Raw genomic sequence first — 57,671 nt, 5'->3', positions numbered from 1 at the left:
CAAGATCAAGAGAAGCTTATACATGATTACATACAAGAGGTAGGCGAAAAACGATGATGGATATAGGAGTTTCAAAGCGCTACGCTTTAGCCCTTTTCCAAATCGCAAAAGAAAATGGTAACGTAGATCAATTGGAAGAGGAAGTTCGTGTTGTAAAAACATTAGTGACTGATTCAACTGAATTGCATCAAGTTCTAAAGTCTCCTAATATCTCATTAGAGCAAAAAAAGGAAATCATTAGAGAAGGCTTTGCTTCGGCAAGCAGTCATGTACAGAACTTATTGATGCTATTGATTGATCGTCACCGTGAAGACTATATTCTTGGCATATGTGATCATTTTCTTCAATTAATAAATGAAGAAAAAGGAATAGCGGATGCAATAGTATATTCGGTGAGACCGTTGACAGATGGGGAACGGGCAGGGATTTCCGTTTCATTTGCGGCTAAAGTAGGCAAAGCATCGCTTAATATTGAAAATATAGTAGATTCCAACCTATTAGGTGGAATCATCGTTCGAATAGGCAATCAAATATTTGACGGCAGCCTGCAAGGCAAGCTGAATCGTCTACAACGACAATTACTAGGATAGTATTTTTGGGATAGGGGTGAAACGCATGAGCATCAAAGCAGAAGAAATTAGTGCTCTGATAAAAAAGCAAATCGAAAATTACCAATCTGAAGTTCAGGTAAGTGAAGTAGGTACAGTTATTAGTATTGGTGACGGTATCGCACGTGTTCATGGTCTCGATAATTGTATGGCTGGTGAGCTTGTTGAGTTTTCAAATGGTGTAATGGGATTGGCTCAAAACTTAGAAGAAAGTAACGTAGGTATTATTATCCTTGGTCCTTTCACAGATATTCGTGAAGGAGACGAAGTGCGTCGTACAGGAAGAATTATGGAAGTTCCTGTAGGGGAAGAATTAGTTGGACGTGTTGTTAACTCCTTGGGACAACCAGTAGATGGACTTGGACCAATTAATACAACTAAAACTAGACCAATTGAATTCTTAGCTCCTGGTGTTATGGATCGTAAATCTGTTAGTGAACCACTTCAAACAGGTATTAAGGCAATTGATGCACTGGTTCCAATTGGACGAGGACAACGTGAACTTATCATCGGTGATCGCCAAACTGGTAAAACATCTGTAGCAATTGACACTATTCTTAATCAAAAAGATCAAGATATGATTTGTATATATGTAGCGATTGGACAAAAAGAATCTACAGTGCGTAATGCGGTTGAAACATTGCGCAAACATGGTGCACTAGACTATTCTATCGTAGTAACGGCATCTGCTTCTCAACCGGCTCCGTTATTATATTTAGCTCCATATGCTGGTGTAGCAATGGGTGAAGAATTTATGTATAACGGCAAACACGTGCTTATCGTTTATGATGATTTATCAAAACAAGCATCTGCTTACCGTGAATTATCATTATTATTACGTCGTCCTCCAGGTCGTGAAGCATATCCAGGGGATGTTTTCTACCTGCATTCACGTCTGTTAGAGCGTGCAGCTAAATTAAGCGATGCAAAAGGCGGCGGTTCTATTACTGCGCTTCCTTTTATTGAAACACAAGCAGGGGATGTATCTGCATATATTCCAACAAACGTAATATCGATTACAGATGGTCAAATTTTCTTGCAGTCCGACTTATTCTTCTCAGGTGTTCGCCCTGCGATAAATGCTGGTTTATCTGTATCACGTGTTGGTGGTTCAGCACAAATCAAAGCAATGAAAAAAGTAGCTGGTACTTTGCGTCTTGACCTTGCATCCTACCGTGAACTAGAATCATTTGCTCAATTCGGGTCTGATTTAGATAAAGCCACACAAGATAAATTAAATCGAGGAGCACGTACAGTAGAGGTGCTTAAACAAGATTTAAATAAACCATTAAAGGTAGAAAAACAAGTAGCGATTCTATATGCTCTTACACGCGGTTTCCTTGATGATATTCCAGTTCAAGATATCAGACGTTTTGAAGAAGAGCTTTTAACTTGGTTAGATCATAACCGCAAAAACTTATTAGATCATATTGTGTCAACAAAGGAACTTCCAGCTGACGAGGATATGGAAGCTGCTATTAATGAGTTTAAAAAATCGTTTGTAGCATCAGAGTAAGAGGATAAACTTATGAATGGTGGTGAGAACCGTTGGCATCATTGCGCGATATAAAATCTCGTATAAATTCTACAAAAAAAACGAGCCAAATAACAAAAGCCATGCAAATGGTTTATTCAGCTAAAATGAATAAAGCTGTGTTAAATGTAAAAGCTTTTGCTCCATATATGACGAAAATAGAAGAAGTCACACACTCTGTGGCAGCAGGCAGTGCGGGTGCGTCTCATCCAATGCTTGTGGCTAGACCTGTCAAAAAAACAGGATATATTATTATTACATCAGAGCGCGGACTGGCAGGAGCCTATAATAGTAATGTGCTAAGAAAGCTGAACCAAACGATAAAAGAACGTCATCAGTCAAAGGATGAGTATGCCATTATTGTTATTGGTAGATTAGGCCGTGATTTTCTAGCTAAACAAGATCATAACATTGTTTTAGATGTCATTGGCCTACCGGATTTACCGGACTTCTTAGATATTAAGGATGTTGCCAGCAAATCTGTTGGCATGTTTGCGGACGGAACGTTTGATGAACTGAATATTTTTTATAGCCATTATGTAAGTGCTATTCAACAGGATGTTGTAGAGAAGAAAATTCTTCCACTGACTGATGCAGGAAATACAGAAGTAAAGTTGACATCATATGAGTTTGAGCCGTCAGCAGAGGAAATCTTGGATGTATTACTTCCGCAATATGCAGAAAGCCTAATATACGGTGCATTATTAGACAGTAAGGCAAGTGAGCATTCTGCGCGGATGACAGCTATGAAAAACTCTACTGATAATGCGAAAGAAATAATTAATGATTTAAGTTTGGTTTATAACCGTGCGCGACAAGCTGCAATTACACAAGAGATTACGGAAATTGTTGGTGGAGCTGCGGCATTAGAATAGATTCCTAGCAATAGGAAAGAGGATGCCTGAAATTAGTGTGGACTTATGACTTTATGGATAGATAACAAACAGTCATGAAACAGAAAAAATGTTTTGGGCATTCTCGCTTTCAGAAAAGGTTTAGGAGGGAATATAATGAGCTTAGGACGAGTTCTTCAAGTAATGGGACCAGTTGTTGACGTTAAGTTCGACGGAGGCCATTTACCGGATATTAATAACGCATTAAAAATAGTTAGCAACGATTCTAATATCGATTTAACTCTTGAAGTGGCCCTTCATTTAGGCGATAACACAGTACGTACTATTGCAATGTCTTCAACAGATGGCGTAACAAGGGGTACACAAGTAGAAGATACAGGAAAGTCCATTTCAGTTCCTGTTGGAGATGTGACTTTAGGTCGTGTATTTAACGTATTAGGAGATACAATTGACTTAGATCCAGCAATTCCTGCTTCAGCAAGACGTGACTCTATCCATAGAGAGGCTCCAAAATTCGAACAACTTTCTACTCAAATTGAAATTTTAGAGACTGGTATTAAAGTAGTAGACTTGCTTGCGCCTTATATCAAAGGTGGAAAAATCGGATTGTTTGGTGGAGCTGGTGTAGGTAAAACGGTTCTAATCCAAGAATTGATTAATAACATTGCGCAAGAGCATGGCGGTATTTCTGTATTTGCCGGCGTTGGCGAACGTACTCGTGAAGGAAATGACCTTTACCATGAGATGACTGACTCAGGCGTAATCAAAAAAACAGCGATGGTGTTCGGACAAATGAATGAACCACCTGGTGCACGTATGCGTGTTGCTTTAACAGGGTTAACAATGGCAGAATATTTCCGTGATGAGCAAGGACAGGACGTATTATTCTTTATTGATAATATTTTCCGTTTCACTCAAGCGGGTTCTGAAGTTTCAGCCCTTCTTGGCCGTATGCCTTCAGCAGTTGGGTATCAGCCGACTCTTGCAACAGAGATGGGTAGATTGCAAGAGCGTATTACATCAACAAGTGTTGGTTCTGTAACATCTATCCAAGCAATTTATGTACCAGCGGATGACTATACGGATCCAGCTCCAGCTACAACTTTTGCTCACTTAGATGCAACAACAAACCTTGAACGTAAATTAACGGAAATGGGGATTTATCCAGCAGTAGATCCATTGGCTTCTACTTCTCGTGCATTGTCTCCAGAAATTGTAGGCGAAGAGCATTATAGTGTTGCTCGTCAAGTACAATCAACATTACAACGCTACAGAGAACTTCAAGATATTATTAGTATCCTTGGTATGGATGAGTTAAATGATGAAGATAAATTAGTTGTACACCGTGCAAGAAGAATTCAATTTTTCTTATCACAAAACTTCCATGTTGCTGAACAATTTACGGGTCAAAAAGGATCATATGTACCAGTAAAAGAAACAGTAAAAGGATTCAAAGATATTCTTGGAGGAAAATACGATCATCTTCCAGAAGATGCTTTCCGTTTAGTAGGACGCATTGAAGAAGCAGTTGAAAATGCAAAAAAAATGGGTGTTGAAGTTTAACATTAATCAGGAGGGGTAGAAATGAAGACGATTAAAGTCAATGTAGTAACTCCTGATGGCCCGGTGCATGAGTCAGATGTTGAAATGGTTATCGCAAAAGCAGAAAGCGGAGAGTTAGGAATACTGGCTGGCCATATTCCGATGGTTGCTCCATTAAAAATAGGGGCAGTACAATTGAAGAAGGATAAAACTTCCGAATATATTGCTGTGAATGGAGGCATTTTGGAAGTTCGTCCAGATCAAGTGACTGTTCTTGCCCAGTCTGCTGAAATTGCGGGGAAAATTGATTATGATCGTGCTTTGCGAGCTAAGGAACGTGCTGAAAAAAGATTATATGAACAAAAAAATGAACATGTAGATTTTCATCGTGCAGAACTTGCTCTAAAACGTGCAATGAATCGTATATCCATTGTAGAAAAAAAATATTAACAATGATAAATACCTCTCTTTGTCTATACATGGCAATAGAGAGGTATTTTTTATGGGATATACCAAAAAGTAAGTATGCCTAGTCAGTTGTTATTTATGCTTCTTATAGCACTCGTCAGCTTTTAAACATATAATTCTGTAAGGTGCATACTAGAAGATATTAAACAAAAATTAGAGTGTTATGCAATAAATTTTCTCCAATAGGATAAAGCAATTATATAGAAAAGAAAATATAAAAAAGGTGAAACTTTTTTTATAACTAAATCGTCAAATAAGAGTTAGTGTTGGGGGAGTAATTAGGTGGGAGGATGTATCTAGTTGATCTCAGATTTTGGACAGCAAGCATTATTGAGCATTATTGCTCATATCGTTTTTATTGCGCTAGCCTGGTGGGCGTTGCAATCATTAAATTTCGATAAATTTTTGCGCGCAAATAAAGTATTTCAAGCAAGGGTTTTGTATGTATTATTGTCTATTATTATTGGTTCTATTGTTAGCAATTTTTTCTTGGATTATTTAAATTGGTCTCAACAATTGCCATTAATTATGCAATAAAAAGAAAAAAGGATAAATTTACATGCAAATATAGGTCTTCATACATGTTTTCATTTTGTTTTTTTTTCAGTACAATTCATTTTGCATGTGTATAAAAATAGTATAAGTATTTTTTAAAAATATATTCTTGTCAAAAAGTGACGACAATTCCTTTGTATGCATTCCCTCGCTACGGAAAGAATGGTAGTAAGGGGGAGGAATTTTAGATGAGAAAAAAAATATTTTTTATTACTTTAACTATCTTGATGGGTTTGTCTGCACTTGCATTCGGGAATAACATCACTAATGCGGAGGAACAGCTAGATTTATTTACTATAAATGATTACTTGAAAAAGGAAAAAAATATTACAGTCAATGAATGGTCTCTGTATGCAAGAGAAAAATTGCAAAACGCACAAACATATGCGGATATCAAGGAATACCAAAAAGCTTTAAATGAAAAATTTCCTGAATTAAAATGGCAGGAATCAAAAAATGAGCAAAGCAAAGAGCTGCATGCCATTATTTCTTCTAATGAAACAGTTGAAAAAACAATAACTATTTCAACCTCTTTAACAACTAAGCCTTCTCAAACATATGTTATATATGAGGTAAAAGGGAAGGATTTAACAGAAATTAGAAAGAAAGAGATAAAGAAGGAAATGCAGGCAAATATTTCTGCAATATTTCAGGAGAAACCCACAATTTTCTCTTGTATAAAAGGCGAATTCAATGATAAGATTAATGAGGCTTTGCCTTATTATGTCAACCATTTTTTAACGTTATTTAAAGCAAAGCAAATTGAGGCGCTAGAAGAAGACGAATTTATATCGGCTTCTGCCTATAGTCCGGTTTTTAAAGAAGAAATTAATAATAGTAATCAGGCAATAAATGTACAAGTAGGAATAAGAAAACAAGGAATGGGCGGTAAGACTACCTTTATAGTTGGCACACCCATCATAACGATTGAATATTAATATAGAGATATTGGACGCGGAGGGGAATAGACTTTGGATAAAATCATCGTCCGCGGCGGAAAAAGGTTAAATGGAACGGTTAAAGTAGAAGGCGCAAAGAATGCCGTTTTGCCTGTAATCGCCGCTACATTATTAGCAAGTGATGGAAAAAGTGTAATAAAATCAGTTCCAACTCTTTCAGATGTTTATACAATAAATGAAGTATTAAGATTTTTAAATGCAGAAGTGCAATTTAAGAACAACGAAGTAGTTGTAGACGCATCAAAAGAGTTAAGCGTGGAAGCACCATTTGAGTATGTCAGTAAAATGAGAGCGTCTGTTTTAGTAATGGGATCATTACTTGCAAGAAATGGCCGCGCAAGGGTTGCATTACCGGGTGGTTGTGCAATCGGATCAAGACCAATCGATCAGCATTTAAAAGGCTTTGAAGCAATGGGTGCAAAAGTACAGGTTGGCAATGGCTTTATTGAGGCATCTGTTGAAGATCGCCTGAAAGGTGCAAAGATCTATTTAGATTTCCCAAGTGTTGGGGCTACTGAAAACATAATGATGGCTGCAACTTTAGCTAAAGGAACTACTATTATTGAAAATGTTGCAAAAGAACCAGAAATTGTAGACTTGGCTAATTTCTTAAATAAAATGGGTGCAAAAGTAAAAGGTGCAGGTACTGGTACACTTCACATTGAAGGTGTAGACGTATTATTTGGCGCAGAGCACGCCATTATTCCAGATAGAATAGAAGCCGGTACATTTTTAGTGGCTGCTGCTATCACGGGAGGCAATGTTCTTGTCCAAGGTGCAGTTCCAGAACACTTATCTTCTTTAATCGCAAAAATGGAAGAAATGGGAGTAGTTTTTAAAGAAGAGGAAGATGGCATTCGTGTAGTAAGTGCAGAGAACTTAAAAGCTGTAGATATTAAAACAATGCCGCATCCTGGATTTCCAACAGATATGCAATCACAAATGATGGCATTATTGCTTCGGGCAAAAGGAACTAGCATGATTACAGAAACAGTTTTTGAAAATCGTTTTATGCATGTAGAAGAATTTAGACGCATGAATGGCGATGTGAAAATTGAAGGCCGTTCTGTTATTATGAATGGGCCAATCAATTTGCAAGGTGCTGAAGTAGCAGCAACAGATCTTCGCGCTGCGGCTGCATTAATTCTTTCTGGGCTTGTTGCAGAAGGTATTACACGTGTAACAGAGCTAAAGCACTTAGATCGTGGTTATGTTAATTTCCATGAAAAACTTGCTGCATTAGGGGCAGATATTGAAAGAGTAACAGAAGAAGAAGAGGTAACATTAACTGCTGCATATGTTGCTGATTTGAATGCTTAATCAATAATGCTGCAAACTTTATTTATCTGGAACTAGATAAATTGAGTTTGCAGTTTTTTTATTTTATGAAAAATTATATGAAGAGGCCATATTAATTTTCAGGCTGCCAGGAAATCCTATTGAAGCGCGATTTAACAGCTCCTAAATCTTTTTAAATAGTTAAATGCCTTTTTATAAATAAAGAGCTTTAAAGAGGCATTATTGAATTATAAGGAAGTTATAATAAAATGAATAACTGTTGGGTAATTGTTAGAAAAATCATACTATTTAAATAATATGATTTCAAGCTTTTTTTATCATATCAAGATAAATATCTTATTATGATCGATCTTATTTTCTTGGAATAAATGTCTATTTTAGCCCATATGAATGGATTAGAGAGAGTTATTGCGTATTCTTTTTATTTTCTTTCATATGGAGGCTAAGACATGATTAAAATCAAACCTTTCATCGTACTAGGAGTAATTCTGTTTGCCATTACTTTATTAATACCATCCATTTTAGTACTACCTTTTATGGAAGAAAAGGTGAGTGGGAAATTAGGTGAGAATGTGCAGGAGGAAACTGTGCAGCCCAAAAAATCTTCAGCGCCAGAGTCAGAGCCAGCTGTAGAAGTTGCAGTTTATAGAGAAGCACAAAAGAAGGTAGAAAAGCTGGCATTAGATGATTATGTGGCAGGGGTAGTGGCATCTGAAATGCCTGCAGACTTTGAAATAGAGGCCTTAAAGGCACAAGCATTGACTGCCAGAACGTATATTGTAAAAAAACTAGCAACAACGAGTGATTCAGCTAAAAAAAACATTCCAAATGAAGCGGTAGTCGGAGACTCAATCAACTATCAAGTTTATAAAAGTAATAATGAGTTGAAGAAAATTTGGAAAGCATCTGATTATGAGTGGAAGATGAAGAAAATTAAAGAGGCAGTTAAAGCTACATCAGGGCAGATTCTTACATATGATGGAACACCGATTGATGCTACTTTTTTCTCTACGAGCAATGGATATACAGAAAATTCGAGTGCTGTATGGAACAATCCAATTCCCTATTTAACAGCTGTCGCAAGTCCATGGGATAAAAAGTCTCCTAAATATAGCGGGAAAAAAGTAATAACAGTAGCCGAATTTGAACAAAAATTAGGGATATCTTTATCTAGCAGCAAAGAAGTAGGAGAAATTACAAAAAGAACAGAGGGAAAGCGTGTTGCAAAAGTAAATATAAATGGTAAGGTGCTAACAGGAATAGATATTAGGACAAAATTAGATTTAAAATCAACAGACTTTACATGGGTTCGAAAAGGCAATGATATCATCATTACAACAGAGGGATATGGGCACGGAGTTGGAATGAGTCAATATGGTGCAAATGGCATGGCAGCAGAAGGAAAGTCTTATGAAGAGATTGTTAAGTACTATTATAAAGGTGTTCAATTATCAAAAGCAGACAATTTGTTAGCGAAATATACAGCGCAAAAATAATCAGTCCCAAAAAAGGGCAAGATCAGCTAGAAAAGAAGGAAGAGGCTGTCTAATAAGTACTAAAATAAAAACAAGGCTGGGACATAAGTATTCCAGTTGAAAATAAAAACGAACAATTATATATAATTGTTCGTTTTTAAGCTTTTAAAAGGGTGGTTCAGTAAAGTTTGTTGTTATTACCCGCAGCCTGAATACACTTCGCTTTCCGTGGGGCTCGAGCTGAGCCGCGGAAAGGGAGTGTCTGTAGCGCAATGGAACGAATTAGTTTTATATGTAAAAACACAAGTAACCAAGAGTGCGAAACTAGCCTTTATTTTAAAGCTAAAGTTAGAGATTATTCGTTTTTACAGATTATCTAATTAGTTGTGTTCCAACCTCATTTTTTGATTTCTATTCATTTTTTATTTTACAAGAAAAGACGGTTTTTTCGCATTTAATTTTAAAAAAATTATGTAATGCTTATAATGGATTTTGGCACTTTGTTGATTGTGTAGACTTCTGCGGGAAAAGTGAGTCAAAGGGGGACTCCAAACCCGCGCAGAGGAGGCTCCCGGACCGCCCGCGGAAAGCGAATGCCTGGAGTAGAAATCAACAGGCAAGTTTAACAGAAGAGGGGCTGTACTCAAAAATCATTTTTTAATGACTTTTGAGTACAGCCTCTTTTATTTGCGGCGATTTAATGGAGAGGAAGAGAAGAAAAAAATTAACGATAACAAACCATGACAATGCAGCAACTTGTTCTTAGATAGAGGAGTGTCTATTTTTTAAAAAAGGAATATTTTTATTAAGTTAAAAAATAATGAATAATTTTCAGTTTTTTATCAAAAAATAAGTTTTAAAAATTTTTTTGGAAAAATGTATATATTTCTTATTATCTGTTCAGAATGATTGCTGAGGTGATGATAAAATGAGAGAGGAAGAAAACAAACGTACTTCTCCAGATTCAAAAGTGAAACGCTTCTTTAAAAAGCGTTGGGCGTTTCCAGCCGTTTATATTGCAAGTGCAGCAATTATTTTGTCAGGTGTTCTTTGGTATCAAAATAGTGCATCAGATAGTGATGATTTTAAGTATGATGCAACTAACAATCCAACAAAACAAATAGATGACCCAGGATTGCCTGTCAGCAAGGAATTAGAAAACTTTACTTGGCCAGTAGCAGATCCAGAAGCAGTAGAAACGCAAAAACAATTCTATGATAATGCAGAAAGCAAAGAAGAACAAGTAGATGCATTAGTATTCTACGATAATATGTATCAGCCTAATACTGGTATTGATTTAAAAATGAAAGACAATAGCGAATTTGATGTTGTGGCATCTCTAAGTGGTACAGTAACAAATGTAACGACAGATTCTGTATTGGGCAATACAATTGTATTAGATCATGGCGATGGAATTAAAACAGTTTATCAATCTGTAAAGGATATCCAAGTAGAAAAAGGTAACCAAGTAGAAAAAGGTGACCCACTTGCAACAAGCGGACAAAGCCAATTTAATAAAGAAGCTGGTGTGCATGTACATTTTGAAATTCGCAAAAATGATGTAGCAGTTAATCCAGTTGATTACTTTGATAAATCTTTAAGCGCTTTACAAAGTGATGAAACAGTAGGTGCTAGTGCAGAAGCAGAGGAAAACGCAACAATTGAAGAAAATAGTACAGAAAAAAAATCAGATGATTCTGCTGTAGAAGAAAATAGCACAGATTCTACTACAGATGATAATACATCTGTAGAGGAACAATCAACAGATTCAAAAGAATCTACAACAGATGATTCTGCTGATGATAACGAAGAAACAAATACAGAAAGCAGCATTTCATCAGATCCAAACGCATAAAACTAAAAATAAGCCTAATCCCTTTTAAAATAGAAGCATGTGGATTAGGCTATTTTATTTGCAAGACTTTTAATTTGAATTGTTGGAGCATTGAATGTTTAATAGAGAAAGTATTTTTTTAGACCATTCATCACTCTTACGTTGCATTTTGCTGATAGAAACTAGTGAAACTTTCTTTTCTTCACTTCTATTAGATATAAATCCTAACTCTAAATGAATAGATAGTTTTTATTATTTGATATTTCTTTTAGGTTTCCCCTTCAATTTGCTATTTTAAGCTTAGTATTAATCGGAAAGGTTGCATATGGTTATTTATTGCTTGTTTGCTAATCTCAAAAGTTATGTGCCGCAATTCTTTAATTTAAAGGAAAAGTGGACAAATTTCTCGGGAAATAAAAATAAAAGAAATCGAAAAAAGTAAAAATATGTTGAAAGTGGCAGTATCGACTTGTTTTTTCGCAAAGATGAACTTAGGAGAAAGGTAAAAGGCCAAAACTTTTTTAAGCAACTTTATATGTTTTCTCTATTAAATATTCATATTTACAGGCTGAGTTTTTTTTCTTCGATTCCATTCATGCAAGATGCGTAATATGGTTAAAAATAATACAGTAACTCCTGTAAAAATATATAGACTGAGCATTATGGGGCTTTCACTGTCAGAACCAATAAAAATTCCATGAAATAAAGAAGAATAGAAGGCAGGAAATGCTAGGAAATGAATGGTTTTCCAAGCTTTTTTTCCAAGCTTTTTAATAAAGTCAGTGGATAAAATTAATAATAACAATCCATAAAAAGCAAAAATTCCTAAACATAATGAAAATGCATTGTGTTTTACAGTAAATGGAACCAAAATATTAATCAGCGTATAGGTAGTGTATTCCTTTTCAAATAATAAAACAATACCGTGCACCATACCAAACAATAAGGCAAACCAGCCTGTTGCTTCATGGGTAGTTAAAACAGCTTGATTGTAACGTTTAGGGATTAGCGGCAGTTTATAGGAAATCCCTGTAACCATTGATATAAATAGCAATAAATAGGCTGTAATGGCAGCCCCTCGTGTTACATTCCAAACACTGAAAAAAGTGCTTAATTCATCTAACATACTAATGAACCTCCTTTTATAAAATAGCTAAGGTCACCATCAGAAACAATCTCTCCTCTTTTAGTTAAGGCGATAGCTGCAAGTGGTTTTTGCTTTTGGAATTTATTTAGCATAGACAGACCATCTTGCCATCCCAAAATCAGCATGCATTTGGCTAATACTTCTGCCTCTGTTAATGTTGGTGCCATAACAGAAACTTGCTGCAAATCAGAATGGCATGGCTGAGAAGTTCGAGGGTCAAGGATGTGATGATAGGTGATTCCCTCTAGAGAATGCCATCTTCGTTTTATAATAGAGCTTGTTGCAATTCCAGCATCACGTGTTAGTTCAAAAGAACAGATGGAAGCATGTTTATCGCCAGGATGCTCTAAGTGGATTTTTTGTTTTTTTCCCCATGCAACAATATCCCCTCCTGCTACAAGGACACCTGATTTATAGCCATCTTGTTTAAGGACCTCTTTGATGCATTGTGCAGTCCAGCCTTTTGCAATTCCTCCTAAATCAATATAAACGCTATCTTGAATGGTGATGCATTTCATCCCGGCATGGAAGCTAATAATATCTTTTTTCTTTTCTTGAAGCCTACATAATCGTTCAGAATTTATATTTATTGGTTTTATTTTTTCAAAACTACGGTCATATCCAATAGAAGAAATTTGTTTTCCTAAATAGGGATTAAATAATCCGCTTGTTTTCTCATAATATAAATGAGCAACTTTAACTGCTTCAAATAAAATAGGGCTGCAAATAAAAGGTACCTGAAAGGAATGATTAAGTTGAGAAAGTTCGCTGGATGAATGGAAACGAGATAGTGTCTGCTCGGATTTGCGAAAAAGTTTTTCTACTTTAGAATGAGTATTTTCTGGCAAATCAAATGCTTGTATGTTGGTGTTCATACAGAAAAATTTATACATAATCATCCACTCCTTTGCTTAATATGTGCATTTTCCCCATGTAAGGCATGAGTAGGTGCGTTAATTACTAGCAAACCTTATATTAAGAGGATCTGCCGGTAATTTCTTCTCCTTGGCCTTGCTCAAAACTATTTTGTCCTTCTGTATTTTGCCCATTGCTAAAAGGGCTTGTTCCATTGTTTTGTCCATTAGGCGGTTGTTGGCTAAAGGAATCCTGTGTTCCATTTTCTGAACTGTTTCCGTTATTAGCGCTATTTGAATTATTTCCCTCATAATCACCTGCCCAAGAGTCGCTGCTGTTGGGAGATTGTCCGTTTTGAACAGAGCCTTCAGAGTCTGAACCTGATCCAGATGAAGGGGCTTTGCTGCTATTATCATCTGAAAAGGGATTCTGTGTATTCGGCATTGTCTGTTCTGACTGAGTGCTGCCATTATTTATAGAAGCCGATGCAGCCACATCTTCATGTGTAATTGTATTCGATTTATTTAAGAGTCCTACAAATCCAGTGAAAGCTGCTACACTTGATAATCCAATAAGCCATTTTGTTTTTTTATTTTTTTTCATATAAATTTCTAACCTCATTTCCTTTATAAATTTTACGTGGGCATTAAATTTATGTTGTTCTCATTTTAAAATAGAAAGCTTAATTAAAGCTTAATAAGGAATGAAGAAGTTTGAAGGAAGTCACAGATGAAACAAAATATTGCTTTTTTTATATAAAAATAAAAGAATTTTTAAAAAAATCAAGAAATACCTTGTCCTTATTCACATTTTTGTGCATAAAGTCTTACCCAAGCTAATAAACTGTTACAAACCTTACAAAGATGAAGTTTGGAGTGAGGAGTCGTTTTGCAGCCAATGGATATGTAGTTGAGGACATGATTAATCACAATAAGTACAGAAAGTAATTGTAAGCTTTCTGCCGCATGGAAAAATGTAATATTTATAGCATGAAAGGAAACGTGCGGGATGAAGAATTTCGATGAAGCGAAAAGCGAGTCTCATTTCACACTTCTCACATCCAATTTAGGGAGGGCGAGTGGTGTGCACGATTACATCAAAGAGAGAACTATCAAGATTGGAAAGTATATCGTGGAGACGAGAAAAACAGTTCGCGTTATTGCGAAGGAGTTTGGCGTATCCAAAAGTACAGTCCATAAAGATTTAACAGAAAGGCTTCCTGAAATTAATCCGGATTTAGCAAATGAAGTAAAGGAAATACTTGATTATCATAAATCCATCCGGCACCTTAGAGGTGGGGAAGCAACAAAAATGAAATACAAGAAGGAAGAATTAGAAGGGGAGACTGTGTAATAAAGTCGAGAAGAATGGATAAAAAAGAACAAAAAGAATCGTCATAAAAACTCTATCGGTAGAATATTTAGTCTATCGATAGAGTATAGAATACATAATTATTCAAATTTCCAAATCGCGCTAGAGAGCTCGATTTTTTTTTGTCTCAGAAATTTTATAATCCAAAAGTACGAACTATTTTTGGATTTATAGGAAATTTATAAGAATATAAGAAAAAATCAAGGAAATTGCTCTAATTATTGACAAAAAGTTACTTCTTTAAGCCTGGTTATGATAAAATAAAAAATTGGAGCAGGTTAAATGACTGCTATGCATAAACGTAAGAATTATGCAAATTAACTTCTAGAATTATACATTAAATGAATAAAACAATGTTGTATTATAGATAGAACGATTGTTATGGAAAAGAATGTTTTTTCATGTAAGGAATTGGTATAAAAATGTGTGGCAAATCTTGCATGCAATGTAACTTTTGTAATATAAACAAAAAGACTTTATCTCATCCTAAAAAGACTCAACTTTATCATAAGAGGCACTGTTTTGTTTTAATAAAAGTATGCGGGAAGCACAGCTAACTTATAAAAGACATGAAAAAGCAACGATATGGATAATGAAAATAATTAGGAAAAAATGGCAGGAGGAAAAAAGGATGTTTGCTAGAGATATCGGGATAGATTTAGGGACAGCAAATGTATTAATACATGTAAAAGGCCGGGGAATTGTTTTAAATGAACCCTCTGTAGTAGCTCTGGATAGAAATACGGGAAGAGTATTGGCTGTTGGAGAAGAGGCGCGCAAGATGGTTGGCCGTACTCCTGGAAATATTGTGGCGATACGCCCATTAAAAGACGGAGTAATTGCTGACTTTGATGTAACAGAGGCAATGCTAAAACATTTTATTAATAAATTAAATGTTAAAGGTTTTTTATCTAAGCCCAAAATTTTAATTTGCTGTCCTACAAATATTACAAGTGTAGAACAAAAAGCGATTAAAGAAGCAGCAGAAAAAAGCGGCGGGAAAAAGATTTATTTAGAAGAAGAGCCGAAAGTTGCCGCAATTGGTGCTGGAATGGATATTTTTCAGCCGAGCGGAAATATGGTAGTGGATATCGGTGGAGGCACAACAGATGTTGCTGTATTATCAATGGGCGATATCGTTACTTCTTCAAGCATTAAAATGGCTGGCGATAATTTTGATAATGAAATTCTTCATTATATTAAAAAACAATATAAATTGTTAATTGGTGAGCGTACAGCAGAAAATATTAAGATTGGCATTGGCACCGTTTTTCCAGGAGGAAGAAATGAGGAAATGGATATTCGCGGCCGTGATATGGTATCAGGTCTGCCAAGAACAATTAAAGTAAAATCAGAGGAAATTGAACAAGCGTTAAGAGAATCTGTAGCTGTTATTGTTCAAGCTGCAAAAAGTGTTCTAGAAAGAACTCCTCCAGAATTATCTGCTGATATAATCGATAGAGGCGTTATTTTAACTGGCGGCGGTGCATTGCTTCATGGTATTGACCAACTTTTGGCTGAAGAATTGAAAGTGCCTGTATTAGTAGCAGAAAATCCAATGGATTGTGTAGCGATTGGGACAGGCATCATGTTGGATAATATTGATAGGCTGCCAAAAAGGAAGCTAGGATAAGAAAATACAAGATATTTATTTATACCCATTTAAAGGTTGGAATAAACAAAAAAGGTCAATGATCAAGGGAATAAACTTCCCGAGAGAATGACCTTTTTCATTATTTTTCGATAGAAGACTCCCGCTTCAAGCGTTAGTTAAGTGAGGGGAGTTCAATTATTAAAATTTTATTCCTTAATAGGGATGGAAATCGCTATTTAGTTTGTGATAGGATATCTGGTTTCTACCAATTCATCGCGAATTTCACCAACAATTTCTTCTAAGATATCCTCCATTGTTACAAGACCTACTGTTTGACCATCTTCGCTTTTTACAATGGCTATATGCATATGGCTTTGCTGCATTTTTAATAACGCCTCTTTGATGAGAGATGTTTCTAAAAAGCTAGGCAGTGTATGAATAAATTTCTCCATTTTTATTTCTCTTCCTGCTACAACATTTGTAAGCATTTCTTTTGTATTAATAAAACCTATAAAATTATCTGTATGGGAATTCAGAGTAATTGGATACCTTGTATATTCATATTGATCTAATACTGCAATCATTTGATCAAAAGTCATGTCTTTTGTTAAGGAAACAATCTTTTCTTTAGAGATCATAATATCCTTTAGAAGGCGTTCATCAAATGCGAAAATATTTTCTAAATATTCCAGCTCGGTTTGATTGATTTCTCCACTTTCGTAACTTTGAGTTACGATTAATTTTAATTCCTCTTCTGAGTGAACAGTTTCATGACCTGCTGGCTTAACTCCAAAGGTACGAAGAAGAACACGGGAAGAACCATTTAATGCTGTAATGAATGGATACATCGCTTTTCCAAACCAGTATAGCGGAGGTGATAATAATAAAGTCATTTTTTCAGCAAATTGAATAGCAAGCGTTTTAGGAGCCAACTCTCCAATAACTACATGCAAAAATGTTACAATGGCAAGGGCAATGCCATAGGAAAGGACAGTAGATAATGCCTCTGGTACGCTAAATCTTTCGAATAAAGGATGAAGCATTTTTTCTACCGTAGGTTCTCCTAATGCACCAAGTATTAAAGCAGTGATAGTAATACCCAATTGACATGCAGATAAGTAATAGTCTAGATCACTGGCAACCTTTTTAGCTATATTTGCCTTTTTATTTCCTTCAGCAATCAACTGATCAATTCTTGACATTCTTACCTTTAAAATAGCAAATTCTGCTCCAACAAAAAAAGCAGTTAACCCAATAAATATGGCTATTAAAAACAAGTTTAAAACAATTAATCCGTCCAATTCATACTCCCCTATTTAAAAAGATTTTCCATTCAATCAATAAATTATTGAGGAAGAACATCCTTTACATTCTCTTTCATTACAGGCTGAGTTAAAACAACCTGCTTGATTTGATAATTGTCCATTTCTGTTATTGTCCATAAATGGTTATCATAGTCTACTTGATCATCTATTTGCACAGTATCAATTAATTGATACTGAATCCAGCCGCCGATAGTATCAATATTATCCTTTTCTTCGAATACAAAGCCAAAGCGATCTTCTAGGTCACTTAATAGAACACGGCCATTGATGGAATATTGATTAGCCCCAATTTTTTGGATATCTGCTACTTCATCAGAATCAAATTCATCTCTAATTTCGCCAACAAGTTCTTCTAAAATATCTTCTATAGTAAGAAGACCTGCAGTTCCACCATATTCGTCGATAACTAATACCATATGAACCCTCTCTTGTTGCATTTTCAATAATGCATCTTGGATTCGAGTTATTTCAAGCACGGCTGGAAGGTCACGGATAAACTCTGTTAATGTATGGCTTCTTCCTGAAGCCATATTGGTAAGCATTTTTTTAACATTTACCATTCCAACAATTTTATCTTTGTCTTCATCAATAGTCACGGGATAACGAGTATAGTTATATTCATCTAAAACATGGACAATTTCATCGTACGGCATATTTTGATCTAAGGCGATAAAGGAAGTTCTGGGAACCATGACATCTTTTGCAACGCGTTCATCAAAGGAGAATACATTCTCCATATATTCCAGTTCAGTTTGATTAAGTTCTCCGCCTTGAAAGCTCTGTGCCATAACAATCTTTAATTCTTCTTCAGAATAAGCATGTTCATGGCCTGCAGGTTTTACTCCGAAAGCTTGAAGGACGATGCGTGAAGCACCATTTAATGCCCAAATAAAAGGATACATAACCTTGCCAAACCAATACAGTGGCGCAGAAAGCATCAGTGTTAACTTTTCGGAAAATTGAAGAGCTAATGTTTTTGGAGCCATTTCTCCAACAACTACATGAAGAAAAGTTACTAGAATAAAAGCAATAGCGTAGGATGCTATTGATGATATTGCTTCAGATACATGGAAATAATCAAATAAAGGATATAATAAACGTTCTACAGCAGGTTTACCCAGCGCGCCAAGTCCAAGTGCAGTGACGGTAATTCCTAATTGACAGGCAGAGAGGTAATAGTCTAAATCACCGGCAACTTTTTTAGCTATAACTGCTTTTTTGTTTCCTTCTGCAATTAACTGATCAATCCTTGACATGCGGATTTTTACAACTGCAAATTCAGAGCCAACAAAAAAAGCAGTAAGTATGATTAGAATAGCAAGCAAGAATAAATTTGTAATGGTAATAATGTCCAAGTATTTCCCCCGTTGAGAGGGATTCACCTCCAAAAAGTAATTATAGTAGTGTCATTAGGGTCATGATAGCTGATAAATTAGGTTCAATTCTCTTATAGACCCGTATTTTTTCTTCTTGTGAAACATGTTTCAGTTTTTCTTCCAAAGTAGAAAGTTTTTGTTGCAGACAATGTATTTCATTCTGAACATCTCTTATAATAGGCTCTATTTCCATTGGCACATTAGGTTTTAGTGCTTTTTTTATTTCTTCAATGGACATCCTTTGTTGTTTTAAAAGTTTTATTCTTTCTAGTGTATGAATCACATCTTCTGAATAAAGACGGTAATTTGAGGAAGATCTTTGTACCTCTAGTAACCCATTTTGAGTATAATAGTCTATTGTTCTTACTGATAATCCACTTAATTCCGCCACTTTGCCAATGCGCAATAACGCCTTCCCAATGTCATTCACTCCTTAAGAAAAGTATATAATTATAATATAGCATAATTAAAACAAAACCGTACAGTAAAACGTTTTGGTTTTGCGAATGAATAATGCAAGTAGAAGAAAAGAAAGCAAATGAGGAAGCGGCTAGGTTTTAAAATGGAAAAAATTAATAACGGTTTTTATACTTTTTCCACAAAATAATACTGTTTTATCTAGTTATTTTTTTTATAATAGGTATATGCAACAGTTCGACATATTTCTTAAATTAATGATAGTTCGAGAAGAAATGGGAGATAAATTATGTTTAAGGGTTTTTATACGGCAGCTTCCGGGATGCTCGCACAGCAAAGAAAAACAGAAATGCTTACCAATAATGTAGCAAACAGCAATACTCCAGGGTTCAAAGCAGATAATGCTAGTATTCGTACATTTCCTGAATTATTGCAGACAAGTGTAGAAAAATCGTCAGCAGGAGCAACTAAAAAAACGGAAATTGGCTCATTGGCTACAGGCGTATACATGCAGGAAGCGATACCTAACTTTGTTCAAGGAGATATGAGGGATACAGGCCTAAAAACAGATATTGCTTTAGTCGATATAAACGTTCCCGGCAATGAGGACAATAAAAATGGCTCTCTTTTTTTTAATGTACAAAATGCAGATGGAGATATGCGCTACACAAGAAACGGAAACTTTATGTTGAATAGCCAAGGATTTTTAACTACTGCTGACGGTTTTTATGTACTAGATGAGAATAATAATGCTATCGAATTACCTGATGAAAATTTTACTGTGTCGGATGATGGTATGATAATGGGAAGCAATGGAGAGGCATTTCGTTTAGGAGTAAGCTATACGGATAATCCACAAAACTTAATAAAAGAGGGAAATGGATTATACCGCCAAGCAGAAGAAGCAGGTCTTGGCAATGCTTATACATCAGCAGGAGTGGACTTCCAATTAAAGCAAGGATATTTGGAAAGCTCCAATGTAGATACATCCAAGTCTATGACTGAAATGATGACAGCCTATCGATCTTTTGAGGCAAATCAAAAAATATTGCAAGCATATGATCAAAGCATGGAAAAAGCTGCAAATGAAATAGGGAAGATTTAATCTTGAACTAATATACCCATAAAGGGGGATACAATGAATAGAGTGATGCTTACAGCAACCAACACGCTAGCACAGCTGCAGCAGCAAATGGATAGTATAAGCAATAATATTGCCAATATAGATACTAATGGATATAAAAAGCAAAATGCAACATTTACTGATCTTTTGACTCAGCAATTCAATAATCAAAAAGATGCAGAGAAAGAAGTAAATCGTTTAACAGCCAATGGCATTAGACAAGGTGTAGGTGCAAAATTAGCGCAAACTCAAACGGTAATGACACAGGGATCCATTACAACATCTGATCGATCTCTAGATACAGCCTTTACAAAAGAAGGGCAGTTGTATCGTGTACAGATAAATAATGGGGATGCAGCAGAAATCCAATATACAAGAGATGGAGCATTTTATTTATCGCCAGTATCAGATACGGAGAATATGCTTGTTACAAAAGAAGGATATTCCGTTTTAGATGAAAATAATTCCCCGATTATTTTGAGCAATAAGGTAAAAGATTATAAAATTTCACCTACAGGAACGTTGATCGCAGATTTAAATAATGGGCAAGAACAAAACGTTAATTTAGGGGTATCTTATGCGAACTTCCCCCAACTTCTTGAAAAGAAGGGGAATAATTTGTATGGAATAGCAGCAAATGCCGGGAATGCAAATGAAATAGTAACGGATTTAGATGGAGATTTACGGGGACAAATTGCCGTTCAACAAAATGCATCGGAAAAATCAAATGTTGATATAAGCAGTGAGATGGTGAATCTTATGGCTACACAACGCGCCTATCAATTTCAGTCCAGGTCAATAACTATGGCAGATCAAATGATGGGGCTTGTTAATGGTATACGTTAAAGGAAAATAGAAGAAATGGGAGAGTATTTTTAATCCCTATCTAACGGACTTTTGTTTCCCCTTTGGAGGTTAGGAGGGAAACCCCACTGATTAAAAGCTTCACTTTATCTGCATCTGTTTGTCAGCAGAAATTGATTATGGCGGACGGTCTTAAGGAAAGCTATATTAATGGTTTGAGCAGACAAAATCTTGATTTGTGAAGAAAAAGAATGTTTATGGACCAATAATTCAGGAGATTTTTTATAGACATCAAAGGGAAAAGCTGTGGGAGGTACTGTCCATTAAAACGGTACAAAGGAGAATCGATATATATGGCTGCAAGTCAAGAACTTGTAAAAACAAGGGAAGAGCTTATCGAGGAAAAAAGCGATCAGCAGGAAAAAATAAATAAAAGTGCCGATCCGCGTAAAAAAATTAGAGTTCGCCTTATTCCTATATGGATGCGTCTTGGCATTATTGCTGTTTTATTAGCATTAAGTGTTCTGTTAGGAGCAATTATAGGGTATAGCGTGTTGGGCAGTGGAAAAGTTTCCGATACTTTTAGTAGAGAAACTTGGACGCATATTATTGATTTAGTCAATAAAAAATAGCAATATAACGTTAAGAGAAGGGAAGGCAATAAAATCCCTTCCTTTTTTATATTCTTTTTTAGTACAATAATATAGAACTACATATTAAGAGGAGGTCATAAAATGCTTGATATTAATCAAATAAAAGAAATTATTCCCCACAGGTATCCGTTTTTGCTAGTAGATCGAATTTTAGAGGTGGAAGAAGGAAAAAAAGCAGTCGGCATCAAAAATGTATCTGCAAATGAAGAATATTTTAATGGGCACTTTCCGGATTTTCCTGTAATGCCAGGTGTTTTAATTGTAGAAGCATTGGCGCAGGTAGGCGCAGTAGCGATGCTCATTAAAGAAGAAAACAAAGGAAAACTTGCTTTTTTTGCAGGAGTAGATAGCTGTCGATTTAAAAAACAAGTATATCCTGGTGACCAGCTTCGTTTAGAAGTGGAAATGACAAGAGTCAGAGGGAAAATCGGCAAAGGCAAATGTGTGGCGACAGTGGATGGCGAAATTGCATGTGAAGCAGAAATCATGTTCGCTTTAGGGGATAAGAAAGAAGAATAATCCGTTTGATTAATGAGATGATACATTCTGTCAAAAGTAAAAATGATATCCTGGTTATAATCATTAGTTAATTTTTGGGAATTTTTTATTAGAGGTAATAATCCCTTTTTCTTGGACATGATAATAGTTGACCAAAAGCGAAGGTCAACAAAAATATCACCAAGAAGAGAGGTTCTATCATGACAAGTAAATGGTTAAAAATCTTAGGGTGTTCTTTGTTGTCTGCAATGTTTCTTGCTGGATGTGGGGATGATGATCAAAATCCTGCTCCAGAAGATGATACAACTATTGAGGATACAGATATTGACGATAACGATGTAGATACAGATCTGGATGATGATAATGTCCCTGATACATCTGATGAAAATACAGACAATGATGGGGATGCTACAATCGACAATAATGATCCTGGTGAAGATATCATTGAAGACAAAAATGATGTAGAAGACAAGGATAATTTAGACGAATAAGCATTATAGAAGGGCTTATTTTCTTTTGACAATTCTTTTTTGATCTATAAGAGTAATGAAATAAAAGCGGGGCTATCCAATATGTTGCTTTTTTAGCTATTGGTTGCCCCTTTTATATTTAAACATGCTGACATATTAATAGCCAAGTCTATTTCCTTTTATGCTGATTTAATTTTTTTCTAAAAAAGCTTGTGGTTTACTCTGCATTAATTCTTTAAATTTAGCAGATAATTCTTCTCCAGCAAATCCCTCTTTTAGCAAATAATCAAGCAGCAACTCTGCATAATCAATGCGATCTCGTTTTAAATTTCCCTCCAATAGAATGCTTGCTGTCTGATTAAATAGTTGAATGGACAGAATCTCTACTTCAAAAGGGGCAGGATCATTTTCCTTTTTTGTAATAACAGCATGTACAAGCAGTTTTTCTTGTTGTTGTTTTCTTTTTTGAAAAAAATCTATATATTCGTGTGTTGTATACACTTCTAGCAGCCACTTGCTTTTTTCATCTTCTTTGTTAATGATAAGGCCATCCACAAGATTAATTGGGACTATCTTATCTTGGAGCAAAACTTGAACGGATATTAATTTAAAAGTCTTCAAAAAATGCCCTCCCAGAGTATATAACTTATATTTACTACAATTATACAGTACATTGAATTTTTGACAAAAAATGAAAGCCCCTCCCAAAATGGAAAAGGAAGGGGCATGATCAGCATTAGGATAATGAGACAAGGTCTTTTAATTCATCTGTTGATAGTTCAGTTATCCAATTTTCATTTTGGATTATCTGATCATTTAATGATTGTTTTTTCTCCAGCATAGCATCAATCTTTTCTTCTAACGTTCCTGTACAAATCAATTTGTGGACATGCACAAATTTAGTTTGGCCGATACGGTAAGCACGGTCTGTCGCTTGGTTTTCTACAGCAGGATTCCACCAGCGGTCATAATGAATAACGTGATTGGCAGCTGTTAAGTTTAAGCCTGTTCCACCAGCTTTTAATGATAGCAGGAAAATAGGAAATTCATTTTGCTGAAATTGCTGAATTAGTGTATCCCTTGTATTTTTTGGAACACTTCCATTTAAAAAAGGTACATCAATATTGAATTTCTTTTTAATCATTTGCTGAATCATGGCACCCATATCGATATATTGAGTGAAGATTAAACAACTTTCATTTCGTTCAATAATTGCTTCCGTTAACTCTGCAAGTTTTTCCATTTTTATAGAACGAGAGAGCAAATCGGTTGGTTTTTCTTCTTTTAAATAAAGGCTTGGATGGTTGCATAACTGTTTAAGCCTGCTTAGCATCTGTAATACTAGCCCTTTTCGCTCAAATCCGGATAATTGTTCAATTCTTGCAAAAGTATCATGAATCAGCTGTTCGTAGAGTGCTGCTTGTTCAGCTGTTAATGGACAATATTCTTTTTGCTCTTGTTTATCTGGCAAGTTCAGCGCCACTTCTTCATCTTTTTTGGTTCTTCTTAATAGAAAAGGACGAATCATTGTTTGGAGTCTTTCTACTTGCTCTTTGTTATCATCCTTCTCAATCGGGATAACAAAATGTTTCTGAAATTGTGAAAGACTCCCTAAATAGCCACGATTGGCAAAGTCGAAAATAGACCATAGCTCATTTAAACGATTTTCCATCGGTGTTCCAGATAATGCAATATAATGATTGGATTTCAGTTTGCGGACAGCTCGTGATTGTTTTGTCTGTGAATTTTTAATATTTTGCGCCTCATCAATCGAGATGGAACTCCAGGTTATTTGATTAAATTGTTCATAATCTATATGGGTTAGACCATAAGAAGTAAGGACAACATCACAATTCTCTGCATGTTCGACAAAGGATTTCTCTTTTAAACGATTAGATCCGTAATGCAGATGAAGCTTCAAGTTTGGTGCAAAGCGTTCGATTTCCTTTTGCCAATTGCCAAGAACAGATGTAGGACAGATGATAAGTGCAGGCGCTCCGTTCTTTTTTTCATTTTCTTTTACTTTTAATAAATAAGAGATAAGCTGGACTGTTTTTCCAAGTCCCATATCATCAGCAAGGATTGCTCCAAATCCGTATTTTCTTAGAAAAAGCATCCAGCTCATCCCAAGGAGTTGGTATGGCCTTAATTCTCCTAAAAAGCTTTCGGGCACTTTTTCTAATGGAAGGCTTTTCACTTCTCTTAATTGATGAATCATGGTTCGCCACTGTTTATTTAGTTCAATTTGAATTTTGGCAAATGATTTAGGATTGTCTAAATCTTCTTTTTGCTGCTCTTCTGTTTGGAGCAGCTCTTGTTCAATTAAATCTCGAACATGCAGCCCTTCTTTTTCCGCTTTTTTCATTAGATCCTGTATTTGCCGTATAAAAGAAGGGTCTAATTTAATCCATTTTCCTCTTATAAAAACAAGTCGTCTTTTTTCTTCGACTAATTTGTTGAATTCTTCTTCTGATAAGTTTACTCCATTCATGGAAAAGCGCCAATTATAATCAAGCATGGCGTCTAGCCCCACAAAAGATGGACGATGGCTTGCATTAGATACTTTTGCTTTTACTTTCATGCTGGCATTTTTCATTGCCTGCCACCAAGAAGGAAGAAGGATGTCGATGCCTAAAGCAAGCAATGTTTCACTAGCATCTGTTAGAAACATCCACGCCTCGTCTTCTGTTAGTTGATTGGTCATCCCATTCTTCCCTTTGAGCCATGGAAATAGATTAATTAAACGATGTTGTTCCTCTTCTATATAATCTTTAAAGGAGAGCCATTTTTTTGGCATATTAGCAGTATCATAAACATCTATCACCATGTCAGGATTACTTCTGCTTTTCAAAAAAAGTTCTAAATTCCAAGATGCATCTAATCCGGCTGGTTCTTCCAATTTAATTCCAAGTGTAAAGGGACAAAAATTCTCTGAAAGCCCCATCCATTTTTGCCAAGTTTCTTCTGTAAAGTAGACGGACAATTTAGATGGAGAGATATTAGCCTGTTGCAGTGCTGTCATTTTTTTGCTGAATTGCTGTTTTGTTTCTTCATTTTGATTTAAATAATCATCTAATGCTTGATTAAACCAACTATCAATAAAGTCTCGGTTTGATTTTCCTTCTAATTCGTCAGGCAGTGATTCTTCCCAAAAGGAGGCATTAAATTCTTCTATTACTCTATAAGGCAAGTTCCAGCGAAACCGTTCATTTTCCCATTCCTTAAAGTCCGGTATCCATTCTTTTTGTTCTATCGCCTCATAAAGGCTTGGAGCTGCAGCTAAGCAAACTTCTGCTGTTTCATTCCAATCCCAATTGATATAACGGTTAAACCGCTCATTTGCAAATAGTGTAGACAATTGCCAAGCATTTAATAAAATGCCCTCTACGTCATTAATGGAACCTTTTTGAAGAATTGTTCCGAAATAGCTTTCTTGATGATACTGAAAAAGTAATTTTTTCCAATGGTCAGGGTGAATATATCTTTCTCCTGAAACTCCTGTTAAAAAAAAACCTTTTTCCTCATAATAATGGACATTTATTTTTAAATAATTAGTTTTCAGCATGTATCAACTTACCTTTCCTGCATTCTTCATGAAAGGCTCTTAACCGTTTTGTTCGCTCAAGAGTGAGAATTAAAAAGCGTTCGAAATCATTAGATTTTTTTAGCTTTTTATACAATGTCCGCAATTTTTTTATTTGTCGAACTGCAATACGGTAATGTTCTCGTGTTTTTAAATCAATATGTTCTTGAATAGAGCGGTGATAAAGGGATAATAAGAGACTTTGATCATATTCCTGAAGCTTTTTGATTTGATGTTTATCTAGTTCATCTATTCCCATTCCCATATAAGTAAATAAATCGATCCACTTATCAAATAATGCATTTTCATACAGAAAGGATTCATAATGGCGAAAGCTAAAAGGCAGTGTTTGTATATATGCTTTTTCTAATAAATCAGGCCGGTTTTTTGCTTCGCAAAAAGGAGCAATCGATTTAATGGCCATGATGCTAAACTCATGACAATAATCTATATCGTCATATTCACTAGAGAGATAATCCTTTAATGGATGTATATAGGACATAATATATGGCTCTACCCTGTTCCAAGCTTTGCGGCTATTGAAGTAATCCATCCAATAAATCAAGTACGGAATAACCGTTGTTTGTAAGGAACGAATATGATCTATTGCTTTTTGATCCTCTTTTAAAAGAATTCTTAAGTGGATGATTGCAATTTTTTCTGCAAAGGAACTTGCACTTGCATCAGTTAATCTCGCTGCTTCATCTAATTGCCATTGTTTTTTTGTAAAAAGATTTGTCCAAAGCATACGGTAAATTTGGATGGATTCAAATTTGATAATTGGATTTATTATAAGAATATCGCTGCATTCCCCTTTTAGCCTTTCTAAAAATTGATCAAAAGAAAAGGGGAAGGTAAAGTTTGCTAATTTATAGATAGTTTCTTCAATTCCTGTCAATAAATCATGGTATATATGCCGGTAATAACGATTAATTGTTGCAGCAGAATGGTCTAGTGTTTTACTTAATAGTAGAAACTTTTTAAATGTATAAACATTTCCCACCAATAAATAAAGCAATTTCCACTCATTTTGAAAAGGGGCATTGCTTTTCAATTTTCGATTATAAATATAATACATTTCTGTAATGGTATGGGGCTTTTGACTTTTGGCCGCTATAAGAGAATCGAAACTTTCATTAAAGGAAGTAATCCATTCTGTATAATCAGGTTCATTTGTTTCGTTGACCTGCAATAAATCGCTTGCTCGCATTAAGTTAAGATTTTTAAGCTCTAATGGCTTTTTATTGGGTTTGCGCCAATCTGCAATCCATGTAGAAACTTTTCCTGCAAGCCCAAGGAAATAAAAAAATACAGCCAATTGATGGCGGCAGATTCCTTCTGTGTAACAAGTGCAAGAACTGGTCTGAATAAAGTTTAAATCGAGGATAACTTTGACCGGTGTCACATCTTGAACAGCACCTGTTACTTTTTCATTGTCAATTTTCACTTGTGAAACAAAACCTTGACGATAAAGAAGCAGCCCTTTTTCTACTGCTTTTTGTGTATTGGGATTGTTAGTATCAAGTATTCGCATGAAGTTCTCTGCGCAATAATTTAACGGCTCTATATATTTGTCTAGAAACATTGTTATCCCTCCAAAAAATCATCAGAACCATTAACATATACAACTAATCCGCATATATTAATTAAAGATTTGTAATGACAGTGTATATGATGATCAGTTATGCAAGTTTTTAAAAGTCTAGTTACGCTGCAAAAGAAACAGCATCTTTTAGGCATATCGTTGAAATAGGTATTTATAGAACTTTTCCCTTTTGGAAAAGTCATTCGCAAAAAAATCATTCTTTAATTATAACGTTTTTTTTTTGGAGATGGTAGGGGATTGAGGAGGAAGAGAAATTAGAGCAGATTCAAAAAGCAAAAAGGGATCAGCTATATTGTGAACTGAGCCCTTTTCTAAATAAAATGTTTAATACAATCGTTTAAAGCTTGCGAAATGATTTTTGTAATAAGAATTATCTAAACTAGTAATGCGGACACCGCTGGAATCGGCGTGGATAAACTGATTGCCACCAATATAAATGCCCAAATGTGAAATGCCTGCCTTATATGTACCCTCAAAGAAAACAAGATCCCCAATCTTAGGAGCATCTACATAATAGCTTCTATCATAATATCCTTGTGCTGAATAGCGGTTGATAGATTTGCCTGATTGATTAAGCACATAATAAATAAAGCCGCTGCAATCAAAACCAGATGTGGAAGTTCCGCCCCAACTGTAAGGAATGCCGATTAGTTGTTTAGCGGTAGATACTATGTCTCCTGAAGCAACAGATGAGTTATTTTGATTGGATACTTTAACAGTAGAACTTGAATTGCTGGATTCAACATTGCTGCTTTCGTTTGAGCTGTTGCTTGATGGTGTTCCAGTAACCTTTAGTTTTTTTCCAGCGAAGATGAGATCAGATGTTAAATTATTTAATTTCTTTAACTGAGAAACAGACAAGTTATATTGTGCTGCGATTTTGCCGAGTGTATCCCCGCTCTTAATTGTATAACTATCAGAATTGGTTGTATTAGTTGTTGTTTTGCTAGTTGATACAGAACTCGTATTCAAGTTTGCAGTATTGGATGGTTTGGAAACGACTAACGTATTGCCCGGGAAAATCAAATCAGATGTAATGTTATTCCAGCTCTTTAAATTGGATAGGGAGATGGAAAATTTATTTGCTATTTTTGAAAGCGTGTCGCCAGCAACAATTTTATATGTTTTTGCTGCTGTAGTTGTTTTAGTCTCTACACTACTTGAAGCAGCAGATGTTTGTTTTTGGATGGAATTCCCAGATAAATTTAGTTTCTGATTAATATATATAGTATCAGAAGCTAATTTATTAGCAGTCTTTAAATTCGTGACTGTCGTACTATATTGTTTGGCGATTTTGCTTAGCGTATCCCCTTTTTTTACGACATATGTACTAGCAGATGCATGTGCGGTAAAGGCGGATGAAAATATAGCTAAGGTGGCCAAAGCTGTGATTTTTTTCTTCATTCTGTAACACTCACTCCTAAGAAATAGTAATCTATGAAACTATATTATCATAGAGATGCAACTTATTGAGTGGGTATATTGGTCTAAAATGAGGGTGTTTCTTTAAAATAGGTCTATAATCATATGTGATAATCCTTTTCTATCAAAAGGAATCAGTTAATTTTCTTCAACATTTTGGAAAAGAAACTTATTTTAATGGAAAATATATCTATTTAAGAAAAAACTAGGTTATATTAAAGCTAATTGTTGATTTTGCACTCTTTTGTTTAAATTGAAAAGTGGAAACTTGAAATGAAATTCAACAGCCGAGTTTAAAAGAGTCAAGAATTCCATCTATTAATTTTATCTTGAATCTCCTTTGTATAGCGATTATCTTTTACTAATCGAAAAATTATAAGTGCCTCTTGCATATAATTTGTCGCTTGTTGAAGCTGATTTTGAAGTTCATAGTTAAAGCCAATATGATAATGGAAATGTGCAAGCAGGTAAAGGTTATCTTTTTTGATAGCCCAATCAATTGCCTCTTTACAGTAAGTTATCGATTGAGTATATTGTTTAAGGTCAGTAAGTGATATTGCAATATTCAAATAAAGCCTGCTTTTAATCGTATCATCTTGTAAATGAGGAATCTCCTTTAGCCAATCAAAAGCTTTGTAGTAAATTTCTAAAGATTCTTCGATATAGCCTTCCTCGTAATAAAAGATGCCTTTGCTTGTATAAATTTCTATTTCTTTTTCTGTATAAACTTTATCAAAAGTCAGTTCGATAGCCTCATCAATCAACGATACAGCTTTTTGAAAACTTCGGTTTACTTCATATTGATAGATGGCTTTATGCCAAAGGATAATCTGAAAATGCTTTTTGTTGCGAGTGAATAATGGATTATGCTCTTCCGCTTCAACAATTTGTTTAATTGTGCCGTAATCAGTATTTCTGCGGGCGGCTTTTAATTGTCTGGTCGTTTCTATGATATAATCTAATCTTGGTGTAGTTCCAATATCGAAAAAATAGTTAACATCAATTCCTAGGCGTTGGGAGATTAAGTATAGTGTAGAGGAGAGCGGCAACACTTCCCCTTTTTCAATTTTGCTAATTTGCGCTTGTGTACAAATATTGTGCGCTAATTCCTTTTGCGATAATTTCATTTGTTTGCGCAGTTCCTTTATCTTTTCACCAACTGCTGAAAAATCCAATATATCACTTCCTAAAAATATTCCTAAAGTTATATTTTTATATAAAATGAAGAAAAAAAGAGAGAAAATGAAAGGGAATTGTCCCAAAAATAGATAAAATGAATACTTCATCATTATATATAATATGGTTTAATAGTAGCTGGTGCAATATATTAAAAATATTTTGCCGATGGAAAGGGACCCCACCTACGTCTTTTTTCAAATAAAAGCAGAATAAAATTAATTGAGCAATTTAATAGAGGCTTCTATTAAAACCACTTTATTATTTTATGAGTAGTCCTTTATCTCCAATTTTCTGCCGTTTTCTAGAGAGGAAGCGGTCTTTTTTATGCATTTGCCTAATTATTTTTTCTTAAAAAAAGGAATATGGAACCAAAATATCGAATAGTTCACATAGATACATTATAAATAAATAGTAATTATTGCTTTTCTTCCATATATGAAAATATATAATAAAGAATAAGAAGATAGAGAATTCATTAGGAGTGCAAGATTTCATTATGATACGTGTATTTAGCAAAAGATGGCTAAAAAGAAAACAAAAATTAAAAGAAAAATCAAAGTCAGTATACACCCCGGAAACTCAAAAGCTGTCAGGGGATGAGTTTGACTCGGAAATAGGAAAAATGGCGGCTTTCTTTGCACATGAAATTAGAAATCCACTCACTACTATTATTGGATTTACTCAATATCTTGAAAAGGAAGCAATAGCAAAATCGGAAACGAATATCGCTCAATACTCTTCTATCATTAGAGAAGAAGCAAATAGAATAGAATATCTTATTCAAGAGCTGCTGACATTATCTAAGCTGCATTTGCATAACGACAATTTAACGATCATTGATGTGAAGCATAGTCTAAAAAAAATAATTACCATATATTCCTTGCAGTTTGAGAAGAAAAATATAACTTTTTCTACTAACTTAGAGGGAAGCCTCTACATTTCGGGGAATTCTAATCATTTTGAACGGTTAGTAATAAATTTAATAAAAAATGCAGGGGAGGCCATTCAAAAGGATGGAACAATTTCTGTAGAAGCAGTAAAAGAGCCTCATAAGAATATTGCAATTTATATTAAAGACAGTGGACCTGGAATCCCAAAGGAACAGTTAGAAAGCATTTTTCACCCTTTCTACACTACTAAGGATGAAGGAACTGGTTTAGGCTTGCCGATTTGTAAATCAATTGTTGAAACAATGAATGGCAATCTAGAAATATGGAGCGAGCCAAATGAGGGTTTGCAGATAAAAATAACCATTCCAGAAAGTAAGCATACTTCTATTGACGTGTAACAGTAATGGTTTTAGAGAGTTGGGAGATCGATTTTTGATGAGCTATATTATAACTTTTTTAGTTTCTCTAATAGAATGGGCTGGATTAATCTCCTTTCCACTTATTCTCCTGGGTTATAAATACAACTACTATATAAAAAATATAATAATTCAATCAGCATGTATGAGTTTTATTTCGATATTGTTGCATCTGACTTCTATGCCTGTTCCTGTTATTGTAGGTTTGCAGATTATTATTTTAATTTTTCTTTTTAAAGTAGGATTAAAAACTAAAAATTTAGAAGCGATTGCTTTAACGAGTATAGGATACGGTTTTTATTTATTTTTGCAATTACTAGTTATCGAACTGTTGACAAGCTTTTTGCAAGGAAGTTATTTGAAATTGTATCAAATGAGCAATTTTGCAGTTTTTGTTCCAATGATAACTATTTCTCTATTGTTGATTTCTTGCTTTGTTTTATATAAAAATAAACTGCAAATATCAGAATTAAGGTATCAGCTAAAAGCTGATCATATAGAGAAAAAAACGAAAAGAATAATCCAAGTTCTTTTTGCGATGACTTATATCTTTATTGTCCTTGGTGCTACTGTTTTAATGGCAGACAAGCAAGTGAAATATTCCTTCATCTTATTGAGCATTGTGGTACTTTTTGCGATGATGCTATGCTATTTAATCTTTCATTCTCAATTGCAGAAGGAACAGCTGCTTTTTGCCAAAAAATATTATTTAGATCAAGAGCAGCAAGTAGCAGCCTTCGTCGAAAAACTAAAGCAAAACTATGTCATGCATTTCAGAACAATAGAAAAGCTGAATCATGCTGGTTCTTCTGATATTATCGCAGAGTATATAGATACCCACGAGCTGCAGCAAATGAACATGCTTTGGAAAAATAAGAATTTGCGAAAAGGAATAGAAGGGCTAGATCCATTGCTGTATTCCTTTTTAGTGAATAAAAGAAAATTAGCAGATTTGCTCGGTGTGGAACTGAATGTTAATAGTTATATCAGTTCCCAAGAATTTGCCAGCTTAGGCCAAATTCGAAACATCAGCTTAATTATTGATGATTTAATGTTGACGCTCTATGATATGAAGCGAAATGAAAAAAAGCTGATTTCAATAGATTTGGATATATCGGATAAAAAATTTATTTATAAAATAGAAGCCAATCTTACTATTGATCCAAATAATATGGAACTGGGCTTGTTTGATGCTTTAATTAAATTAAGGCAGAATAGAGCGACAGTAGACATGGAATTAAATCCTGTCAACATACTGGTGAAAATTCCTATTTTATAAGGAGAGAGACATGCGGTGGAAAGATATGCAATAATTTTAGCTGATAAGATAAAGCGGATTAACCCAGAAGAAACGGCACCAAAGGATATTTTGGTTTTTGGTTTCACCATTATCATAAATCTATTAATTACCCTAGTTTTTCTATTGTTCTTTAGCCTTCTGGTCGGAAAAACAATGGAAATGTTTATGATAGCTCTTTCTTTTATGATTATGCGAATGCTTACAGGCGGACCTCATCTTCATCATGCGTTAGCATGCTCTATTTGCAGCACCATTTTAATTCTAATAGGAACCTATTTGCCGGATGGGACAACTGCCATATTCATTTATGCATTGTCGTCTCTTTTTCTTTATATAAGGTATTTGCCATACTATGAAAAAGATCAGGTTGTTCACTCAAAAGAATGGGAAAAAAAGAAAAAGAGATTCGCCTTGCTTTTTCTATTTCTCAGCTTCATATTTTCTGTAATTTTCCAGAATAATATTTTTTTAATAGGAGCCTTTCTTCAAGGAGTTACTTCTCTTCCGTTTATGATACAAAGCATCTATAAAATAAATAGTTTATTACGCGTTAACGGGCAGTAAGAATCCAACCTAAGGGATGGATAAGAGAAAACGAAAAGCCCTAGGTCTAGGTGGGGGAACTGCCCATAAAAGCCTGATTGAAGTTTCACTTTATTTAAGGGAGGTGAGATAAGTGAAAAAAGCAGTTGCTAAAACAGTCTCTAATATGACTATGACTTTATCAAAAGTGTTTGTTCAAGCATCAAGTCCTTTAATTCATATGCCTAAAATCCCTGAAAGCCTGAAAAAACAAAAATAATCTAAAAAGCAAGCGGTCCTAAGCGGGCTGCTTGCTTTTTAGATTGTTTTTGAGAATCTGATATTTAGATAAAACGATTTTTATTGTCGGGTGTTGGCAGCATGCAGCTATCTCGTTTTCCAAACCATTTATAGCGATTTTTCGCAACCATATCATACAAGCCATTTCTAATAAAGGGAGGCACTATTTTAAAAATAATCAAGTACTTCCAAAAACCATTTAAATGTTTGCAGATTTGCAGAGCAGCGGCAGATTTTGTGTAATATTTATTGTCTTTAATCAATAGAAGACTATCCAAATTTTTGCTGATTTGGTATTTTTTCAGCAACTCTTGCCCGCTTTCCCCTTGGATAGAGGCAAAGGAAAAGTAACCTTCTGGATCTCTTTTCAAAATGAATTGAACGGATTGATTACATAAATTGCAAACCCCGTCAAAAAGGATAATTGCTGTCATTAACATCACCAAACTAAGCGTAGCAAATAAACGGACTCGTGTAAAATAGTGATATAATAGTACCATTAAAAAATGGAAATATAGAAGCATATCATAGAGGAAACATTTTGCTGGGCTGCAAAAGCTATTATTTTAACAGCAGCAGAAAACATGTTACGCTATTAGTGGGGAGGAATTGTGATGAAGAAAAAGTTAATGCTTGCGATTATGCTGCTATTACTGCTTGTAATGGCAATAGGCTGCAACAAAGATGAATCAACACCTGACGAACGCCTGAGCAAATTTATAAATTTATGGACAAATCAAAAATTTTCAGAAATGTATGGTTATTTATCAAAAGAGGCTAAACAATCCATTACAAAAGAAGATTTTGTGTCCCGCTACGAAAAGTTATATAGTGATTTAGAAATAAATAATATAAGAGCAACTTACACGAAGCCATCAGATACTGATAAGAAAGACTTTGATAAGGCAGATAAAGCACTGATTCCATTTTCAGCAAGCATGAATAGTGCTGGAGGAGAAATAAAATTTGATCAAGATGCGGTATTGGTTAAAGAGGAAAAGGATAAAAAAGAAAATTGGTATATTAATTGGGATACTACTTATATATTCTCAGATTTAGAAAAGGAAGATAAAGTTTCGATAAAAACGATAGAGGCAGAGCGAGGATCCATTGTAGATAAAAATGAAAATCCTTTAGCGATGAATGGGATTATTTATGAAATAGGGCTTGTTCCAGAACAAATGGGTGACGATAAAAATTTGGCAATAGCACAGGTTGCAAAGCTTCTTGATATAAGGCGGGAAACAGTTGAAAAAGCGCTTCAAGCGGATTGGGTGCAGCCAAGCTATTTTGTGCCAATAAAACAAGTAGCGACAAATAATCAAAAGTTATTGGAAAAACTATTTGCAATACCAGGAGTGCAAAAGCAAGATACAAAAGGAAGAATATATCCATTTGGAGAAGCTAGTGCTCATTTAATTGGCTATGTAGGCAATATAACAGCAGAAGAGTTGGAAAAACAAAAGGGAAAAGCCTATTCAAACACAGATGTTATTGGAAAAAGAGGATTAGAGCAAGTATATGAAGAACAGCTAAAAGGGACAAATGGAGTCGAAATAACGATTATCAAAGCAGATGGTTCTAATGTTGTTCTTGCAGAAAAGCCAGTAGAAAATGGTCAAGACCTTAAGCTAACCATTGATGCTGATTTGCAAAAAGAGATATATGAAGAAATGGATGGAGAAGCAGGAGCTGCTGCGGCCATTAATCCAAGTACAGGGGAAACATTAGCATTGGTATCAAGCCCAGCTTATGATCCAAATAAAATGGTGGTTGGTTTGACTGCTACGGAACGTCAACAATATAATGACAATAAATTAGACCCCTTTACGAATCGATTTAAATTAACCTATGCCCCAGGCTCTGTATTAAAGCCGATTGTGGCAGCGGGTGCTCTGTCAGAAAAAGTCATTACTCCAGAAAAAACGCGCAGCATTACCACAAGAAGCTGGCAAAAGGATAAATCGTGGGGAAGCTATTATGTAACAAGGGTACACTCAAGTGCACAGCCTGTTAACCTAGCAAATGCCCTACTTTACAGCGATAATATCTATTTTGCACAGACTGCCCTTGATTTAGGGAAAGACAAGTATATAAATGAAATGAAAAAATTTGGTTTTGAAGAAGAATTAAGCTATCCATATCCTATTGAAAAATCTACTATCGGAAAATTAGATACAGATATACAGTTAGCGGATTCTGGATATGGTCAAGGACAAGTGGAGATGAGTGTAGTCCATTTGGCTGCAGCTTATTCACCATTTTTAAATGAAGGAAATTTAATAAAACCTATTCTTCTTTCCACGGAAGAGAAAGGACATGTATGGAAAGAAAAGACTATAGGCAGTTCAACAGCAGAAACTATTTCTAATGATTTGCAGCAAGTAATTGATAGTCCAAATGGTACTGCACATGCAGGCAAAGTGGCTGGCAGAACACTTGCTGGAAAAACAGGAACGGCTGAACTTAAAGCGAAGCAAGGAGAAAAGGGATCTGAAAATGGCTGGTATGTAGCTTACGATAAAAAGGATAAAAATTTTCTTATTGCCATGATGATAGAAGGAGTGCAAAATAAAGGCGGCTCCAGCCATGTTGTAAAAAAGGTGAAAAAAATAATCGAATAATTTAAAGAGAAAGGGGCGGTACTCAAAAGTCATTTTTTAATGAGTTTTGAGACAGCCCCTTCTGCTTTTGTTTATTTTTAATTCATGAATAATGCTTATCCTTCATATATTAGTTTAAGACGGTGAAGGGAGAGAAAGGAATGAATGATGTAGAACAAAAAGAACTTCAACGAGCCATCGAAGAAATTACAGAAATTGCTACAGGTTTTGGGTTGGATTTTTACCCGATGAGATATGAAATTTGTCCAGCTGATATTATTTATACATTCGGTGCATATGGAATGCCGACTCGTTATTCCCACTGGAGCTTTGGAAAACAGTTTCATAAAATGAAGCTGCACTATGACCTAGGTTTATCGAAAATATATGAGTTGGTTATTAACTCAAACCCTTGTTACGCTTTTTTATTAGACAGCAATTCACTTATTAATAATAAACTGATTGTTGCCCATGTTTTAGCACATTGCGACTTTTTCAAAAATAATGTCCGCTTCGCCAATACAAAAAGAGAAATGGTAGAAAGCATGGCAGCGACCGCTGATCGAATTAGACAGTATGAAATTAAATATGGGAAACATGAAGTAGAGACATTTTTAGACGCTGTACTGGCAATTGAAGAGCATATAGATCCATCGCTGATGAGGCCAAAGCTTTCATGGAGCATGGAAGATGTAGAGTTTGAAGAAGAAGAGGATGCAGCCATTTCTCCATATGATGATTTATGGGGCTTGGATAATCGCAATAAGCCGAAACAAAAGAAAAAAATCATCAAAAAATTTCCACCGCGGCCTGAAAAAGATCTTTTGCTATTTATTGAGAGTTATAGCAGGGAGTTGACAGAGTGGCAAAGGGATATTTTAACAATGATGAGGGAGGAAATGCTTTATTTCTGGCCGCAGCTTGAAACAAAGATTATGAATGAAGGCTGGGCATCCTACTGGCATCAAAGAATCATTCGAGAGCTCGATTTAACAAGTGGTGAAGCAATAGAATTTGCTAAATTAAATGCTGGAGTAGTGCAGCCTTCAAAAACGGGAATTAATCCATATTATCTTGGATTAAAAATCTTTGAGGATATTGAAGAACGATACAATAACCCGACAGAAGAAATGAAACGAAGAGGAATAAAGGTGAATTCCGGTCGAGAAAAAATGTATGAGGTTCGTGAAATTGAATCAGATATTTCTTTTTTGCGCAACTATTTAACAAAGGATTTAGTAATGCGGGAAGATATGTATCTTTTCCAAAAACAAGGAAGAGATTATAAAATTGTCGATAAGAGTTGGGAACATGTCCGGGATCAATTAGTGAGCATGAGAGTAAATGGAGGATTCCCTTATATTACGGTCAATGATGGAGATTATATGAAAAATGGTGAACTATATTTACAACATGGATATGAAGGCATTGAGCTGGATTTAAAATACTTAGAAAAAGTTTTGCCTTATGTTTATCAATTATGGGGACGAAATGTTCATATGGAAACAAAGGTGGAAGAGAAGAAGATGCTGTATACGTATGATGGAAAAGCATTGCATCGCAAATATTTATAAAAATTATGCATTCAGCAAAAAGGCCAAAGAAAAAGGAAATTACTTCTTTGGCCTTTTTGCTGTTTCATATTGTAGGTGATGAAAAAATATGTCATATTATATGACGAAATATTTCGGCAATAGCTTTACTTAGGATAAAATAATCTCATAGTAGAGATTTTACAAATAAAGGGGAAAATTTGATGAAGCGAGATTATGCAGAAAGAAATGCAATGATTACAGGATATGGAATAGTGGCAAAAGAGCTGATTAAGCTTTTAAGCGAGAAGCAGAAGCTGTTAATAGATACATATAAAACATCCTTTAAAGTAACTGCTATTGTTGGTTCTAGAGGGATGGTATATGAAAAAGCTGGAATTGATCTGCTTAAATTACTTGAGTATGGGACAGGATCTACAGCACTTATTCAATATGCCGAAGAGAAAGGGTTATCCCTGCAGCCGCCGATCTTTCGAGAAGATATGCTGATAGAATGTTCCCCGACAGATGTAGAAACAGGTGGAGCAGCTCTTGGTTATATAAAAAATGCACTTTATGCAAATATGAATATTGTGTCTGTTAGCAAGGGTGCTCTTGTTTGTTCCATGCCAGAATTATTAAAAATTGCAAAGGAGAAGGCTTGCAAAATTAAATATAGCGGGGCAACAGCAGCGGCATTGCCAACATTAGATATTGGAGAGTTTAGTTTAGCAGGCTGTAAAATTATGAAGATAGAAGGTATTTTAAACGGTACTTCTAATTTTATCCTAACAAAAATGTCAGAAGAAAATAAATCTTTTGAAGGGGCATTGCAAATAGCGCAAGAAAGGGGCATTGCTGAAACTAACCCATCCCTTGATATAGAGGGGATTGACAGTGCATGCAAAATATTGCTATTGGCAAATGGGCTTCTTGGGTCTCAACTGACATTAGAGGATATTGCTATTCAAGGGATAACGGAGGTAACAAAAAGGGATATACAGCATGCAAAAATTAATGGCAATGATATAAAGTTAATTGCAAGTGCTGATTTTGCTAATGGAAATGTACGAGTAGAGGTAAAGCCAGAGATTATAAAATCGGATAATCCATTAATAGAGGTAAAAGGAACAAATAAAGGAGTTCTTTTTTATACAGAAGAGATGGGAAGGATTTGCTGTACAGGTGGCGCTTCTCATCCAAGAGGAGCCGCTGCAGCAGCTTTAAAGGATATGATTAATCTATATCGCTAGTAGCTTCAGGATGGAAATTTCCATGCCGGCAGCTGCATATAAATGTTTTTATAAAAGAATAGAAAATGAGGCTGATTATTGGGTTTATTTTCTATTCAGCAAACATAAATGCTAATATGATAATAATTGGCTGAAAGTATCGGTTATCCATATCACTTTTTAAATATACTATCTACTACTATATTTAAAAAGTGATATTAGATAAAAGATATATTTTTCTTTTTAGATAGAGTTAAGGTAAATTTATTAATCGTCAAATCAACTTCTTTCCTATTATTAATTTAATGAGGCCTCTGTTGATGCAGATAATAATGTGTTAATATATGATTGCAATTCAAATTGCTCCTCGTTAATAAAGTCCTCAATATTTACATTGTTTAATTGTTTCATTTTGTATCTCCTCCTTTTAATCTACATTATTCCCAAACTAGAACTCTCTTATTCCACTATTTGAAAAAAGTTTTATAAAAGGAGGAAAATGATCCGTTTATCCTAGATTAACGGACAGTAAGGACTCGGCTGATTAATAAAAAACACGAAGTCTTATTTTCTGCCATTCAGATTGTTAGGTCTTAACAATCTGCTTAGAATTGCTAAAACGAATGGTCCAAAGCTGCAAACATAATTGCAGAAGAAAAAGGTCGTCTGCGTTACTTAGTGAGCGGTCCGTTAGTGTCTCAATTTTTTTCAGGCGATATAATAAGGATTGTCGATGTAAAGACAGTTCTCTAGAAGTCTGACTGACGTTGCAATGATTTTTTAAGTAAACGGCTAGAGTATGCAATAAATCAAGTCCTTTTTCTTGGTCGTATGAAGCGACTTTGCCAATAATATTATGCATCATTTCAATCGAAGCAGAATCCTTTACCAATACGGAAAGAACACGGAATATTCCTGTATTTGCATATGTGCTTCTTTGTCCAATTCCTTTGAAGTTTCTTCCAATCTCTAATGCTGTCATACAATCTTTATATCCTTCGTGGAATGTATAAAATCCTCCATGGTTTTCGCCGATTCCCCAGGAAAACAAAGGAATTTCTCCTTTTTCTACCGAAGAGTCAAAAATATCCAGCACTTGATTTGCGATCGTGCATGCATCATTTTTTATCTCAATAAAAAGCACTAGCTTTCCGCGGATAAAGGAATGAATTATTTTTCTGTTAATTGTTTTGCTGGCAAACTGGGAAATGTCATTTAATTTAGTTGCCAGTTGGGGATTGCTAGTGGAAGGATATTGCTCTTCTTTTGTGTCATGATTATATTCTGGTTGGCCTAATACACAAACATAAGGAAGATTGACCTCGTAATTTAGGGAAGCTCCTTTATCAAACAGAAATTTTTTATTCTCCCAATTTCCATTTATAAGGAATTGAATAAATTGTTCTTTTTCTTTATGTCTTGTAGACTGTATAGTTTGCTGTTTCTGAAACCATAGCTGCAGAGTAGTCGCAAATTGCTGAATAACAGACCATGGCTGCGGTGAAGCAGAATCCTTTAATTCGAAAGTTAAATAGCTGCTTTCTTGCTGAAGGTTCAGGATAGGATAGATTTGGAGTTTGGTTTTATCTTCCAAATGGATAATCGTTGGCTTGTCGATATTTTTGCTGGTTATTATATATATAATAGAATCTGTCTGGTGATTTGTTGGATAAGGAATAGACTGAAATATTTCTGCTCCATAAGTTAATAGAATATTTGCTTGGAAATGTTTAGCCAATAACTGTAAAGCACTAGATAAGGAGTGGTTAGTTAAAAATGACTGAAGCAGCTCTTTCTGAAGCTGATCATTTTTTTTTAGTGTTTCTTCCTGCCAAAAATTAATTTGTTTATAAGTTTTTTGGATAATATCTGAAAAACGAATTTCCCAAGGTAGTTCAATAAGGGGGAATTGATGATCATTTGCAAAATGAATTATTTCTTCAGGGATAGATTGAACATGCCGGCCAATCGCAATGGCAAGTGCGGAAGCGCCAGATTTGTAGACGTCTTTTACAAAAGACAAAAGGAGTGAGTTGCTGCTTCCGCAACCCATTGCGGTAGTCAAAACAAGTTCTTTTTTCCTGACGAAATTTTCGACGGGCATTTCAATTACAGATACAGACTCAATGGGAAGCATCGCGATTGAATGTTCTTCCGTTAATAGGATGGCTTCTTTTAATTCTGGCTCACTTAATATATCTTTGACAGTATATTGCACATGTTTTCACCTCTCTAGATGTTTAAGAAAAGAGAACAATCATCTTAGAAAAAAAGGCGGGTGCCTCTTCCTAGAAACAGCTGCCCAATGGCATTAAAACTAAAATATTAGATTGTTTTTATCCGATATGTATGGAAGAATTGCTTGATAATGGCTGTCTAAATCAACATTGCAGCCACTGATAATGATGGCGATAGTTTGTCCAGGAATATTTATTATTCTATCTGCTATTGCTCCAACCCCAATGGCAGCTGCACCTTCGACAATAATATGATGATGTTTATAAAGAAGGGCCATACCTTTTGCGATGGTCTCTTCTGAAACAAGCGCTGACTGATCAATATACTCTTTTATAAGAGGAAAAGTATAGCTATTATTCATTCCTAATCCTCCTAATAAACTATCTGCCAATGTATTATATTCGTTTAGTACAACAGGATTTCCTGCTTTGAGGCTTGCATGCATAACTGCACCCTTCTCCATTGAAAGCCCAAGTACGGCTATATTTGGATTGGTTGTTTTCATAACTAATCCAATGCCAGAAAGAAGCCCTCCTCCAGAAAGTCCCCCAATCACACAGTCAATGGATGGAAGATCTTCCAACAGCTCTAAAGCAATGGTGCCTTGTCCCGCTATTACATCCAAGTGATCAAAAGGAGGAATTACTTTAAGGCCTTGTTCCTGTTCAAGCTGATAGCATCTTAATTCCGCATCGTCCTGTCCCTCTCCGTAGATTTCAAGTTCTGCCCCAAGCTCTTTGATTCGATCTAATTTAGAATAAGGAACCCTTGTTGAAACGCAAATAACTGCGCGAATTCCAAGTTTTTTAGCGATATGAGCAACGGCTAGTCCATGATTACCAGTAGAAAAGGTAGTGACGCCAATAGTTTTTTCTTTTGGGCTTAATTGAAGAAGCGCGTTTGCTGCCCCCCGCATTTTAAATGCTCCGCTTTCATGCATATGTTCATATTTTAAATAAATATTTTTACCAGTAATGGAAGAGAGAATAGGGGAGTATACGAGAGGGGTTTTATTTATCAATCCTTTTATTACATTTTTTGCTTGCCATACCTTTTGTAATGATAGGATATCTTTGGCAATTATACTGATCTTTTTTTGCATCGTGTTTTCCTCCTTGAAAAGGCATTAAGTTAATGGAGTATAATTATTTTCCTTGTTAAATATGTTCACATCTAATGTTTCTGAAAATTCTCTTTATTAGTAACTTTAATCTTTTTTTATAGAAATATCTAGTGTAAAAAGTGTATGAAAAATATTCTGATATTTCTTACAAATTGTGCAATGGTTTTTGTTGATGGGGAGATAGTAATATTGTGTTATAAAAAATAACATTGGTTGTTAGAAAAACAAGGAAGAGGAGGAAATGAAATGTTGTACTTTGAGGTAAATGAATTTCAAGAACGTCTCCGTAAAACAAAAGAAAAAATGAGTGAAGCAGGCATTGATGTTCTGCTCCTTACAGATCCAGCAAATATTAATTACTTATCTGGCTATGATGGCTGGTCCTTTTATGTGCATCAGCTTCTGGTTGTCATTATAGATGAGGATCAGCCATTTTGGATTGGCAGAGGCCAAGATGGCAATGGAGCGAAAGTAACGAGCTGGTTAGATGAAACGCATATTATTTCCTATACAGATGATTACGTTCAATCTACTGTTAAGCACCCAATGGATTTTGTAAGCAATATATTAAAAGAAATTGGCCAAGGAAATAGAACGGTTGGAGTAGAGATGGATACATACTATTTTACTGCGAAAGCTTTTAGTTCTCTTCAAAATGGTTTGCCCCGGGCTTCCTTTAAAGACGCAACAAACTTAGTGAACTATGTACGCATTATTAAATCGGATACAGAAATCTCTTATATGAGAAATGCAGCGAAAATTGTCGAAAAAGCTATGCGAAAAGGGATTGATTCTATTCAAGAAGGCGTAAGGGAATGCGATGTAGTAGCAGATATCTATCATGCGCAAATCTCTGGAACCGAACAATTTGGAGGAGATTATCCTTCTATCGTTCCATTATTGCCTTCAGGCGAAAAAACCTCTACACCTCATTTGACTTGGACAGATCAGCCGTATAAAGCTGGTGATCCTGTTATTTTGGAATTGGCAGGATGCTATCGCCGCTATCATTCTCCACTTGCGAGAACCGTTTTTATTGGGGAGCCAGATCCAAAGATTAAATTTCTCTCAGATGTTGTGGTGGAAGGGTTAAATACAACGTTAGATGCAATTAAACCAGGTGTTACTTGTGAGGAAGTGGAAAGTGTTTGGAGAAAAACAATTAAAAAAAGCGGTTTTGTAAAAGATTCGCGCATCGGCTACTCTATGGGCCTTAATTATCCGCCGGATTGGGGTGAACATACGGCAAGCTTGCGACAAGGAGATAAAACAATTTTGCAGCCTAATATGACGTTCCATTTAATACCGGGAATTTGGCTTGATCGGTATGGGGTGGAGGTTAGTGAATCTTTCCGGGTAACGGAAAATGGCTGCGAAGTATTTGCAAATTTCCCGAGACAATTATTTGTAAAACCTGAATTAAAAATCTATTAAAGGAGCCTTGAAATGTATTTATTTGAAGAAAAAGAAATAAAAAAATATGTTTCTATCAATCAAGAGATTATTCAATTAATAGAAGAAGGATTCACTAAACTTGCCAATAATGAAGTGACGCTTCCTCCGATTATGAGAATTGATATTCCAGAGCATAACGGAGAAGTCGATGTGAAATCAGCTTATATAAAAGGGAAAGATTCTTTTGCGATAAAAATATCTTCTGGCTTTTTCGATAATCATTTATTAGGGTTGCCAAGTTTAGGAGGACTGATGATGCTGTTCAACAGCAAAACAGGATTGCCTGAAGCCCTTCTTTTAGATAATGGGTACTTAACGGATGTAAGAACGGCCGCTGCGGGAGCGGTTGCGGCAAAGCACTTGGCAAAGGCTTCTGTTGAACGTGTTGGTGTCATTGGAACAGGTGTGCAAGCTAGAGTGCAGATGAAGGCACTTTACAAAGTTAGACCTTTTAAGCAAATTACAGTATATGGCCGCATGCAAGAACGAATAGACAAATATATGCAAGAGATGGAGAAATCATTAGGCGTAAAAGTAGTTCAGGCTGATTCAATCGAGGAGGCTGTAAAGGAAAGTGAAATTATTGTAACAACCACTCCTTCTGCAAAACCTCTTATTAAAGGTGAATGGATGCATCCTGGGCTGCATATCACGGCAATGGGGTCAGACGCAGAGCATAAAAGAGAATTGGCATCCGATTGTTTTCAGAAAGCAGATATTATTTGCTGTGATGTGAAAAAGCAAGTATTCCGGCTAGGGGAATTGCAGCATGTTATTCGCGATGGTGTGATGGCAAAAGAGGATAAAAGAATAATAGAGTTAGGTGAAATCACATCAAAAAGGAAAGAGGGCAGAACAAAGGATCAACAAATTACGATATGTGACTTAACTGGGATGGGTGTTCAAGATACAGTTTGCGCTGCTTATGCATTTGATCGTTTAAAAAAAGCAGAAATTACTGTTCGCTAGAAAAATAAATTTCAGGGGGCTATAAAAATGACAGAGAATATTAACGCAAGCATTGGAACAAAAGCAGTATGGGCTGGAGAGAAAGAAGTATTGGTGCATGGAGCTACACAAGTGCCTGTTGTTGTTAGTGTTGCCTATAATTATGACGATATGGATGAATGGTACGATGTGGCAATCGGCAAAAAACAAGGACATATTTATGGGCGCAATACAAATCCGACTGTACAAGCGTTTGAGGATAAAGTGAAAATTTTAGAAGGAGCAGAAGCGGCAACTAGCTTTTCCACAGGGATGGCGGCAATCAGCAATACGCTTTATACATTTCTTCGACCAGGAGATAGAATTGTCTCCATTAAAGATACCTATGGCGGCACAAATAAAATTTTCACAGAATTTCTTCCTAATATGAATGTGGAAGTGGCATTATGTTCAACTGGCGATCATGATGCGATTGAAGCGGAAGTGGCAAAAGGATGTAAAATTCTTTATTTAGAAACCCCAACAAATCCGACAGTGAAAATTACCGATATTAAAAGAATGGCGAAAGCTGGGAAAGATGTAGGAGCAATCGTTGTTGTGGATAATACATTTGCTACGCCAATCAATCAAAACCCATTAGAATTAGGTGTGGATCTTGTGCTTCACAGTGCAACCAAATTCCTTGGCGGTCATGCTGACGCGTTAGGGGGCGTAGTTTGTGGCCCGAAAGATTTAATTCATCAAATCTACCATTATCGTGAAATAAACGGAGCTACTTTAGATCCTTGGGCAGCATATTTGCTGTTAAGAGGAATGAAAACATTAAAGCTGCGCGTAAATCAACAAACCAAAAATGCGCAAGCGATTGCGGAATTTTTGCAAAAACAAGAACTTGTTGATCAAGTATTCTATCCGGGGCTTGCAACACATGTGCATCACAATATTGCAAAAGAACAAATGAAAGGGTTCGGCGGAATGTTAAGCTTCTCTCTAAAAGGTGGAATGGAAGCGGTGAAAGTTTTATTGCCAAATCTGCAATATGCAAATAGAGCAGCGAATCTTGGGGCAGTCGAAACAACCTATGGTCCGGCAAGAACAACTAGTCATGTGGAGTGTACAGCAGAAGAAAGAAAAGCAATGGGCATTCCTGATGGACTTGTGCGCATCTCGGCAGGTATTGAAGATATAGAAGATTTATTGGCTGATTTGGCAAATGCTTTTGCTATTTTGAAGGAAATTCAAGCAACGCCTAGTTTATAAGAGTGAAAAGGCTGGCGGTGGGAGTGTTCTAAACTCCTGCTGTTGGTTATTTAAAACGATTAGAGCAATTGTGAAAAAAGGGGTGAATAGATGTGCGGAATTTGATCGTACAAGAAGCGGAAGAATTATCACAGGAGTTAATTGCGACACGCCGTGCCATTCATCAAAATCCAGAGCTCAGCTTTCAAGAGTTTCAAACGAAAGAACTAGTTATCGATAAATTTAAAAAAATACCAGGAGTCAAAATAGAATATTCAAAAAATCTTGAAACAGCAGTTATTGCCACCATTGCTAATGGAGAGGGACCGTGTATTGCCGTAAGAGCAGATATGGATGCATTGCCGATTGTAGAAGAAACCAATCGTGATTATGCCTCTAAAGTAAATGGGGTGATGCATGCATGTGGACATGATGCTCATACAGCGATCGGTTTAGGTGTGGCAAAGCTTATTGGAAGATGGATGAGCGCAGGTACTATAAAGGGGACAGTCAAATTTATTTTTCAGCCTGCGGAAGAAGCGGCTGACAGCACAGGGAAAACAGGGGCTGCTTATCTTGTGGAAGAAGGATTATTAGATGATGTAGATGCTGTGCTTGCTTTGCATATGTCACCAGAACAAGAAGTGGGCAATATTCTCATACATGATGGTTATAGTATGGCAAATGTTGATGTGTTTGAAGCGACGATTTCTGGAACAGGGGGGCATGGCGCTTACCCTCATTTAGGAACAGATCCTATTTGGATGCTCGGTCCTGTTATGCAAGCCATCCATGGCATTGTTGCGAGGCAAATATCGCCGTTAGATCCAGCTGTCATCAGCATAGGGGAAATTAGAGCAGGATCTGCAAGCAATATTATTCCATCAGAAGTGTATTTGCAAGGTACGCTCAGAAGTTATAGCCCGAAGGTTAGGGAAGAGCTGATTGGAAAATTGCATAAAGCTATTTCCATAGCAGAAGTTCTTGGCGGCGAATATACATTCAAAGCAATGAAAGGAGAACCAGCTCTTTATAACGATAAAAGAATAAATGAAGTGCTAAAACAACATGTAAAAACATTGTATCCTATGATGAAAATAATAGATAAACCATTTGGGTTAGGCGGGGAAGATTTTTCCCATATGGCGGCTAAAGTGCCTGGGGCGATGTTTTTTCTAGGGTGCGCACCAGCCGATCAACTGAAACGTGAACTGCATACACCTATCTTTGATATTGATGAAAGCTGTTTGCCGATTGGAGTTGCAATCATTGCACAAACCGTTCATACCTTATTGACTGGCGAACAGACTATTTTAAAAAAATCCAAAAATTCACAAAGGATTTTTAATGAAAAGGCATAGAAATTGCAATTTTTTTTCATATAAAAAATCTAAAAATTTAAAAAATGGAGGATTCCGATGAAAAAAAGTTTGATTGTTCTATTTGTTTTAATACTCACGGTGGGGCTTGCTGCATGTTCCTCGACCAACACTTCTGGCGGTGAAAGCAGTAAAACGACATTTGAAAAAGTGAAGGAATCTAAAAAAGTAACGATTGGTTTTGCAAATGAAGTGCCATATGCGTATAAAACAAAAGATGGGGAATTGACTGGTGAAGCAGTAGAAGTAGCAAAAGCTGTACTTAAGAATTTGGGAATTGAGGAGATGGATGGGGTATTAACAGAATTTGGCTCTTTAATTCCAGGGTTAAAAGCAAATCGCTTTGATATGATTACAGCTGGGATGTACATTACCCCAGAACGTGCAAAAGAAGTGGATTTTGCAAATCCAGAGTATAGCATTGGGGAAGCAATCGCTGTGAAAAAAGGGAATCCTCTTCATATAAAAAGCTATGAAGATATAAAAACGAATAAAAAAGTAAAAATAGCAGTTATGAGTGGTGCTATTCAAATGGAATATTTAACAAAATATGGTGTAAGTGAAGATCAAATTATAGTAGTTCCTGATAATCCAAGTGCTATTTCTGCCTTAAAATCAGGAAGGGTTAATGTGATTGGTATGACGGGTCCTTCGTTGCAGGCTGTACTAGAAACAGCGAATGATCCTAGCGTGGAAAGAGTAATGGATTTTGAACAGCCGGTAATTGACGGAGCGAGTGTAAGAGGATATGGTGCTACTGTATTTAGACAAGATGATGATGATTTCCGCGAAGCATTCAATAAAGAGTTGGCCAAAATGAAAGAATCTGGAGAACTACTAAAGATTATCAGTGAGTTTGGGTTCACAGAACAAGAACTTCCTGGAGATGCTACTGCTGAAGATTTAAGCAAGTAAGGAAAGTTGATTAAGAGGTTGACTAAGTCTAGAGGATTGGTCAAAATATCAGACTGATTACTTCTGCATCCACAGCAATCAGTCTGATAGCAGAGAAATGATTTTTTGTTTCAGTAGAAGGGAGGAGCGGTTACTATGATAGATTTGATAAAACCGATGCTAAGTGGAGCTGTGATAACCATTGAAGTACTGGTTTATTCCACTATTGTTGCAGCAGTTTTGTCTTTTTTGTTTGGGTTTATGAAATTGTCTTCTATCAAAATTTTGCGTTTTATTGCCAATTTATATATTGAAGTTTTTCGAGGAACTTCACTGTTGGTGCAATTGTTTTGGCTTTATTTCGCTTTGCCTCTGTTGGGAATTCAATTGAGCGCAATGGTTGCAGGTGTTTTGGCGATTGGTCTTAATTATGGAGCGTATGGAGCGGAAGTGGTAAGAAGCGCCATACAAGCAATACCGAAACAACAAATAGAGGCAACGATTGCCCTTAATATGACGGGAATACAAAAATATCAAAAAGTTATTCTTCCTCAAGCAATTAGATTGATGATACCCACTTTTGGAAACCTGCTGATTGAACTTTTAAAAGGGACTGCTTTAGTATCTCTTGTAACGCTTTCCGATTTAACATTCCAAGCGATGAGTCTGCAAACCGCTACAATGGAAACAACGAAAATATTCACATTATTATTAATCTTTTACTTTATTATTGCATATCCACTGACATTAATGGTTAAGTGGCTAGAAAGAAAATACACGGTAGGAAGGGTGTGAAGGAAATGTGGGATTGGGAATTTGTTTTTTCTATCATGCCGAAAATCGTGGATGCGATGTGGGTAACGATAGCGGCAACGATTACAGCCTTTCTGATTGCGGCAGTTCTTGGTCTGGTATGGGTGTTTTGCCGCAGATCTTCTTTTAAGCCTCTAGCAATTGTTGTAGCATGTATTACTGAATTTATCCGAAGTACACCACTACTTGTACAGTTGTTTTTTATTTTTTATGTTATGCCGGAAATAGGCATCTCCTTATCGCCCTTTACTTGTGGGGTAATCGGACTAGGTTTGCATTATAGCACTTATTTAGCAGAAGTATATCGATCAGGTATTGAAGCTGTTGCAAAGGGGCAATGGGAAGCGAGCGTCGCGCTGAACTTCACTAAATATGAAATGTGGAGAAAAGTAATAATGCCGCAAGCTATTGCGCCGGTTATTCCGATGCTCGGAAACTATTTTATCGTAATGTTTAAAGAGACGCCCCTTTTATCTGCAATTACGTTGGTAGAAATGATGCAAACAGCGAAATTAATAGGTTCATCTTCTTTTCGCTATTTAGAAGCATTTACATTAGTGGGACTTATCTTCTTATTATTAAGCTATCCAGCTTCTTTAGCTGTTCGTTATGCAGAGAAAAAAGTAAATGAAAGATTTGGCAAAGCAGCTGCTTAAAATTCGAAGGAGGGTATAATGATGACACAAGCATTAAGTGTAAAATCTAATTATCTAATGAAAAGTCCAGAAAAGAGTCCGGAAAAAATATTTGTAGAATATAAAAATATAAAAAAGAATTTTGGAAATGTGCAAATCTTGAAAGGAGTGGACTTGCGGATTGATCCGGGTGAAAAAGTAGCGATTATCGGTCCGAGTGGATCAGGGAAAACTACTTTGGCGCGCATGTTAATGACACTAGAAAAGCCGACTGAAGGAGAGATATTAATAGAGGGAGAACATCTTTGGAAAGAAGAAGTGAACGGAAAATTAGTGCCGGCATCAGAAAAGCATTTTCGCAAAATGCGCAAAAATATTGGCATGGTATTCCAACAATATAATCTGTTTCCGCATATGACAATTTTAAAAAATGTCATGGAAGCACAAGTTAGTGTATTAGGTCTTGCAAAAAGCGAAGCGAAAGAAAAAGCGATAGAGATGCTTTCCAAAGTAGGTCTTGCCAATAAGTTAGATGCGTATCCTGCCAATCTTTCAGGAGGACAGCAACAAAGAGTAGCTATAGCTAGAGCGCTTGTTATGCATCCGAAAATTATGCTGTTTGATGAAGTGACAGCGGCCCTTGATCCAGAATTAGTAGGTGAGGTTCTCCAAGTTATTCGTGATATTGCCAGTACTGGAGAAATGGCGATGCTGTTAATCACGCATGAAATGGAATTTGCGCGCCAGATTGCTGATCGAATAGTATTTATGGCAGATGGGGTAGTGGTTGAGGAAGGAACACCAGAACAGATTTTTAAATATCCAAAACATAAAAGAACACAAGATTTCCTGCAAAGATTTCGCTCCAGCAGTTTTTTAGGGTAAAGAGGAAGCAGCAAAAAAAGAATGGTGACCATCACTCTTTTTTTGCTGCTTCTTAGTGCTCGAGGCTAAACATTGTTATTTAATAGTTTAATAAAAGTTTCTTCATGAATTATCTCTATATTTATTCCTTTTTCTTTTAGCTCTTTTGCTTTTTTTTCCTTCGTGCTGATTCCTGCTGTTCCTACAAGATTAGGATCTTGCGAACCGACAACGACATAGTTTGTTTTGCCGCTGACCCCGCTTTTGATAACCCCGCCAACGTTCACCGTTTTTTGCATGGCTTCTTTTCTGTCCATGGAAAGAAGATCTCCTGTAAATACAATGTTTTTTTCATAAAGGATATAGTCTTTGTTAAAAGTTTCTGTATTTGCTGTCACTTCAGAAATAGAAACAGCGTTAAATTTAGGTTTTTTTGGCCGTTTCTTGAGAAAGGTTGCTTGTGCCTTCAGTTCCGTAAATTCTTTTACAGGGATAGTGCTATATGTTTGGCGGTAGGTTTCTAAGGAGCCTTTGTTTTTGCTTTTCGCAGAGGCGATGACAAGTTCCGCGCATGCTCGTGCGTCTGCTCCAGCGTGATGATGCTCAGCGATATCAACTCCAAAGTAGCTGCATCTTTCTTTTAATGATTGTCCTACCTTATTGCCTTTGCATGCTTTTGTACTAATAGGTATGCTGCACATATAGGAAAAAGAAGGAATCGCAATAGAGTAATGCTGTAAGCAGCTGGATAAAACACTCATGTCAAATTGAGCATTATGAGCGACAATTAAATTAGAGGTAATATCATTTTTAATTAATTCCCAAACTTCGTCAAAGTTCTTTTGGCCAATAACATCACTTTTTGTTATACCGTGAATAGCTGTAAAACTAGGATCGAACCTTAACTGAGGCGGCTTAATAAGAAAGTACTTTTCTTTGATTACTTCATTATTGTCTACATATGCAAGTCCAATCGAACAGGCGCTAGACATATTTTCATTGGCGATTTCAAAATCAATGGCAATAAAATCCACAATTCCTTCTCCTTTCGTAAGAATAGATAACTGTATCTATCGGCTATAGTTTATTATACCCGTTTTTTAAGAGGGAATATAAGTTTAAAAGGATTAGAATAATCTCTTTTTTGTTTAAAAGATTTAGAGGTTTTTTGCAGAGAAAGCACCATTTCTACTAAACTAGCAATTGGCTAAATTATCCTCAAATAACAATGTAATATTTTTGTAATAAAAAAGGTACAGCTTTGTAACCAAATTATCTGAAAACTATGAGAAGATTCTAGTAGATGATAGAAGTAAAGCCACGGACACGTACCATACAAGAAAATAGGAAACGCACGGAGGTTGTTACTAGATGAGGAAATTATTTGTGATGACATGTTTGTCATTTGGATTGCTGTTTACAGGGATTTTTGGGGGGCAAGCGGCGAGTGCTGCATCTTCAAAATCAGCTGTTACTGTTGCGAAAAAATATATAGGTACACCATATAAATATGGAGGCATGTCTCCAAAAGGATTCGATTGTTCAGGTCTTGTCGGATATAGTTATAAAAAAACGGGAAAAACTTTACCGCGAACTGCGGGGGATATGTATAAAAAGGGAAAAAAGATAACAAAGAAAAATTTGAAAAAAGGAGATTTAATTTTCTTTTCAACTTATAAAAAAGGTGCTTCTCATGTAGGAATATATGTTGGCGATAACAAGTTTATACATAGTTCTTCTTCTAAAGGTGTAAAAATAGATCAGTTGTCTAATACATACTGGAAATCAAAATATTATGGTGCAAAAAGATTATAAAAAATAGATAGTAATATATTACCCTCTAAGAAAGTTTTTAAACCATTTTCTTAGAGGGTTTTTTATCGCGCATTAAAGGGTTTTTGATCCCTGCTTCAAGATTGTAAGAGAAGACGAGAAATATAGGTGGGCAGAAATTTGCCGGTAAAAGCCTGATTGGTTGAACTGACGATAAGGGAAAGATAGCCGCTGATTGAAGTTTCGCTGTATATGATTGTTGTTAGGTTAGTAATCTTTCAATATCTTGTTCCATATCGATTGGATCTGTTGTACACTCAAACCGTTTTATTACTTGTCCGTTTTTATCAATAAGGAACTTTGTGAAGTTCCATTTAATTGAATAATCATCTGTTAAATATTCAGGATGCTTTTCCGTGATGAGCGGCAATAAAATTTTAGCAACAGGATGAAATTTATTAAAGCCTTCGAATGGTTTAGTGGTTGAAAGGTATTTGAAAATGGGATGTGCGCTTTCTCCTCTAACATCCATTTTTTTAAATAAAGGAAAATCTACTCCGTAGTTTAGTAAGCAGCTTGTTTGGATTTGCTCATTTGAATCAGGCTCTTGGTTATCGAATTGATTGCAAGGAAAGCCTAAAATGATAAAGTCCTTTTCTCTATAACGATTATATAATCGTTGCAAATCCTCATATTGATATGAAAATCCACATCGGCCTGCGGTATTGACGATAAGAACTACTTTTCCTTTATAATCGGCCAGTGGTTTATCTGAACCATTTATAGAAGTTGCTGAAAAATCGTATATACTCATTATATTTCCTCCTTGAATAGTAAAAAAGAACTAAGACTATTTGTTTATCATAAAGTTCTATTCCGTTATTTGCAATTTTAAAGTCTTGTGTTCCTTTAACCTATGGTTTCAGATGAAGTCAGAGTGTTTTTTATAATTTATCTATCTTATAGGGCTTTTTGGTATAGTATTTAGGAATTTGCTAATAATACCAGTAAATATAATGATTAAAGGAAGATTCTATGGTTCAAAAGAATACCGTTCGCCGGCCTGTGGCTAATTTAAGTATATGGGGTACAACATATCTTCATAAGAGGGACCCTCTTATTATTGCGTGCTGGTCTTTGACTTTTCCGGGTTACGGGCATATTTTGCTGCATAAATATACAAGGGGATTTGCGCTGATAATCTGGGAAGTATTTATTAATCAAATATCTCATTTAAATGAAGCGATGGTGTATTCGTTTATAGGGGAAATAGATAAGGCTAAACAAGTTTTGGGTGTTAATTTTGTGTTTATGTATATCCCGTTATATCTTTTTGCTATATGGGATAGCCATCGTTCTGCGGTTGGGTTGAATGATCTTCATGTATTAACGGAGACAGAGGACCAAATAATAAATGCGCTAACAGTTAAGCCTTTTGAAGTGAATTATTTGGATAAACGAAAACCGCTTGCTGCTATATGGTGGTCGATGCTGTTTCCGAGTTTAGGCCAATTATATCTGCATCAAATTTTTTCTGCTATTTTTACATTAATTACAATTGTAGTTTTTAATTATTATTCTCATTTTGTTGAAAGTTTGTATTACTTACTATTAGGAGATATTCAAAAATCTACAAGGATATTAGATATGCAGTGGCTTATGTATTTGCCATCCCTTTACTTTTTCAGCATTTATGAAGCGTATGTGAATACTGTTGAAAATAATAAGTTGTTTGACGCGGAACAACGAAGCTTTTTAATTAAAAATTATCAATCTAGCAGCTTTAAAGTCAAGAAAGGTGTCAAGGTGAGATAAATGCAAATATATGCCACATTTGACCATTCAATACAATTAGAACTTGTTATAGCAAAAGTAGAGAAATTGGGTATAAGACATATATTTGCGGTCCCCTTAGATAATCCTCCAGAAGAATTGAAACTTTTTGATTCTATTCATCGGTCAGATGGCGACTCTTTAATAAATAAAGGAATGTTTCTAGCTGTGATTTTTTCAGTTCCTGCGGCAAGCCGAGGATTTATTTTAGAATGGGGTCCTATTTACTGGGGGTTGATTGGTGCAGCATTTGGCTTTTGTCTTGGGGTTTTAATTGATGTTTTGCTTCGTATAAAAAAAATTAAAAATAAAAAGAGAATAAGAGGAAAAAAGGCAGAAGTAGTTTTGATTATTGAGTGCGGTGAGGAGGAAGTAAAACAAGTAGAAAGAATTCTTTGGGAGCATTTTGCGTTTGGATTAGCTAAAATAAAGACAAGTGAATAAAGGCAAATGCATAGAAGTCTGTGTGGAATGCGTATGCACGGTTCTGTTTGTTAGTGAAGAGTATAAAATTGTTGAATCTAAGAGGAAATCTTTGGTTTTTCTATTAACTGTACTTATTGGAATTTCTCTATTTTTAGATATTTTCTTGTGTGGGATAATAAGTAAAAGTGAAATGTTTTTTTGCTTCCTTGTATTGTATACAAGGAAGCGTTTTTTATAGTTGTATAAAAAACGATGCTTCGAGAACGGTGTTTTTTTATTGTTTATTAATATATTTCTATTTTTACATATGTTCCATCTTTTAAAGAACATTCTAATAGAGGATCTAACCAATTGTCTGTTCTTATTTCCTCAGAACATATTTTGAGTAGCTCTTTAATAAGGGGAATTTGAGAATATATTTCATTAACCGTTTTATCTTTTGCTTGAGTTTTAATGAATTTCCACAGAAAATCTGAAAAAGTGAAGTTGATGATAGGTTTAAGTATAAAGTGAGGGATTGGAATGTTCAGTTTCTTCTGTCTGCTAGTGGTTATATAAATTTTTATCATGCTTTATCCCTCTATTCTACGTATATTAAAATGGTATCACCGTTTGCTAATTTTGCATCCACAATTTGACCTACTAATTCACTATCAATTGCGCTTATAAGTAAATCGATATCGATATTCTCCATATATGCCTGTGCATTGGGGATTTTAGAGGCTATGCTGTGACCAGCTTGCAATAGGGCTTTAATTAAACGAAGAGGTACATTAACATTAACGTTATCATTTGTTTCCGATTGTACGCGAACCCGCAGAAAGCGACTCAAGTAATCCTTTTTGTCTTCAATTGTTGTACTATTTAGTGAATCGATAAGAGATTCTGCTTGTTCTGAAGTGATTTTTCCGTTTTCAATCATTGATAAAATTTTTTTCATTTCATTATTCATGTTAGCGGCTCCTTACAATTTTTTTAGTAAAGTAATTGCTTCCTCTACGGTAAGTTCATTTTTTTCCAGTTTCTCAAGTATTTCGGATTTGTCTGTTGTTTCTTTGGAGAGAGAACCGTTCTCTTTTATATTCTTTTTTTCTGTCATAATAAAAATAATCTGATCTAATTTTCCTCTGACTGTAGGATAAGAAATGCCAAGCTGCTTTTCGACTTCTTTGATGTTTCCGCGACTTATAATGAATGTTTCGATAAAGTGTAATTGCTCTTTTGAGAATAATTGCCATTTGGGTAAGGAGAAAGTATTCTCTATCGAAGTTTTACAATGGGAGCATTCCAGCTTGGTTGCATGAAGTTCGTGATGACAAACTGGGCAATCGTTAATTATAGGATAATCCATATTAAAATTATTCACCTCTTTGTTAAAAATATAATATATTTTATTGTTAATATCAATATATTTAATTAATTAATTAAATATATTGATATTAGGTTGAGTTATTTGTGTTTCCAACTTCTCCTTTGGATGAAAGATAAATTGATGTATTGGAGGAGGGGAAGGAATAATGAGCTGTAGCAACTATGATGAGGGCTATAAGTAAATTAAATTTGCGGGGGAATTTATTTGTGCTTTTGCAAAATGGAGGTGGGATGTATTGTTTTATAGCATACCTGTTAATGAAAAAACGGCAGCGTATATACTGAGTTGGAGGTACCCATCTCCTTATGATTTATACAATGATATGGGGGGAGAGGAATCATTAAAAGAATTTCTCGAAAATCCATATTTTGCTGTGATAAATGAGGTGGATGAAATAATAGGATTCTATTGTATTGGCTATTCTGCTCAAGTTCTAAATGGATATTTATTTGGAGTGTATGAAGAAGGATATCTTGATATAGGATTAGGGATGCAACCTGAACTTATCGGAAAAGGATACGGTGCTTCTTTTTTAGCGTTTATTTTTGATTCGCTAGAAAAGGAGTATAAGAGGGTTCCGCTGCGGTTAACAGTTGCAACATTTAATCAGAGGGCTATTCATCTTTATGAAAAGTTTGGGTTTAAAAAAAGAATGATGTTTGATGATATGATTACAACATTTCAAACTATGGTAAAAGATGCTTCTTTATAGAAGGAACTAGTTTGATTTGGATAAGGAATTTTGGTTAGCTGCCAAAAAATCCTCTTGATCTTACTTAATAATTTTTTGTTTTCTGGTTATTTAAATAACACGCATGTATTTTAAATATATTTTTGGAAAGAAATTATACCACAACCGCTATGCGGAATTATAGATTTTAGTGCATGTTTGATTCGCTGGGTAGAATATACAACTATGGGGAAAAAATGTGGAAGTGAAGTGGTATCTATGTCTAAAAAATGCTTCTTTTTTGCAAATGCCAACTGTTAAATGGCGTGCTTCCTTGATTTAAATGTGTTGTCTTAAGAAAAGTATTTAAGATAAAAGTTGTAGAGTTGTTTGGGAGCCATTAATATAATTAAATATTTTTTTGAAAAATCATTGACGGATATAAGTGAAATTGTTATTATATAAAAGTTGCTTCTGACAGCAACGAAAAAATATAAACATAACTTATCAACAACAATTTGATAGAAAAAACTTTTTAAAAAAGTTGTTGACTTAATAAAAGAAGTTGTGGTATATTAGTAAAGTCGCTTCTGAGCGATAGAAACAAGTTGCTCTTTGAAAACTGAACAAACAAAACGTCAACAATAATCGTTTATAACTTCA

At 35.4% G+C, this 57,671-nt stretch carries 56 protein-coding genes (1 of these 56 running past the window's edge); 37 read left to right on the top strand and 19 right to left on the bottom strand.

Annotated elements, in window-relative coordinates; genetic code table 11:
- The 11 genes from NCCP28_RS15170 to spoIIQ all read left to right on the top strand — a co-directional run.
- Window positions 1–57, top strand: the 3' end of a protein-coding gene (locus NCCP28_RS15170; protein WP_248562276.1) for a F0F1 ATP synthase subunit B. The gene continues 477 nt to the left of window position 1, outside the view; only the last 57 of its 534 coding nucleotides appear in the window; its start codon lies beyond the left edge, outside the window; it ends in the stop codon at window positions 55–57.
- Entirely contained in the window at window positions 54–590 is a 537-nt protein-coding gene (locus NCCP28_RS15165) for a F0F1 ATP synthase subunit delta (protein ID WP_248562275.1), read from the top strand. Before NCCP28_RS15170 ends, NCCP28_RS15165 begins: the two co-directional genes overlap by 4 nt.
- A 25-nt stretch (window positions 591–615) precedes the next feature.
- Window positions 616–2,124, top strand: a complete 1,509-nt coding sequence (gene atpA, locus NCCP28_RS15160) for a F0F1 ATP synthase subunit alpha (RefSeq protein ID WP_248562274.1) — start codon at window positions 616–618, stop codon at window positions 2,122–2,124.
- 32 nt (window positions 2,125–2,156) lie between these two features.
- Complete coding sequence (gene atpG / locus NCCP28_RS15155; protein ID WP_248562273.1) at window positions 2,157–3,017, top strand: ATP synthase F1 subunit gamma; 861 nt, start codon at window positions 2,157–2,159, stop codon at window positions 3,015–3,017.
- A gap of 135 nt (window positions 3,018–3,152) precedes the next feature.
- Complete coding sequence (gene atpD, locus NCCP28_RS15150; protein WP_248562272.1) at window positions 3,153–4,559, top strand: F0F1 ATP synthase subunit beta; 1,407 nt, start codon at window positions 3,153–3,155, stop codon at window positions 4,557–4,559.
- Window positions 4,560–4,580: 21 nt separating this feature from the next.
- Window positions 4,581–4,988, top strand: a complete 408-nt coding sequence (locus NCCP28_RS15145; protein ID WP_248562271.1) for a F0F1 ATP synthase subunit epsilon — start codon at window positions 4,581–4,583, stop codon at window positions 4,986–4,988.
- A gap of 318 nt (window positions 4,989–5,306) precedes the next feature.
- A complete protein-coding gene (locus NCCP28_RS15140) occupies window positions 5,307–5,543 on the top strand; it encodes a DUF1146 family protein (protein ID WP_248562270.1) in 237 nt (78 codons plus the stop codon).
- 206 nt (window positions 5,544–5,749) lie between these two features.
- Window positions 5,750–6,499 carry a YwmB family TATA-box binding protein gene (locus tag NCCP28_RS15135; protein WP_248562269.1) on the top strand — a complete coding sequence of 250 codons (750 nt, stop codon included), beginning with the start codon at window positions 5,750–5,752 and terminating at the stop codon, window positions 6,497–6,499.
- Between the two features lie 33 nt (window positions 6,500–6,532).
- Entirely contained in the window at window positions 6,533–7,840 is a 1,308-nt protein-coding gene (murA, locus tag NCCP28_RS15130; protein ID WP_248562268.1) for a UDP-N-acetylglucosamine 1-carboxyvinyltransferase, read from the top strand.
- A gap of 428 nt (window positions 7,841–8,268) precedes the next feature.
- Window positions 8,269–9,315 carry a stage II sporulation protein D gene (gene spoIID / locus NCCP28_RS15125; protein ID WP_248562267.1) on the top strand — a complete coding sequence of 349 codons (1,047 nt, stop codon included), beginning with the start codon at window positions 8,269–8,271 and terminating at the stop codon, window positions 9,313–9,315.
- 907 nt (window positions 9,316–10,222) lie between these two features.
- A complete protein-coding gene (gene spoIIQ / locus NCCP28_RS15120) occupies window positions 10,223–11,149 on the top strand; it encodes a stage II sporulation protein SpoIIQ (RefSeq protein WP_248562266.1) in 927 nt (308 codons plus the stop codon).
- A gap of 526 nt (window positions 11,150–11,675) precedes the next feature.
- Here the strand turns inward: spoIIQ and NCCP28_RS15115 are convergent.
- From NCCP28_RS15115 to NCCP28_RS15105, 3 genes are all read right to left on the bottom strand, one after another.
- The gene (locus tag NCCP28_RS15115; protein WP_248562265.1) at window positions 11,676–12,254 is read right to left on the bottom strand and encodes a ferric reductase-like transmembrane domain-containing protein; all 579 of its coding nucleotides are present in this window, start codon (window positions 12,252–12,254) and stop codon (window positions 11,676–11,678) included.
- The gene (locus NCCP28_RS15110) at window positions 12,248–13,168 is read right to left on the bottom strand and encodes an FAD:protein FMN transferase (protein ID WP_248562264.1); all 921 of its coding nucleotides are present in this window, start codon (window positions 13,166–13,168) and stop codon (window positions 12,248–12,250) included. Before NCCP28_RS15110 ends, NCCP28_RS15115 begins: the two co-directional genes overlap by 7 nt.
- A gap of 82 nt (window positions 13,169–13,250) precedes the next feature.
- Window positions 13,251–13,733, bottom strand: coding sequence for a hypothetical protein (locus NCCP28_RS15105; protein ID WP_248562263.1), 483 nt, complete (start codon window positions 13,731–13,733; stop codon window positions 13,251–13,253).
- Window positions 13,734–14,213: 480 nt separating this feature from the next.
- On the opposite strand from NCCP28_RS15105, the gene spoIIID reads away from it, so the two are divergent.
- Window positions 14,214–14,483: a sporulation transcriptional regulator SpoIIID gene (gene spoIIID / locus NCCP28_RS15100; RefSeq protein ID WP_101179322.1), complete on the top strand. Its 270-nt coding sequence runs from the start codon at window positions 14,214–14,216 to the stop codon at window positions 14,481–14,483.
- A gap of 649 nt (window positions 14,484–15,132) precedes the next feature.
- The gene (mreB, locus tag NCCP28_RS15095; protein ID WP_248562262.1) at window positions 15,133–16,134 is read left to right on the top strand and encodes a rod shape-determining protein; all 1,002 of its coding nucleotides are present in this window, start codon (window positions 15,133–15,135) and stop codon (window positions 16,132–16,134) included.
- Between the two features lie 197 nt (window positions 16,135–16,331).
- On the opposite strand, the gene NCCP28_RS15090 is transcribed toward mreB, so the two are convergent.
- Genes NCCP28_RS15090 through NCCP28_RS15080 form a run of 3 tightly spaced genes read right to left on the bottom strand, consistent with a single transcriptional unit; the run spans window position 16,332 to window position 19,202 of the window.
- Window positions 16,332–17,396, bottom strand: coding sequence for a hemolysin family protein (locus NCCP28_RS15090; RefSeq protein ID WP_248562261.1), 1,065 nt, complete (start codon window positions 17,394–17,396; stop codon window positions 16,332–16,334).
- A 44-nt stretch (window positions 17,397–17,440) separates the two neighbouring features.
- Entirely contained in the window at window positions 17,441–18,775 is a 1,335-nt protein-coding gene (locus NCCP28_RS15085; protein WP_248562260.1) for a hemolysin family protein, read from the bottom strand.
- A 40-nt stretch (window positions 18,776–18,815) separates the two neighbouring features.
- The gene (locus NCCP28_RS15080; RefSeq protein ID WP_248562259.1) at window positions 18,816–19,202 is read right to left on the bottom strand and encodes a MerR family transcriptional regulator; all 387 of its coding nucleotides are present in this window, start codon (window positions 19,200–19,202) and stop codon (window positions 18,816–18,818) included.
- Between the two features lie 300 nt (window positions 19,203–19,502).
- Between NCCP28_RS15080 and NCCP28_RS15075 the strand changes: the two genes are divergently transcribed.
- The 5 genes from NCCP28_RS15075 to NCCP28_RS15055 all read left to right on the top strand — a co-directional run bounded on the left by NCCP28_RS15075 (window position 19,503) and on the right by NCCP28_RS15055 (window position 22,782).
- Window positions 19,503–20,318 carry a flagellar hook-basal body protein gene (locus NCCP28_RS15075; protein ID WP_248562258.1) on the top strand — a complete coding sequence of 272 codons (816 nt, stop codon included), beginning with the start codon at window positions 19,503–19,505 and terminating at the stop codon, window positions 20,316–20,318.
- A gap of 33 nt (window positions 20,319–20,351) precedes the next feature.
- Window positions 20,352–21,182, top strand: coding sequence for a flagellar hook-basal body protein (locus NCCP28_RS15070; protein ID WP_248562257.1), 831 nt, complete (start codon window positions 20,352–20,354; stop codon window positions 21,180–21,182).
- A gap of 311 nt (window positions 21,183–21,493) precedes the next feature.
- Window positions 21,494–21,772 carry a DNA-directed RNA polymerase subunit beta gene (locus NCCP28_RS15065; protein WP_248562256.1) on the top strand — a complete coding sequence of 93 codons (279 nt, stop codon included), beginning with the start codon at window positions 21,494–21,496 and terminating at the stop codon, window positions 21,770–21,772.
- Between the two features lie 102 nt (window positions 21,773–21,874).
- Window positions 21,875–22,312, top strand: coding sequence for a 3-hydroxyacyl-ACP dehydratase FabZ (gene fabZ / locus NCCP28_RS15060; RefSeq protein ID WP_248562255.1), 438 nt, complete (start codon window positions 21,875–21,877; stop codon window positions 22,310–22,312).
- A 179-nt stretch (window positions 22,313–22,491) separates the two neighbouring features.
- Window positions 22,492–22,782 carry a hypothetical protein gene (locus NCCP28_RS15055; protein ID WP_248562254.1) on the top strand — a complete coding sequence of 97 codons (291 nt, stop codon included), beginning with the start codon at window positions 22,492–22,494 and terminating at the stop codon, window positions 22,780–22,782.
- Between the two features lie 168 nt (window positions 22,783–22,950).
- Here NCCP28_RS15055 and NCCP28_RS15050 read toward each other — a convergent pair whose 3' ends face one another.
- From NCCP28_RS15050 to NCCP28_RS15030, 5 genes are all read right to left on the bottom strand, one after another.
- Window positions 22,951–23,382, bottom strand: a complete 432-nt coding sequence (locus NCCP28_RS15050) for a YwpF-like family protein (protein WP_248562253.1) — start codon at window positions 23,380–23,382, stop codon at window positions 22,951–22,953.
- A 115-nt stretch (window positions 23,383–23,497) separates the two neighbouring features.
- Window positions 23,498–26,326 (bottom strand): DEAD/DEAH box helicase, encoded by a 2,829-nt coding sequence (locus NCCP28_RS15045; protein WP_248562252.1) that lies wholly within the window; start codon window positions 26,324–26,326, stop codon window positions 23,498–23,500.
- Window positions 26,313–27,929, bottom strand: coding sequence for an SWIM zinc finger family protein (locus tag NCCP28_RS15040; protein WP_248562251.1), 1,617 nt, complete (start codon window positions 27,927–27,929; stop codon window positions 26,313–26,315). The genes NCCP28_RS15045 and NCCP28_RS15040 overlap by 14 nt, the downstream gene beginning before the upstream one ends.
- A 345-nt stretch (window positions 27,930–28,274) precedes the next feature.
- On the bottom strand, window positions 28,275–29,354 hold the full coding sequence (locus NCCP28_RS15035) for a C40 family peptidase (RefSeq protein ID WP_248562250.1): 1,080 nt from the start codon (window positions 29,352–29,354) through the stop codon (window positions 28,275–28,277).
- Between the two features lie 320 nt (window positions 29,355–29,674).
- Window positions 29,675–30,547 carry a helix-turn-helix domain-containing protein gene (locus tag NCCP28_RS15030; RefSeq protein WP_248562249.1) on the bottom strand — a complete coding sequence of 291 codons (873 nt, stop codon included), beginning with the start codon at window positions 30,545–30,547 and terminating at the stop codon, window positions 29,675–29,677.
- Between the two features lie 500 nt (window positions 30,548–31,047).
- Between NCCP28_RS15030 and NCCP28_RS15025 the strand changes: the two genes are divergently transcribed.
- The 4 genes from NCCP28_RS15025 (at window position 31,048) to NCCP28_RS15010 (ending at window position 33,959) form a co-directional block, all read left to right on the top strand.
- Window positions 31,048–31,839 (top strand): two-component system sensor histidine kinase NtrB, encoded by a 792-nt coding sequence (locus tag NCCP28_RS15025; protein WP_248562248.1) that lies wholly within the window; start codon window positions 31,048–31,050, stop codon window positions 31,837–31,839.
- 37 nt (window positions 31,840–31,876) lie between these two features.
- Window positions 31,877–33,136, top strand: a complete 1,260-nt coding sequence (locus NCCP28_RS15020; protein WP_248562247.1) for a hypothetical protein — start codon at window positions 31,877–31,879, stop codon at window positions 33,134–33,136.
- A 15-nt stretch (window positions 33,137–33,151) separates the two neighbouring features.
- Window positions 33,152–33,721: an accessory gene regulator B family protein gene (locus tag NCCP28_RS15015; protein WP_248562246.1), complete on the top strand. Its 570-nt coding sequence runs from the start codon at window positions 33,152–33,154 to the stop codon at window positions 33,719–33,721.
- A 112-nt stretch (window positions 33,722–33,833) separates the two neighbouring features.
- The gene (locus NCCP28_RS15010) at window positions 33,834–33,959 is read left to right on the top strand and encodes a cyclic lactone autoinducer peptide (protein WP_248562245.1); all 126 of its coding nucleotides are present in this window, start codon (window positions 33,834–33,836) and stop codon (window positions 33,957–33,959) included.
- 64 nt (window positions 33,960–34,023) lie between these two features.
- On the opposite strand, the gene NCCP28_RS15005 is transcribed toward NCCP28_RS15010, so the two are convergent.
- A complete protein-coding gene (locus NCCP28_RS15005) occupies window positions 34,024–34,413 on the bottom strand; it encodes a thiol-disulfide oxidoreductase DCC family protein (RefSeq protein WP_248562244.1) in 390 nt (129 codons plus the stop codon).
- Between the two features lie 180 nt (window positions 34,414–34,593).
- On the opposite strand from NCCP28_RS15005, the gene NCCP28_RS15000 reads away from it, so the two are divergent.
- From NCCP28_RS15000 to NCCP28_RS14990, 3 genes are all read left to right on the top strand, one after another.
- Window positions 34,594–36,603, top strand: coding sequence for a penicillin-binding transpeptidase domain-containing protein (locus NCCP28_RS15000; protein WP_248562243.1), 2,010 nt, complete (start codon window positions 34,594–34,596; stop codon window positions 36,601–36,603).
- A gap of 140 nt (window positions 36,604–36,743) precedes the next feature.
- Window positions 36,744–38,156, top strand: coding sequence for a SpoVR family protein (locus tag NCCP28_RS14995; RefSeq protein WP_248562242.1), 1,413 nt, complete (start codon window positions 36,744–36,746; stop codon window positions 38,154–38,156).
- 182 nt (window positions 38,157–38,338) lie between these two features.
- Complete coding sequence (locus NCCP28_RS14990; protein WP_248562241.1) at window positions 38,339–39,367, top strand: homoserine dehydrogenase; 1,029 nt, start codon at window positions 38,339–38,341, stop codon at window positions 39,365–39,367.
- A 565-nt stretch (window positions 39,368–39,932) separates the two neighbouring features.
- Here NCCP28_RS14990 and NCCP28_RS14985 read toward each other — a convergent pair.
- Entirely contained in the window at window positions 39,933–41,564 is a 1,632-nt protein-coding gene (locus NCCP28_RS14985; protein WP_248562240.1) for a PucR family transcriptional regulator, read from the bottom strand.
- Between the two features lie 99 nt (window positions 41,565–41,663).
- Window positions 41,664–42,686: a hydroxyectoine utilization dehydratase EutB gene (gene eutB, locus NCCP28_RS14980; protein WP_248562239.1), complete on the bottom strand. Its 1,023-nt coding sequence runs from the start codon at window positions 42,684–42,686 to the stop codon at window positions 41,664–41,666.
- A 267-nt stretch (window positions 42,687–42,953) separates the two neighbouring features.
- Here eutB and NCCP28_RS14975 point away from each other — a divergent pair, with 267 nt between their 5' ends.
- From NCCP28_RS14975 to ehuA, 8 genes are all read left to right on the top strand, one after another.
- Complete coding sequence (locus NCCP28_RS14975; protein WP_248562238.1) at window positions 42,954–44,141, top strand: M24 family metallopeptidase; 1,188 nt, start codon at window positions 42,954–42,956, stop codon at window positions 44,139–44,141.
- A 12-nt stretch (window positions 44,142–44,153) separates the two neighbouring features.
- A complete protein-coding gene (locus NCCP28_RS14970; protein WP_248562237.1) occupies window positions 44,154–45,131 on the top strand; it encodes a cyclodeaminase in 978 nt (325 codons plus the stop codon).
- Between the two features lie 27 nt (window positions 45,132–45,158).
- Complete coding sequence (locus NCCP28_RS14965) at window positions 45,159–46,370, top strand: cystathionine gamma-synthase family protein (RefSeq protein WP_248562236.1); 1,212 nt, start codon at window positions 45,159–45,161, stop codon at window positions 46,368–46,370.
- 92 nt (window positions 46,371–46,462) lie between these two features.
- Window positions 46,463–47,710 carry a M20 metallopeptidase family protein gene (locus NCCP28_RS14960; RefSeq protein WP_248562235.1) on the top strand — a complete coding sequence of 416 codons (1,248 nt, stop codon included), beginning with the start codon at window positions 46,463–46,465 and terminating at the stop codon, window positions 47,708–47,710.
- A gap of 57 nt (window positions 47,711–47,767) precedes the next feature.
- On the top strand, window positions 47,768–48,643 hold the full coding sequence (gene ehuB, locus NCCP28_RS14955; protein ID WP_248562234.1) for an ectoine/hydroxyectoine ABC transporter substrate-binding protein EhuB: 876 nt from the start codon (window positions 47,768–47,770) through the stop codon (window positions 48,641–48,643).
- Between the two features lie 135 nt (window positions 48,644–48,778).
- On the top strand, window positions 48,779–49,417 hold the full coding sequence (gene ehuC, locus NCCP28_RS14950; protein ID WP_248562233.1) for an ectoine/hydroxyectoine ABC transporter permease subunit EhuC: 639 nt from the start codon (window positions 48,779–48,781) through the stop codon (window positions 49,415–49,417).
- Window positions 49,418–49,422: 5 nt separating this feature from the next.
- Entirely contained in the window at window positions 49,423–50,091 is a 669-nt protein-coding gene (ehuD, locus tag NCCP28_RS14945; protein ID WP_248562232.1) for an ectoine/hydroxyectoine ABC transporter permease subunit EhuD, read from the top strand.
- A gap of 57 nt (window positions 50,092–50,148) precedes the next feature.
- Complete coding sequence (gene ehuA, locus NCCP28_RS14940) at window positions 50,149–50,955, top strand: ectoine/hydroxyectoine ABC transporter ATP-binding protein EhuA (protein ID WP_248562475.1); 807 nt, start codon at window positions 50,149–50,151, stop codon at window positions 50,953–50,955.
- Window positions 50,956–51,020: 65 nt separating this feature from the next.
- Here ehuA and NCCP28_RS14935 read toward each other — a convergent pair whose 3' ends face one another.
- The gene (locus NCCP28_RS14935; protein ID WP_248562231.1) at window positions 51,021–51,968 is read right to left on the bottom strand and encodes an exonuclease domain-containing protein; all 948 of its coding nucleotides are present in this window, start codon (window positions 51,966–51,968) and stop codon (window positions 51,021–51,023) included.
- A gap of 337 nt (window positions 51,969–52,305) precedes the next feature.
- Here NCCP28_RS14935 and NCCP28_RS14930 point away from each other — a divergent pair, with 337 nt between their 5' ends.
- Window positions 52,306–52,749: a C40 family peptidase gene (locus NCCP28_RS14930; RefSeq protein ID WP_248562230.1), complete on the top strand. Its 444-nt coding sequence runs from the start codon at window positions 52,306–52,308 to the stop codon at window positions 52,747–52,749.
- Between the two features lie 220 nt (window positions 52,750–52,969).
- On the opposite strand, the gene NCCP28_RS14925 is transcribed toward NCCP28_RS14930, so the two are convergent.
- Entirely contained in the window at window positions 52,970–53,521 is a 552-nt protein-coding gene (locus NCCP28_RS14925; RefSeq protein ID WP_248562229.1) for a glutathione peroxidase, read from the bottom strand.
- A gap of 221 nt (window positions 53,522–53,742) precedes the next feature.
- On the opposite strand from NCCP28_RS14925, the gene NCCP28_RS14920 reads away from it, so the two are divergent.
- Window positions 53,743–54,522, top strand: a complete 780-nt coding sequence (locus tag NCCP28_RS14920) for a hypothetical protein (protein ID WP_248562228.1) — start codon at window positions 53,743–53,745, stop codon at window positions 54,520–54,522.
- Window positions 54,523–54,984 (top strand): hypothetical protein, encoded by a 462-nt coding sequence (locus tag NCCP28_RS14915; protein ID WP_248562227.1) that lies wholly within the window; start codon window positions 54,523–54,525, stop codon window positions 54,982–54,984. It begins immediately after the preceding gene.
- A 266-nt stretch (window positions 54,985–55,250) separates the two neighbouring features.
- Here the strand turns inward: NCCP28_RS14915 and NCCP28_RS14910 are convergent, their stop codons facing one another.
- Genes NCCP28_RS14910 through NCCP28_RS14900 form a run of 3 tightly spaced genes read right to left on the bottom strand, consistent with a single transcriptional unit; the run spans window position 55,251 to window position 56,317 of the window.
- Window positions 55,251–55,535 (bottom strand): hypothetical protein, encoded by a 285-nt coding sequence (locus NCCP28_RS14910; RefSeq protein WP_248562226.1) that lies wholly within the window; start codon window positions 55,533–55,535, stop codon window positions 55,251–55,253.
- Window positions 55,536–55,546: 11 nt separating this feature from the next.
- Window positions 55,547–55,918 (bottom strand): SHOCT-like domain-containing protein, encoded by a 372-nt coding sequence (locus NCCP28_RS14905; protein WP_248562225.1) that lies wholly within the window; start codon window positions 55,916–55,918, stop codon window positions 55,547–55,549.
- 12 nt (window positions 55,919–55,930) lie between these two features.
- Window positions 55,931–56,317, bottom strand: coding sequence for a DUF2089 domain-containing protein (locus tag NCCP28_RS14900; RefSeq protein WP_248562224.1), 387 nt, complete (start codon window positions 56,315–56,317; stop codon window positions 55,931–55,933).
- Window positions 56,318–56,573: 256 nt separating this feature from the next.
- Here NCCP28_RS14900 and NCCP28_RS14895 point away from each other — a divergent pair, with 256 nt between their 5' ends.
- Complete coding sequence (locus NCCP28_RS14895; RefSeq protein ID WP_248562223.1) at window positions 56,574–57,050, top strand: GNAT family N-acetyltransferase; 477 nt, start codon at window positions 56,574–56,576, stop codon at window positions 57,048–57,050.
- Window positions 57,051–57,671 lie beyond the last annotated feature (621 nt).

This window comes from Niallia sp. NCCP-28 (assembly GCF_023168165.1).
Lineage (GTDB): Bacteria > Bacillota > Bacilli > Bacillales > Cytobacillaceae > Niallia.
Note: the sequence above shows the minus strand (reverse complement) of the source record. Positions and strands in the feature narration are given on the sequence as shown.

Excerpts from the sequence above, each read along its gene's own strand:
- NCCP28_RS15165 (WP_248562275.1), top strand. The coding sequence starts at position 54 with ATGATGGATATAGGAGTTTCAAAGCGCTACGCTTTAGCCCTTTTCCAA.
- atpA (WP_248562274.1), top strand. The coding sequence starts at position 616 with ATGAGCATCAAAGCAGAAGAAATTAGTGCTCTGATAAAAAAGCAAATC.
- atpD (WP_248562272.1), top strand. The coding sequence starts at position 3,153 with ATGAGCTTAGGACGAGTTCTTCAAGTAATGGGACCAGTTGTTGACGTT.
- NCCP28_RS15145 (WP_248562271.1), top strand. The coding sequence starts at position 4,581 with ATGAAGACGATTAAAGTCAATGTAGTAACTCCTGATGGCCCGGTGCAT.
- NCCP28_RS15135 (WP_248562269.1), top strand. The coding sequence starts at position 5,750 with ATGAGAAAAAAAATATTTTTTATTACTTTAACTATCTTGATGGGTTTG.
- spoIID (WP_248562267.1), top strand. The coding sequence starts at position 8,269 with ATGATTAAAATCAAACCTTTCATCGTACTAGGAGTAATTCTGTTTGCC.
- spoIIQ (WP_248562266.1), top strand. The coding sequence starts at position 10,223 with ATGAGAGAGGAAGAAAACAAACGTACTTCTCCAGATTCAAAAGTGAAA.
- NCCP28_RS15115 (WP_248562265.1), bottom strand. The coding sequence starts at position 12,254 with ATGTTAGATGAATTAAGCACTTTTTTCAGTGTTTGGAATGTAACACGA.
- NCCP28_RS15110 (WP_248562264.1), bottom strand. The coding sequence starts at position 13,168 with ATGTATAAATTTTTCTGTATGAACACCAACATACAAGCATTTGATTTG.
- NCCP28_RS15105 (WP_248562263.1), bottom strand. The coding sequence starts at position 13,733 with ATGAAAAAAAATAAAAAAACAAAATGGCTTATTGGATTATCAAGTGTA.
- mreB (WP_248562262.1), top strand. The coding sequence starts at position 15,133 with ATGTTTGCTAGAGATATCGGGATAGATTTAGGGACAGCAAATGTATTA.
- NCCP28_RS15075 (WP_248562258.1), top strand. The coding sequence starts at position 19,503 with ATGTTTAAGGGTTTTTATACGGCAGCTTCCGGGATGCTCGCACAGCAA.
- NCCP28_RS15070 (WP_248562257.1), top strand. The coding sequence starts at position 20,352 with ATGAATAGAGTGATGCTTACAGCAACCAACACGCTAGCACAGCTGCAG.
- NCCP28_RS15065 (WP_248562256.1), top strand. The coding sequence starts at position 21,494 with ATGGCTGCAAGTCAAGAACTTGTAAAAACAAGGGAAGAGCTTATCGAG.
- fabZ (WP_248562255.1), top strand. The coding sequence starts at position 21,875 with ATGCTTGATATTAATCAAATAAAAGAAATTATTCCCCACAGGTATCCG.
- NCCP28_RS15055 (WP_248562254.1), top strand. The coding sequence starts at position 22,492 with ATGACAAGTAAATGGTTAAAAATCTTAGGGTGTTCTTTGTTGTCTGCA.
- NCCP28_RS15045 (WP_248562252.1), bottom strand. The coding sequence starts at position 26,326 with ATGCTGAAAACTAATTATTTAAAAATAAATGTCCATTATTATGAGGAA.
- NCCP28_RS15040 (WP_248562251.1), bottom strand. The coding sequence starts at position 27,929 with ATGTTTCTAGACAAATATATAGAGCCGTTAAATTATTGCGCAGAGAAC.
- NCCP28_RS15035 (WP_248562250.1), bottom strand. The coding sequence starts at position 29,354 with ATGAAGAAAAAAATCACAGCTTTGGCCACCTTAGCTATATTTTCATCC.
- NCCP28_RS15025 (WP_248562248.1), top strand. The coding sequence starts at position 31,048 with ATGATACGTGTATTTAGCAAAAGATGGCTAAAAAGAAAACAAAAATTA.
- NCCP28_RS15020 (WP_248562247.1), top strand. The coding sequence starts at position 31,877 with ATGAGCTATATTATAACTTTTTTAGTTTCTCTAATAGAATGGGCTGGA.
- NCCP28_RS15005 (WP_248562244.1), bottom strand. The coding sequence starts at position 34,413 with ATGACAGCAATTATCCTTTTTGACGGGGTTTGCAATTTATGTAATCAA.
- NCCP28_RS15000 (WP_248562243.1), top strand. The coding sequence starts at position 34,594 with ATGAAGAAAAAGTTAATGCTTGCGATTATGCTGCTATTACTGCTTGTA.
- NCCP28_RS14995 (WP_248562242.1), top strand. The coding sequence starts at position 36,744 with ATGAATGATGTAGAACAAAAAGAACTTCAACGAGCCATCGAAGAAATT.
- NCCP28_RS14990 (WP_248562241.1), top strand. The coding sequence starts at position 38,339 with ATGAAGCGAGATTATGCAGAAAGAAATGCAATGATTACAGGATATGGA.
- eutB (WP_248562239.1), bottom strand. The coding sequence starts at position 42,686 with ATGCAAAAAAAGATCAGTATAATTGCCAAAGATATCCTATCATTACAA.
- NCCP28_RS14975 (WP_248562238.1), top strand. The coding sequence starts at position 42,954 with ATGTTGTACTTTGAGGTAAATGAATTTCAAGAACGTCTCCGTAAAACA.
- NCCP28_RS14970 (WP_248562237.1), top strand. The coding sequence starts at position 44,154 with ATGTATTTATTTGAAGAAAAAGAAATAAAAAAATATGTTTCTATCAAT.
- NCCP28_RS14965 (WP_248562236.1), top strand. The coding sequence starts at position 45,159 with ATGACAGAGAATATTAACGCAAGCATTGGAACAAAAGCAGTATGGGCT.
- ehuB (WP_248562234.1), top strand. The coding sequence starts at position 47,768 with ATGAAAAAAAGTTTGATTGTTCTATTTGTTTTAATACTCACGGTGGGG.
- ehuC (WP_248562233.1), top strand. The coding sequence starts at position 48,779 with ATGATAGATTTGATAAAACCGATGCTAAGTGGAGCTGTGATAACCATT.
- ehuD (WP_248562232.1), top strand. The coding sequence starts at position 49,423 with ATGTGGGATTGGGAATTTGTTTTTTCTATCATGCCGAAAATCGTGGAT.
- ehuA (WP_248562475.1), top strand. The coding sequence starts at position 50,149 with ATGAAAAGTCCAGAAAAGAGTCCGGAAAAAATATTTGTAGAATATAAA.
- NCCP28_RS14930 (WP_248562230.1), top strand. The coding sequence starts at position 52,306 with ATGAGGAAATTATTTGTGATGACATGTTTGTCATTTGGATTGCTGTTT.
- NCCP28_RS14925 (WP_248562229.1), bottom strand. The coding sequence starts at position 53,521 with ATGAGTATATACGATTTTTCAGCAACTTCTATAAATGGTTCAGATAAA.
- NCCP28_RS14920 (WP_248562228.1), top strand. The coding sequence starts at position 53,743 with ATGGTTCAAAAGAATACCGTTCGCCGGCCTGTGGCTAATTTAAGTATA.
- NCCP28_RS14915 (WP_248562227.1), top strand. The coding sequence starts at position 54,523 with ATGCAAATATATGCCACATTTGACCATTCAATACAATTAGAACTTGTT.
- NCCP28_RS14910 (WP_248562226.1), bottom strand. The coding sequence starts at position 55,535 with ATGATAAAAATTTATATAACCACTAGCAGACAGAAGAAACTGAACATT.
- NCCP28_RS14905 (WP_248562225.1), bottom strand. The coding sequence starts at position 55,918 with ATGAATAATGAAATGAAAAAAATTTTATCAATGATTGAAAACGGAAAA.
- NCCP28_RS14900 (WP_248562224.1), bottom strand. The coding sequence starts at position 56,317 with ATGGATTATCCTATAATTAACGATTGCCCAGTTTGTCATCACGAACTT.